Genomic DNA, 57,671 nt, shown 5'->3' with positions numbered 1-57,671 from the left:
GGCCAGCTCCTCGCCCAGCGGCACGCGCAGTTCCGGGGAGTCCACCTGCTCCAGGCGGACGTCGGAGCACCCCACCCAGGCTGCGGCCTCCACCAGTGCCTCCGCCACCCCGCGCAGCGCCTTGCGGTCGGTCAGCTCCATGCTCACCTGCTTCGCCACCAGCGTGCTGCCCGAGCGCGCCGGGTCCACCCGGCCGACCAGCCGCCCGCCCGCCAGCACCGGCATCGCGAAGTAGCCGTACACCCGCTTCTGCCGCGGTACATACGCCTCCAGGCGGTGGCTGAAGCCGAAGATCCGCTCCGTGCGCTGGCGCTCCCAGACCAGCGAGTCGAAGGGGGAGAGCAGCGTGGTGCGGTGCCGGCCGCGCGGCGGCGTCTCCAGGGCCGCGGGATCGGCCCAGGCGTCCGCCGCACCCCGCGCGCCGCGCCCGGCCCGACCGGCCCCGCCGACCGGCCGGCCGCTCGCCTTCGCCCAGCCCTCGACGCGCACGGGGACGAGGCCGGAGTCCGCGACCACCGCGTCGAACTGCTCTCCCTTGAGGCGGTGGTAGTCGGCTATGTCGGCGCGGGTGCCCACGCCGAGCGCCTGGCCCGCCTGGCGGACCAGGCGGCGCACGCACTCGTGATCGTCCAGATCGTCATGGCGCAGTTCCTCGGGGACCGCGCGCTCGGCGAGGTCGTACACGCGCTTCCAACTGCGGCGCCGGGTGCACACCACCTCGCCGTACATCAGCGCGCGCTCGACGGCTACCTTGGCGGCCGACCAGTCCCACCACGGGCCGCCGTTCTTCGCGCCGCCCAACTCGGTGGCCGTCAGCGGGCCTTCCGTGCGCAACTGCTTGATCACCTGGTCGTAGGTGCCGTCGGGCAGGTGGTGGTTCCAGTGCGGCCGGGCGCGGTAGGCGCGGCGGCGGAACGCGAAGTGCGGCCACTCCTCGATGGGCAGCACACAGGCGGCGTGCGACCAGTACTCGAAGGCGTGCGGAGCGCGGGCGGGGTCGGGGGTCCAGTACGCCTCCTCCACCGTGCGCCGGCCCACCGCGCCGAGGCGGGCGTACGGCACCAGCTCATGGCTGCGGGCCAGCACCGAGATCGTGTCGAGCTGCACGGCGCCGAGGTGCCGCAGCACGCCCCGCACCCCCGCCCTGCGGTCCGGCGCCCCCAGCAGCCCCTGGGCGCGCAGCGCTATCCGGCGGGCCTCCTCGGCGGAGATGTCGACAACGGGCGGCGGCAGACTCGTCATGCCGAAACCATAAGCGGGGCCACTGACAAGCCGTTCCGCGCGGCCGCCCGCCCCGGCCAACCGCCCGCGGGAGGCCGCGGGGCATGCCGCCGTTGCGCAGGAGGGCGGGCGCCTCACGCACGGTGCGTCACACCGGCAGGCACACGCGTCACGCCGGTGACGACATCGCAGCGGCAGGCACACGCGTCACGCCGGTGACGACACCGCACCGGCAGGCACACGCGTCACACCCGTGAGGACGAGAACGCCGCACCGGCAGGCACTCACGCCAGAGGGACCCGGGCGAGCCGGGACCCGGCGGGGCGGACCCGGCGGGGCAGGCCGGCCGCGCCGCCCCGCCGGGCGGGGCTACGGGTCCCTGCGGACCCGGCGGGACCACTCCGAGTCCGGGCCGGACTCGGGGTCCCGCACCGTCAGCGGTGCCGTCGCCGGGAGGGAGCGGGGCGTGCCCGGGTTTCCAGGCCCGGCGTCCGGCACCGCCGTCCGGCACGCGCGCGTCACCCGCGGTCCGGTGCCGGAATGTAGGCGCTGTCCGTCGGCAGCCCCAGGTCCGAGGGGAGCAGAGCGCCCACCCAGCTGTCGCGGCGGGTGCCCTGGTGGACGATCGCGGAGCGCAGCACGCCCTCCATGGCGAAGCCCACCTTCTCGGCCACCGCCCGTGACGCGGCGTTGCCGACCTCGGCCCGCCACTCCAGGCGCTCGACGCCGGCGCAGGTGAACGCCCAGCGGGTCACGGCGAGTGCCGCCTCGGTGACGTAGCCGCGGCCGCGGTGTCGGGGCGCCGCCCAGAAGCCGATCTCCCCGGTGCCCATCCTGTGCATGATGACGCCGACCATCGCCGCCAGGGCGGTGTGGCCGCCGGGCGCCGCGTCGTCGCGCAGGAACGCGGCGAACGTGAACGTCGTGCCGTTCCGCCAGCCGTCCGGGACCTGCTGGGCGAGGAAGTTCTCCGCGTGCTCGGGCAGGTACGGCGAGGGGACCGTGGTCCAGCGCTGGATCGCGGGGTCCTGGCAGGCCGCGAGCACCTCCTCGGCGTCCTCGGGGCCGGGAGCGCGCAGGAGAAGCCGGGCGGTGGTCAGAGTCTCGGGTTCCATTGGGCGATTCTGCGCGTGTCACAGTGGCGGGTGCCATGATTTATCGCTGCTGCGGCACGGCACTTTCCGGCGCCTCGGTGCGTTGTGCTTGTGGCCGCAGTTGCGGCAGACCTCCCGGCGCGGCGGGGTCCTCGCATACGATGGCCGTTGCTCGACCCGACCGCGTCAGCCCGACCGGCAAGGAGACCCAGCCCCGTGTCCGTCCTCCAGAAGATCATGCGTGCAGGCGAAGGCAAGATCCTGCGCAAGCTGCACCGCATCGCGGACCAGGTCAACTCCATCGAAGAGGACTTCGAAAGCCTCTCCGACGCCGAGCTGCGCGCCCTCACGGACGAATTGAAGCAGCGCCACGCCGACGGCGAAAGCCTTGACGACCTGATGCCGGAGGCGTTCGCCACCGTCCGTGAGGCCGCCCGCCGCGTCCTGGGTCAGCGGCACTACGACGTCCAGGTCATGGGCGGTGCCGCGCTGCACTGGGGCTATGTCGCCGAGATGAAGACCGGTGAGGGCAAGACCCTGGTCAGCACGATGCCGGCGTACCTCAATGCGCTCACCGGCAAGGGTGTCCACCTGGTCACGGTCAATGACTACCTGGCCGCGCGCGACTCCGAGATGATGGGCCGCGTCCACAAGTTCCTCGGCCTGAGCGTCGGCTGCATCCTGGCCAACATGACCCCGGCCCAGCGCCGCGAGCAGTACGCCTGCGACATCACCTACGGGACGAACAACGAATTCGGCTTCGACTACCTCCGCGACAACATGGCGTGGTCCAAGGAGGAGCTGGTCCAGCGCGGGCACAATTACGCGATCGTCGACGAGGTCGACTCGATCCTGGTGGACGAGGCCCGTACCCCGCTGATCATCTCCGGCCCCGCCGACCAGGCCACGAAGTGGTACGGCGACTTCGCCAAGCTGGTGCTGCGCCTCAAGCGCGGTGAGGCCGGCAACCCCATGAAGGGCGTCGAGGAGACCGGCGACTACGAGGTCGACGAGAAGAAGCGCACGGTAGGCATCCATGACTCCGGCGTCACCAAGGTCGAGGACTGGCTGGGCATCGACAATCTCTACGAGTCGGTGAACACCCCGCTGGTCGGCTATCTGAACAATGCCATCAAGGCCAAGGAGCTCTTCAAGCGAGACAAGGACTACGTCGTCATCGACGGCGAGGTCATGATCGTCGACGAGCACACGGGCCGCATCCTCGCCGGCCGCCGCTACAACGAGGGCATGCACCAGGCCATCGAGGCCAAGGAAGGCGTGGAGATCAAGGACGAGAACCAGACCCTCGCCACGATCACCCTGCAGAACTTCTTCCGCCTCTACGACAAGCTCTCCGGCATGACCGGTACGGCCATGACGGAGGCCGCCGAGTTCCACCAGATCTACAAGCTGGGCGTCGTCCCGATCCCGACGAACAGGCCCATGGTCCGCCTGGACCGCCCGGACCTGATCTACCGCACCGAGGTCGCCAAGTTCGACGCCGTCGTCGACGACATCGCGGAGAAGCACGAGAAGGGCCAGCCGATCCTGGTCGGCACCACCTCCGTGGAGAAGTCCGAGTACCTCTCCCAGCAGCTCTCCAAGCGCGGCATCCAGCACGAGGTGCTCAACGCCAAGCAGCACGAGCGCGAGGCCGTGATCGTCGCCCAGGCCGGCCGCAAGGGCGCCGTCACCGTCGCCACCAACATGGCCGGCCGCGGTACGGACATCAAGCTCGGCGGCAACCCCGACGACCTCGCCGAGGCGGAGCTGCGCCAGCAGGGCCTCGACCCGGTGGAGCACGTCGAGGAGTGGGCCGCCGCGCTGCCCGCCGCCCTGGAGCGCGCCGAGCGCGCCGTCAAGGCGGAGTTCGAGGAGGTCAAGGAGCTCGGCGGGCTCTATGTGCTCGGCACCGAGCGCCACGAGTCGCGCCGGATCGACAACCAGCTCCGCGGCCGCTCCGGCCGCCAGGGCGACCCCGGCGAGTCCCGCTTCTACCTCTCCCTGGGCGACGACCTGATGCGGCTGTTCAAGGCCCAGATGGTCGAGCGCGTGATGTCCATGGCGAACGTCCCCGACGACGTCCCCATCGAGAACAAGATGGTCACCCGCGCCATCGCCTCCGCCCAGTCCCAGGTCGAGCAGCAGAACTTCGAGACCCGGAAGAACGTCCTCAAGTACGACGAGGTCCTCAACCGCCAGCGCGAGGTCATCTACGGCGAGCGGCGCCGCGTCCTGGAAGGCGAGGACCTCAAGGACCAGATCCAGCACTTCATGGACGACACCATCGACGCCTACATCCAGGCGGAGACCGCGGAGGGCTTCGCGGAGGAGTGGGACCTGGACCGGCTGTGGGGCGCCTTCAGGCAGCTCTACCCGGTGAAGATCACCGTCGAGGAGCTGGAGGACGAGGCGGGCGACCGCGCCGGCCTCACCGCCGAGTTCATCTCCGAGGCCATCAAGGACGACATCCACGAGCAGTACAAGGCGCGCGAGGAGCAGCTCGGCACGGACATCATGCGTGAGCTGGAGCGGCGCGTGGTGCTCTCGGTCCTGGACCGCAAGTGGCGTGAACACCTCTACGAGATGGACTACCTCCAGGAGGGCATCGGCCTGCGCGCGATGGCCCAGAAGGACCCGCTGGTCGAGTACCAGCGCGAGGGCTTCGACATGTTCACCGCCATGATGGACGGCATCAAGGAGGAGTCCGTCGGCTACCTGTTCAACCTGGAGGTCCAGGTCGAGCAGCAGTTCGAGGAGGTGCCGGTCGAGGAGGCCGGGGCGGTGGACCTGGAGAAGGACGCGCAGGACACGGTTCCGGCCGGCGCGGGTGCCCGCCCCGAGATCCGCGCGAAGGGCCTCGACGCCCCCCAGCGCCCCGACCGCCTGCACTTCTCCGCGCCGACGGTGGACGGCGAGGGCGGCGTCGTCGAAGGCGACTTCGAGAACGGCGACCAGCCGGTGCGGTCCGAGGCGGACGGTCTGACGCGTGCGGAGCGGCGTAAGCAGCAGAAGGGTGGGCGGCGCCGCAAGAAGTGAGCGTGGCCCCTGCGGGCCGCTCGGCCGGGTACCCCTGCGGGGGTGCCCGGCCTTTTGCTTGGCCATTGCCGGGCCGGGCTCCCTTCGGCGGGGCTCTCCTTGGCTGGGCGACCTTCGGCGGGGCTCCCTTCGGCCGTTGTACGGTCGCGCCCCGGCCTACGCAGGGGCGCGGGGAACTGCGCGCGCAACCCACCCCGGCCGGTGGTCCGCCGACGACAGAGACCGCCCCTCCGGGACGGTGACGACCCGACGACGCCCCGCCGTGGCCGGGCAGGTCGCGGCCTTGTCGTGGCTCGTCCCGCAGTTCCCCGCGCCCCTTTGCGGCCGGGCTGCGTCCCGGCATGTCAAGGGGCGGCCTCGCGTCGAGGGGGACGCACCCTCCGTAGTCGTTCAGGCTGCAAGGGATCTTGCGGCCTGGTTTCACTCGTTCGAGTGGCCCCTCACCGCGAGTGGTCGGGTGGCCGTCGTAGGCCCGGGCCGCCCAGTTCGACGGCGGTGCAGCGCCAACGCTGGTCGCGGCCGAGTTCCAGGCGGAACGCCATGGCGCTCAGGCGGTCGCCCACGCCGATCCGGGCGAAGGCCTCCACGGCACCCTCTCGCGGCACGAAATAGCCGATGTCGTGGACGACGGGGCGGGCCCCGGCGGTGCGCAGGGGCGAGTTCTCGGCCAGCCAGGCCAGGTCGTCGTAGGCCTGGCCCGCGGTGTGCCGCAGCATCCAGTGCACGGGCCGCCGGCCGCTCAGGACGGCGAGCAGGCGGTCGGCGAAGACATCCGTGGGCCGCGCGGGGCCCGGGTACGCCGCGACAGGACCCGGGGGTGCCGGGGGAGGACCCGGGGGTGCCGTGGGAGGGCCCGGGGGTGCCGGGACAGGCCCCGGGGGTGCGGGTGGGCGCACGGTGCGGGTGGTGGTGCGAACCGGTGTGCCGCCCGGGCGGCGGGTGTCGTGGCGGCCCGGCGGCCGGTTGCTGCCGCGGCGGCCCGGGCCGGTGACGGCGCCGGCGGGCCGGGTGGTGGTTCTGGCGCGGCGGTGGGCCGACAGTCTGGACATCACCTTGATCATCAGGTCCATGGGCGTTCCCCCGCTCCGACACGCCGGGTCTACCGGGCAGTAGCTTTTCTTGGGGATCTTGTACGAGGGCCGGGGCGGGTGCCGCAACCGGAGCGGGGCCGGTCTGCCAGGCCGGAGAGATTCACCTATCCGGGGGCTTCAGGAGCGAAGGGCGCACGGAGGGCGCCGGGACCGGGCGGGGTGGTGCGCCGTGTGCGGACGGCGGGTGGCTTCCGGGTGCGGCCCTCCGGGCGGTGGGCCGCCCACGTATCCTGTGGGCCGCTCCGGCAGGCCCCGGCGAGCAGCGTGCGGGCGGATGCCGGCGCCCGGCGCTCCCGGTCCGCGGTGGTCCGCGGCGCGCCCGGTGCCCGGCGTCCGGCGGCGGCGTCCGGCGCCCGGCGCCCGGCGAGCAGTGACCGATGACCGATGACGACGAAAGCGGCCAGCATGCGTGTCTACGTCCCTCTGACCCTCCCCGGCCTGGCAGCGGCGCACAGGACGGGCGAGCTGGGGCCCGGGCCGCTGACCGCCTATGCCGTGACGCCCGCGCTGCGGGAGTGGTACCTCTCCGACGACATCGAGGAACTGGAGTACGCGGCGCTGAACCGGGCCGCGCTCGCCTCTCTGCGCCTGCTGGCCACGCACCCGGGCACGCCCCGGCGGCGGGTGGTGGTCGCCGCGGACGTGCCGGACGGCACGGCCGTGCCGGATCCCGACCGCGGGCTCGACCCCGGCGCGCTGGGGGAGGTGCGGATCGCCTCCCCGGTGCGGATGGACCGGGCCGCGGCGGTGCACGTGGACGGCGACGAGGCCGAGAGCGATGTGGCCGCGGCGGCCGACGCGCTGGGGGCCGCGGACCAGGGGGACGACGACGCGCAGTTCACGGTCGACGGTGCGGAGGACCACGAGCTGCTGTGGTACGCGACCCAGGAGATCCCCAACCTGATCGCGGCGGAGGCGGACTGACGTCCGCGAAGGGCCGACGGTCCCGGGCCGGGGAACGCCGCACCCACGGCCGGCGCGCCCCGCCCCGGCGCGGGGCAGCCCCAGCCACCCGGTCCGGGCGGGGCAACCCCAGCCACCCGGTCCGGGCGGGGCACACCAGCTACCCAGTCCCGCTCGGGGCACACCAGCCCCGGCGGGCGCGGCGTCCCAGCCCGACGCGACGGGCCACACCAGCCCCGGTGCGGCGCGAGTGTGCCCCGGTACCGGGCCCCGGGGCCGGACCCACACCGGGTCCCGGGCCGGCCCGCACCGGGTCCCGGGCCGGCCCGCACCGGGTCCGGACGGGACTGTCAGTGGGGGCGGGTAGCTTGCGGTGCATGGGATCGGATGCAGCGCACATCGTCTGGGATTGGAACGGCACCCTGTTCCACGACATCGACGCGGTGATAGGAGCCACGAACGCCGCGTTCGAGGAGATCGGGCTACCGCCGATCACGCGGGAGACGTACCGCGAGCTGTACTGCGTGCCCGTGCCGAGGTTCTACGAGCGGCTGATAGGGCGGCTGCCCAGTGACGCCGAGTGGCAGATCATGGACGCCGCCTTCCACCGGCACTACGAGCGGCACCGGCTGCGCTGCGGGCTTGCGGAGGGGGCGCAGGCCCTGCTCGCCCGGTGGCAGTCGGCGGGGCACAGCCAGTCGATCCTGAGCCTGTACACGCACGAGGAACTGGTTCCGCTGGTGCGCGGGTTCGGCATCGAGGCGCACTTCGTACGCGTCGACGGGCGCACCGGGCCCTCCGGCGGCACGAAGGCCGAGCAGATGGCGCGGCACCTCGCGGCGCTGGAGGGCGCGGGTGTGGACCCGGCCCGTGCGGTGGTGATCGGCGACGCGCTCGACGACGCGGTCGCCGCTCGGCATGTGGGGGCGCATGCGGTGCTGTACACCGGCGGGTCGCACAGCAGGGCCAGCCTGGAGGCGGAGGCCACGGGGGCGCCCATCGTCGACACCCTCGCCGAGGCGGTCGAGACGGCGGCCCGCCTCGTCTCGTAGCCTCGCTGGCGCTGGCGGTGGCGGTGGCGCCCGAGCCCGGGCCCCGAGCGCGGGCCTGGTAACCACTCTTTCGGCGTGAGGGACCGCCTGCCTCGGGAGGCGCCTTCAGGAGCCGGCCTGCGCCCGAGCGCACCCAGGGGCGCGGGGGAACTACGCGCGCAACCATCCACCGGCCGTCCCCCTGCCTCAGGAGCGTGGGGGCCTTAGGACGCCTTAGGACACAGCCCCGCGCCCCTGCGTGGACCGGGGCGGAGCCCCGAGAGGGGCGCACCGCTACGTTTCGGCCACCCCGGGCCCCGGATGGAGCAACCGGGAACCGTTCCGCTTCCGCCGCGGCGAAGCCGGCCCGGGCGGCCCGGGCACGTGCACAGCGGCCGAACGCACCGCACTTGCGCATAGTGCCAAGTTCCGGGCCGGGTTTGTGTACCGATGGCCGATGGACCTCTTCTGGCGGAGAGAGGGTACGTTGGTGCTGTGATCAGCGCGATATGTCGCGGGGGCGTCGCCCCTGCCCTGCGCCCGGAGAGCACGGAAACGCACCGTCGCCGGGCCCTCGCTGGTCGTCTCGGACGGGGTCCGGCCGCGGAAAACGCCAGAAAAGCCCCGTTCACCTCTCATCGCCGCATAACGTCGAAGTGGAGCGGATATCCCGCGTCGCGGCGTTATATTTCATCACTTTACGTCACGCAACGGGGCGCGACAGGAGCCAGAGGACAATGCAGACCAAGCTGGACGAAGCCAAGGCCGAGTTGCTCGCACGGGCCGCTCGGGTAGCTGAGAACAGCCCGGCGGGGGGGCACCTTCCAACCGGGACGACGGACGGGCCGGGCGCTCCGGACCAGGACGCCGTGCTCGCGTTCCTCCAGCGCTACTACCTGCACACGGCGGCCGAGGACCTCACCTACCGCGACCCGGTCGACGTCTTCGGCGCCGCCTTCTCGCACTACCGATTGGCTGAAAATCGCCCCCAGGGCACGGCGAATGTCCGGGTCCACACGCCCACCGTCGAGGAGAACGGCTGGACATGCAGCCACTCGGTGGTCGAGGTAGTTACGGATGATATGCCCTTTTTGGTGGATTCTGTCACCAATGAGCTGTCCCGTCAGGGGCGTGGCATCCACCTCGTGATCCACCCCCAGGTGGTGGTGCGCCGCGACATCACCGGCAAGCTCCTGGACGTCCTGCCCGCCGAGGCGCCGCAGCCGTCGGGCAAGCCCGATCTGCCGCATGACGCGCTCACGGAGAGCTGGATCCATGTGGAGATCGATCGCGAGACGGACCGCGCCGATCTCAAGCAGATCACCTCCGACCTGCTGCGTGTCCTGTCCGACGCCCGCGAGGCCGTCGAGGACTGGGAGAAGATGCGTGACGCGGCGCTCAGCATCGCCGACGGTCTCGCCACCGAGCCCACCCCGGCCGACCTGCCCGAGGAGGAGATCGAGGAGGCCCGCGAGCTGCTCCGCTGGCTCTCCTCCGACCACTTCACGTTCCTGGGCTACCGCGAGTACGACCTGCGCGGCGACGACGCCCTCGCCGCCGTCCCCGGCACCGGCCTCGGCATCCTGCGCTCCGACCCGAAGCACGACGCCGACGAGGACCACCCCGTCAGCCCGTCCTTCAGCCGGCTGCCCGCCGACGCCCGCGCCAAGGCCCGCGAGCACCGGCTGCTCATCCTGACCAAGGCCAACAGCCGCGCCACCGTGCACCGCCGCTCGTACCTGGACTACGTGGGCGTCAAGAAGTTCGACTCGGACGGCAATGTCGCCGGCGAGCGGCGCTTCCTCGGGCTCTTCTCCTCCGCGGCGTACACCGAGTCCGTCCGCCGGGTGCCGGTGATCCGGCGCAAGGTCCAGGAGGTGCTGCGCGGCGCGGGGTTCTCGCCCAGCAGCCACGACGGCCGCGACCTGCTGCAGATCCTCGAGACATATCCCCGGGACGAGCTCTTCCAGACCCCGGCCGACGAGTTGCAGTCCATCGTCACCAGCGTGCTCTACCTCCAGGAGCGCCGCAGGCTGCGGCTCTACCTCCGCAAGGACGAGTACGGCCGCTACTATTCGGCGCTCGTCTACCTGCCCCGCGACCGGTACACCACCGGCGTCCGGCTGCGCATCGTGGACATCCTCAAGGAGGAGCTGCGCGGCACCAGCGTCGACTTCACCGCCTGGAACACCGAATCGATCCTCTCCCGGCTGCACTTCGTCGTGCGCGTCGCACCGGGCACCGAGCTGCCGCTGCTCAGCGACGCCGACCGGGACCGTATCGAGGCCCGGCTCGTGGAGGCCGCGCGGAGCTGGGACGACGGGTTCAGCGAGGCGCTGAACGCCGAGTGCGGCGAGGAGCGCGCCGCCGAGCTGCTCCGCCGCTACCAGGGCGCGTTCCCGGAGGGCTACAAGGCCGACCACACCCCGCGCGCCGCCGTCGCCGACCTCGTCCACCTGGAGAAGCTGAACGGCGCACGAGGCGCGCGTGAGAAGGGCCGCAAGGGTCCCGGGCAGGACTTCGCGCTCTCCCTCTACGAGCCGGTGGGCGCCGCCCCCGACGAGCGGCGCTTCAAGATCTACCGCACCGGCGGCCAGGTCTCGCTCTCCTCCGTGCTGCCCGTGCTCAGCCGCCTGGGCGTGGAGGTCACCGACGAGCGCCCCTACGAGCTGCGGTGCGCCGACCGTGAGGCCGCGTGGATCTACGACTTCGGCCTGCGGATGCCCAAGCCCACCGGCACCGTCGGCGACTACCTCGGCGATGACGCCCGCGAGCGGTTCCAGGAGGCCTTCGCGGCCGTCTGGACCGGCCAGGCGGAGAACGACGGCTTCAACGCCCTGGTGCTCGGCGCCGGCCTGACCTGGCGGGAGGCGATGGTGCTGCGCGCCTACGCCAAGTACCTGCGCCAGGCGGGCTCCACGTTCAGCCAGGACTACATGGAGGACACCCTCCGCACCAATGTGCACACCACCCGGCTGCTGGTCTCCCTCTTCGAGGCGCGGATGGCGCCGGAGCGGCAGCGCGCCGGGACCGAGCTCATCGACGGCCTGCTGGAGGAGGTGCAGGGCGCCCTGGACCAGGTGGCCAGCCTGGACGAGGACCGGATCCTGCGGTCCTTCCTCACCGTCATCAAGGCGACCCTGCGCACCAACTTCTTCCAGGAGGCCGGTCCTGGGCGGCCGCACGGGTACGTCTCCATGAAGTTCGACCCGCAGGCCATCCCGGACCTGCCGGCGCCCCGCCCGGCGTACGAGATCTGGGTGTACTCCCCGCGGGTCGAGGGCGTGCACCTCAGGTTCGGCAAGGTCGCGCGCGGCGGGCTGCGCTGGTCCGACCGGCGTGAGGACTTCCGCACCGAGATCCTCGGCCTGGTCAAGGCGCAGATGGTGAAGAACACCGTGATCGTGCCGGTCGGCGCCAAGGGCGGCTTCGTCGCCAAGCAGCTGCCCGACCCGTCGGTGGACCGCGAGGCCTGGCTCGCCGAGGGCATCGCCTGCTACCGCACCTTCATCTCCGCGCTCCTGGACATCACCGACAACCTGGTCGCGGGCGACGTGGTGCCCCCCGCGGACGTGGTCCGCCACGACGAGGACGACACCTACCTGGTGGTCGCCGCGGACAAGGGCACCGCCACCTTCTCCGACATCGCCAACGAGGTCGCTCAGGACTACAACTTCTGGCTGGGCGACGCCTTCGCCTCCGGCGGCTCCGCGGGCTACGACCACAAGGGCATGGGCATCACCGCCCGTGGCGCCTGGGAGTCCGTGAAGCGGCACTTCCGGGAGCTGGGCCACGACACCCAGACCGAGGACTTCACCGTCGTCGGCGTCGGCGACATGTCGGGTGACGTCTTCGGCAACGGGATGCTGCTCAGCGAGCACATCCGGCTGATCGCCGCCTTCGACCACCGGCACATCTTCATCGACCCCACGCCGGACGCGGCCACCTCCTACGCGGAGCGGCGCCGTCTCTTCGAGCTGCCCCGCAGCTCCTGGGCCGACTACGACAAGGCGCTGCTGTCCCCCGGCGGCGGGATCTTCCCGCGCACCGCCAAGGCCATCCAGCTGAACGGCCACATCCGCGAGGCCCTGGGCATCGAGGGCAACGTCGCCAAGATGACCCCGGCCGACCTGATGCGCGCCATCCTCAAGGCCCCGGTCGACCTGCTCTGGAACGGCGGCATCGGCACCTACGTCAAGGCGAGCACGGAGTCCCACGCGGACGTCGGCGACAAGGCGAACGACGCGATCCGGGTGGACGGCGCCGACCTGCGCGTCCGCGTCGTCGGCGAGGGCGGCAACCTCGGCCTCACCCAGCTCGGCCGGATCGAGTTCGCCCAGCGCGGCGGCCGGGTCAACACCGACGCGATCGACAACAGCGCCGGCGTGGACACGTCCGACCACGAAGTGAACATCAAGATTCTGCTCAACTCGGTCGTCAGCGACGGCGACCTGACCGTCAAGCAGCGCAACAAACTGCTCGCCGAGATGACCGACGAGGTCGCCTCGCTGGTGCTGCGCAACAACTACGCGCAGAACATCGCACTGGCCAACTCCATCGCCCAGGCGCCCTCGCTGCTCCACGCCCACCAGCGCTTCATGCGCCGCCTGGTGCGGGAAGGCCACCTGGACCGCGCGCTGGAGTTCCTGCCCAACGACCGCCAGATCAAGGAGCGGCTGAACGCCGGCCGCGGCCTGACCCAGCCCGAGATGGCCGTGCTGCTCGCCTACACGAAGATCACCGCGGCCGAGGAGATCATCGGCACCAGCCTCCCCGACGACCCGCACCTGAGGCAGCTCCTGCTCGCCTACTTCCCGCAGGCGGTGCGCGAGCGGTACGCGGAGCAGATCGACGCCCATGCGCTGCGCCGCGAGATCATCACGACCCTGCTGGTCAACGACACCGTGAACACCGGCGGCACCACCTTCCTGCACCGGCTGCGCGAGGAGACCGGGGCCTCGCTGGAGGAGATCGTCCGGGCGCAGCTCACGGCCCGCGAGATCTTCGGCCTCGCCGCCGTCTGGGACGCCGTGGAGGACCTCGACAACGTGGTCTCCGCCGCCGTGCAGACCCGGATCCGGCTGCACTCGCGGCGCCTCGTCGAGCGCGGCACCCGCTGGCTGCTCAACAACCGCCCGCAGCCGCTGCAGCTCACCGAGACGGTCGAGTTCTTCAGCGAGGGCGTCGCCCGGGTCCGTGCCGAGCTGCCGAAGCTGCTGCGCGGCGGCGACGCCGAGTGGTTCCAGTCGCTGCGCGACGAGATGGCCGGCGCGGGGGTCCCCGACGAGCTGGCCGAACGGGTGGCCGGGTTCTCGTCGGCGTTCCCGACGCTGGACATCGTCGCCGTCGCGGACCGGATGGGGAAGGACCCGCTGGAGGTCGCCGAGGTCTACTACGACCTCGCGGACCGGCTGAACATCGCCCGCCTGATGGACCGGGTGATCGAGCTGCCCCGCACCGACCGCTGGCAGTCCATGGCGCGCGCCTCCATCCGAGAGGACCTGTACGCGGCGCACGCGGCGCTCACCGCGGACGTGCTCGCGGTCGGGGACGGGCTCGCTGTCGGGGACGGGCTCGCCACGCCCGAGCAGCGCTTCAAGGCGTGGGAGCAGAAGAACTCCGCGATCCTGGGGCGGGCGCGGGCGACCCTGGAGGAGATCCAGGGGTCGGACTCCTTCGACCTGGCGAATCTGTCGGTGGCCATGCGGACGATGCGGACGTTGCTGCGGACGCACAGCTGAGGGCGCGGCGCCGCTTCGGCGCGCCGGCCCCCGGTTCCGTCGGGGGCGCGCTTCCCTCTGGGAGTGCGCCCCGCCCCCGACGCGCCTGCGCCGGGCCACGGGGCCGAGCCCCTGGGGGTCTTCCGGCCGGCCACCGGCTCGTGGGGGCCAGGGGCGCGTAAGCTCCCCGCGCCCCTGGCGGAGACCGGGGCCGACCGGGCCCGAAGCCCCCGCGGTCCGGGGTCAGTAGTCGATCGACCAGAGGGTGACCCTGCCCACCACCGTCGGCGGCTCGGAGTCGTACTCGGCAGGGGTGACGCTGGTGATCTCGAACATCGCGAGGTTGCCGTCCCGGGTGACCGTGCACAACCGGTCGCCCTCGTTGAGGAGGCTGTTCTTCCGGCCGATGTCGCCGGCGTCGATCTCGCTCGGCAGCGCGTCCGTGCCGGCGCCGGTGACGCAGTCCTGGGGCGTGTCGCCGGCGCTCTTGCCGAATGTGGTGGAGAACTCCCAGTTGCTGTCGAACGACGAGACGCTGAAGTCCGCGATCTTGTCGTCCATCTGTCCCTTCGTGTCCAGCTTCGGCTCGTCGAGGTCGACGTCGGTGGTGTCGTACGCGCCCGGGGTGCGGATGGTGAGGGGCTTGCCCTTGAAGATCACCTTGTAGGTGGCGTCGGCGGGCGGGGTCGACGCCGAGCCCGTGCCGGAGTCGCCCGGCCCACCGCTCAGGCCGGGGCCGGCCGAGCGGTCGCCCCCGGGGGACGCGCTGCCGGGCGCGGGCCCTGCGGTCTGCTTGCCGCCGCCCCGTCCGCCGTGGGCGGCGGTGTCGTCGCCCTTGCCCTTGCCAAGCAGCCAGACGGCCGTACCCGAACCGGCCGCCACCGCGATGACGAGGACGGCGGCGAGCAGAGCGGTACGCCCGCGGCGCCGGCGTCGTCCGGGCGGGTTGCCGGCCGCGGTGCCGGGCCCCTGCGGTGGGCCGGCCGCCGGGCCCGCGGCCGCCGGGCCCGCGGCCGCGGCGCCCGGCCCGCCGGCGCCCGGCCCGCCGGCGCCCGGCCCGCCGGCGCCCGGCCCGCCGGCGCCCGGCCCGCCGGCGCCCGGTGCGGCGGGGCCGGTGCCGAACTGCCGGGTCGCGTCGAACCCGGTGGACGAGAGGGGTGTTGCGGCGTGCGGGTAGCCGTACCCGGGGCCCGCGGCCTCCGCGGGGGGAGTGGGCGCGGCGGGATAGCCGTAGGCGGGGCCCGGGCCCGCGGCGGGCCCGGGCCCGGGCGCGGCGGCGGGCGGCTGGGCGGGTGCCGACGGGGGGACGGGCGGCGCGCCTGCCGGGGGCCGGGGCACCCGCGGTGCCGCCGCGGGCATCTCGGGCGGGCCGGGCGGCAGGGGCGGCGGCGGAGCCGCGGCGGGCGGCGGGGGTGTCCGGGCGGCCTCCTCACGGCGGCCGATCTCCGCGGCGAGCGGCGCCGGCAGCCAGGCGCCGAGGTCGTTCAGGGGCCGGCCGCCGGCCGCCTGACAGAGCGCGGCCAGCTCGTCCGTGCCGATCCGGTCGGCGGGGTCCGCGGTCAGGCAGCGCTCCAGCAGGCCGCGCAGCTCCTGTGGGTACCCGGAGAGGTCCGGAGGGCGGTGGGCGGTGTTGGCGATCTGGGCGGCGACGGTGATGGCGCCGCCGTCGCCGTACGGGTGGCGGCCGGTCGCCGCGACCGCCGCGATCAGGCCCAGCGAGAACACGTCGGTGGCGGGGCCGACCGGCTCGCCCAGGGCGTGCTCGGGCGACATGTACTGGGGCGTGCCTATCAGGCCGCCGCTCTGGGTGAGCTGGGTGGCGTCGGCGGCGCGTGCGATACCGAAGTCGATCACGTAGGGGCCGCTGGGGCCGAGCAGGATGTTGCTCGGCTTGAGGTCACGGTGCACCACACCGGCGGCGTGGATCGCGGTCAGCGCCCGCGCGGCACAGCCCACCAGCTGGAAGACGGCGGGCAGCGGCAGCGGGCCGTGCGCCGCGAGGGCGTCGTGCAGCGGGATGCCGGGGATGAACGTCGAGGCCAGCCAGGGCAGCTCGCCGGTGGTGCCGTGGTCGACGACGGGCACGATGTGGTACCCGTGCACCCGCCGCGCCGCCTGCACCTCCTGCTCGAAACGGCGCCGGAAGTCGGGGTCCTGGCCGTACTCGCGCCGGATCACCTTGAGCGCGACCGGCTGACCGCCGCGGGTGTGCGAGAGGTAGACGGTGCCCATGCCGCCCTCGCCGATCCGCGCCAGCAGCCGGTAGCCGGAGGCCTCGCGCGGGTCCTGCGGGCCGAGGGGACTCAGGATGTCGCCAGTGCTGCCAGAGATGGGAGCCTCCCCCGATGGATGCCGACTCTGTCGCGGAGCGCTCCTTGTGGGGGCGCCCGAAGCATGCAGAGCTTACGACACCTGGGGCGGTGTCAAGGTTCCCTTGTCGTACGGGGTTCGACGCGGTCCGCGCCCCGGGCGCCGGTCGTGGGGCTCCACCCCGGGCGCCCCGGCGGGGGTCTGTGCCCCGGTGCCCCCGAGGGGTACGGGGAACTGCGCGAGGGGTCACGATGTGCCTGTGGCGGAGGAGGACACAGCCCCGCCACGGGGTGGGCCGGGGCGCCGCTCCCGCCGGGCGCGGCTACGGGTCCCTGCGGACCCGGCGGGACCACTCCGAGTCCGGGCCGGACTCGGGGTCCCGCACCGTCAGCGGTGCCGTCGCCGGGAGGGAGCGCACGGTGGGGGCCTCGGCGAAGGCCGTGAGGCCGGTGAGGGCCTGTTCGACGCGGGTGACCTCCGCGGCGACGGGCGCCGGCAGCCAGTCGGTGAAGTCGCTCACGTCCCGGCGTGCCGCCCCCGCGCAGAGTTCGGCGAGCGCCGCCGCGGAGGGCCGGCGGGCGGGCCAGGCGGCGAGGCAGGCCGCGACGATCGCGCGCAGCGGCTCGGGGACGGCGTCCAGGACGGGCGGTTCCCGGTCGGTGCCGGCGATGCGCGCGGCGACCGCGAGGCCGTTGCCGCCGCCGTAGGGGTGCTCGCCGGTGGCCGCCTCCGCGGCGAGCAGGCCGAGCGCGAAGACGTCGGACGCCGGGGTGACCGGGCGGCCCAGGGCATGCTCCGGCGACATGTAGCGCGGGGAGCCCACCAGCCGTCCCTTGGTGGTGAACGTCGTGGCGCCGGTGGCGCGGGCGATGCCGAAGTCCAGCAGCCAGGGGCCCTCGGCGGACAGCAGGAGGTTGCCCGGCTTGACGTCGCGGTGCACGATGCCCGCGGTGTGCACGGCGTGCAGGGCGGTGGCGGCGCCGGCCAGCAACTGGAGCGTGGTGGCCACCGGGAGCGGGCCGTGTGCCTCCAGCGCCACGTCCACGGGGACGCCGGGGACGTAGCGGGTGGCGAGCCAGGGGCGTTCGCCGTCGGCGTTGTGGTCGACGACCGGGATGACGTGGTAGCCGGAGACCCGGCGGGCCGCCGCGACCTCGCGGGTGAAGCGTTCCCGGAACGCGGGATCGGCGGCGTACTCCCTGCGGATCAGCTTGACGGCGATGGGCTGGCCGCCGCGGGTGCGGGAGAGGTAGACGGTGCCCATGCCGCCCTGGCCGATGCGGGCGTGCAGCAAGTAGCCGGCGATCTCTCTGGGATCGTCGATCCTGAGCGGTACGGGTATGGGTGCGGCGCCCATGTGCTGCCCTCCGGTGAGCGGTGCTCAGCGGAGCGTAGCGGCTCTTCCCGCGCGGGGGCACCCGGATGGTACGGAGCACCCCCGGGCGCGCGGTTCCCCGCGCCTCTTGTGGAGCGCGGGGAACCGCCGGGGCCGCTACTTCTTCGTGAACGCCTCGTACTCCTTGAGGACGTCCTCCGTCGGCCCGTCCATGCGGAGCTCCCCCCGCTCCAGCCACAGCACCCGCTCGCAGGTGTCGCGGATGGACTTGTTGTTGTGGCTGACGAGGAAGACCGTGCCGGCCTCGGCGCGGAGTTCGCGGATGCGGGCCTCGGAGCGGCGCTGGAAGGAGTGGTCGCCGGTGGCGAGGGCCTCGTCGATGAGGAGGACGTCGTGGTCCTTGGCCGCGGCGATGGAGAACCGCAGCCGGGCCGCCATGCCGGACGAGTAGGTGCGCATGGGCAGGGTGATGAAGTCGCCCTTCTCGTTGATCCCGGAGAAGTCGACTATCCCCTGGTAGCGCTCCTTGATCTGCGCGCGGGACATGCCCATGGCGAGTCCGCCGAGGTACACGTTCCGCTCGCCGGTGAGGTCGTTCATCAGGGCGGCGTTGACGCCGAGCAGGGAGGGCTGGCCGTTCGTGAAGATCCGGCCGTTCTCCACCGGCAGCAGCCCGGCGACCGCCTTGAGCAGGGTGGACTTCCCGGAGCCGTTGGTGCCGATCAGGCCGATGGCCTCGCCCTTGTAGGCGGTGAACGAGACCTTCCTGACCGCGTGCACGGTCCGCACGCCCGACGCCTTCGCGGCGGCGCCCGGCCGCAGGATCCGGCTGAGCGCGGCGGTCGCGCTGCCCCGGCCGCCCTTGGTGCCGTTGACGCGGTAGACGATGTCGACGTCGTCGACGATCACGGTGGGCACCGGTTCGCCGCTCGGCGCGGCCTCCTGCGGCCCGGTGCCGGTGAGAGCCCTCGTGTCAGCCACGGCCGTACGTCTCCTCCGCCTGCCAGAAGTAGATGAACCCGCCGACCCCGGCGAGCAGGGCCCAGCCCGCGGCCAGTGCCCACACATGGGGCGGCAGCTGACTGGCGTGGAAGCTGTCGATGAGCGAGAAGCGCATCAGGTCGATGTAGACGGCCGCGGGGTTGGCCTGGAGCAGCAGTTTGACGATCGCCGGGATGTCGCGGCCCGCGAGTATCCTGTCGATGCTCCACATCACCCCGGACATGTACATCCAGGTGCGCAGCAGGAACGGCATCAGCTGGGAGAGGTCCGGCGTCTTGCTGCCCAGCCGCGCCATGATCATGGACAGCCCGGCGTTGAAGCCGAACTGGAGCGTGAGCGCGGGTATCGCCAGCAGCCAGGAGAAGGCCGGCGGCACCCCGAAGCAGAGCAGGATCACGACCAGCGCGCACATCGAGAACAGCAGCTGCTGGAGCTGCTGGAGGCAGTACGAGATCGGCAGCGCCGCACGCGGGAAGTGCAGGGCGCGCACCAGGCCGAGGCTGCCGGAGATGGCGCGGGTGCCCGTCTGCACCGACTGCTGGGTGAACGTCCACACGAACACGCCCGTGACCAGGAACGGGACGAAGTCCGGCACGTTCCGCTTGGTGCCCAGCAGGACGCCGAAGATGAAGTAGTAGACCGCGGCGTTCAGCAGCGGGGTCATGATCTGCCAGACCTGGCCGAGCTTGGCCTGGCTGTACTGGGCGGTCAGCTTGGCGGTGGCGAACGCGGTGATGAAGTGCCGCCGCTGCCAGAGCTGGCGCACGTATTCGGGCAGGCCCGGCCGGGCCCCGCTGACCGTGAGGCCGTACCGGGCGGCGAGCTCGGCGGGGGGCAGGGCCGCCTGGGTGGAGGCCGCCGCACCGGAGCCCTGGGGGGTGGGCTCCGCCGGGGAGGACGGCGTGTGGAGTACCTGGCTCACATCCGTTTGCTTTCGCTCGGGGAGGGGTGAACGAGTTCCGGCCCCGTCCACGACGTCGTAACCGATGCGTCGCGACGGTTCCGTATCGTCGCAGCGTCGAGAGTAGAGCGAGTCTCCGTCGGAACGCAACCGTTTCGTTGTAACGTCGTACCTATGCTGTCCCTCATGACGACCTCCCCGACCGACCCCACGGACCCGATGGAGCCGAGCGGACCCGAGGGCCCGGCCGAGCCGGCGGGCGGGGCGCCCCGGCCGCGGCGGCGGCCGGCGGGCGCGGCCGTGCTGCGCGCGGAGAAGACGGAGGCGATCCGGGCGGCGGTCTTCGAGGAGCTGGCGGCCGTCGGCTACGCCCGGATGTCGATCGAGGGCATCGCGCGCCGCGCGGGGGTCGGCAAGACCGCCGTCTACCGCCGCTGGCGCTCGAAGCTGCACCTGGTGCTCGACCTGGTCTCGGCGCTGGCCGTGCAGGGGCTGCCGACACCGGACACCGGCTCGCTGGAGAGCGACCTCAGACTGCTGTACGAGCTGACGGCCCGCGCGCTGCGGCACCCGGTGGCGTCCCAGATCATCCCCGACCTCCAGGCGGAGGCCGCGCGCAACCCGGACATGGCCGAGGCCCTGCAGAAGGCGCTCCGGGAGGGGCAGGCGAGCGTGGCGAGCGGCATCGTCCGGGCCGCCGCGCAGCGCGGCGAACTCGCCGCCGACCTGGACGAGGACCTCGCCCTCGACCTCATCTCGGGCCCGCTGTACTGGCGGGCGGTGGTGGTCAGGGCGAAGCAGCCCAAGGGCTACCTGGCCCGGCTGGCGGCGGCCACGGCGGCGGCACTGCGGGCACTGTAGGGCGCCCGCGGTGCCGGGACCGCCCGGTTCACGCCCGTCGGCCGGGCGCCGACGCGGCGCCGTGCCGCATCCTGGTGCGATGACAGTGGACTTCGGAAGGACGTCGAGGGACTACGCCCGCTACCGGACCGCGTTCCCGCCGGAGTTGTTCGCCCGGCTGGCCGCGATGGGCGTGGGCCTGCCCGGGCAGCGGGTCGCCGACCTGGGCACCGGCACCGGTGTGCTGGCCCGCGGCTTCGCCTCCGCGGGGTGCGAGGTGACCGGGGTCGACATCTCCCCGGAACTGCTGGAGCAGGCCCGGGGGCAGGATGCCGAGGCGGGCGTGGAGGTGGCCTACCGGGTCGCGCCCGCGGAGGACACCGGGTTGCCCGGCGGGGCCTTCGACGTCGTGTCGGCGGGGCAGTGCTGGCACTGGTTCGACCGCGGGCGGGCCGCGGCGGAGGCGCGCCGGCTGCTGGCCCCCGGCGGCTCGGTGGTGATCTGCCACCGGGACTACCTGGTGCTGCCCGGCAACGTCTGCGAGGCCAGCGAGGAGTTGGTGCTCGCGCACAATCCCGGGTGGCCGATGGCCGGGGGCACCGGGATCCACGCCGAGTGGACGGTCGACGTCGCCGCGGCCGGGTTCCAGGGGCTGGAGACGTTCAGCTTCGACATCGAGGTGCCGTTCACGCACGAGGCGTGGCGGGGGCGGATGCGGAGTTGCAACGGCGTCGGGGCGAGCCTCTCCGAGGCGGAGGTCGCCGCGTACGACGCGGACCTCGCCCGCCTCCTGCGGGACCGCTTCCCCCAGGACCCCTTCCGGGTCCCCCACCGCATCTGGACCCTCACGGCCCACACCCCACCGCCCCGCCGGTAGGTACGGGGGCCCCTTACCCGCCGGCCCCCGGCGACCCGGTCCGCGCCCGTCCGTACGCCCGGCGCCAGAAGTGGTCACCTCAGGTCCCACCGGTCCGCGGTCGCCGACGAGACGTGAGGGGACGTGGGGGGATGTCCGCCCTGGGGGTACCTCCCAGGCCTTTGAGGCACTGGGGGAGGCCGGCGCCACGACCAGAGAACTCTCCAGTGTGCGGAGGGCGCCGGACCGTGGGGGCACCTCCCACGCCTTTAAGGCAGTGGGGGAGGATATCCGCCCGCGGCCCCGCCCCACAACGAAACCGAAGGCGCACCGGCCACAACGAAACCCGCAGACGCCACAGCACCCGCCCCACAACGAAACGCACCCTAAGGCGCACCGGTCCCAAAAAACCCGCACACGCCAAAGCCGGTTCGCCCCCGCGTAGTTCCCCGCGCTCGATTCAGGGCACCCGAGTACAGACCAGCCCGCCGCGCTGAGCAGCCGTACTCATGCCGGTCCCCGGACGCCGCCGCCACCGTGCGGACGACACCCTTAGCACACCGCAGCAAGCGTCGCCCACCGGAGGACACCATGGACCTCAACCACCGCAGCCGAGCCCTGCTCACCCTGGCCACGGCCAACTGGCTGTCCCGTACCTACCTGACCGCCGTCGCCACCGCGACCGGCTTCTTCCTCTACGACAGCCTCCTCGTCACCCACCCCGACGCCTCCATGGCCGCCGCCCTGCCCTGGCTGCTGACCGCCCCGCTCAGCCTCCTGCTCGTGCTGCTGCCCGACGGCACACCCCCCGCCCTTTCCACGCCCCTCTTCCTGGCGGGAATCGCCGTCGCCGCCCTCGCGAACGCCGCGCTCCTCGGCGCCGCCCTCCGCAGGATCCGCCCGTCATCCCGCCACAACGCCCCCGCAGGCGCCTCCCGCGCCTGATCAGCACCGTCAGGGGGGCAGGGGACAAGGGGCCCAAGAGCCAGAGACCACGGGCCAGGGGCCAGGGACCAGGGACCACGGGCCAGGGACCAGGAGACAGAGCCCAGGGCCCAGGGCCCAGGGCACTAGACCGCGGGCGGACCCTGCTCGACGCGGTGCAGGACGGGGGCGAGCCGGTCCAGGTCGGGCCCTTCCTGGAGCTGCCGCTCGTCCCACCAGGTGGCCCCCGCGTCGATCAGCGGACCCAGCACGTCACGAGCACGGCGGGGCTCGACCGGGCTGACGCCGCCGAGGACGAGCTCGAACGGGGCGTCGGGCTCGGCGCGATGCCTTCGCACATACGCGGCCAGGTCGCGGACCTCGTCGACGGGCGGGATGTGCCCGTGCCGCGCGGAGGCGAACAGCGGAACCGCGCCGTCCCAGCGCGCCGCGCGCCGCATCGGCGGGCGGTTGGGCCAGAAGCCGGCGATCCAGACGGGCGGCCGCGGCCGCTGCACGGTGCCGGGCCGCAGGGTCACGTCCCTGGCCTGGTAGTGCCGGCCGTCGTGCGTCACGGGCTCGCCCGTCCAGTAGCGCTGGAGCAGTCCGAGGCCCTCGTCCAGGCGCTCGGCCAGCACCACCGGGTCGGCGGTGTCGCCGAAGCTCTCGTACTCGTCCTCGATCGGGCCGCCCAGGCCCGCGCCGAAGACCACCCGCCCGCCGCTGAGCCGGTCGAGCGTGGCCACCTGCCGGGCGAGCTGGTGCGGCCGGCGGCGCGCCACCGGGGTGACGAGCGTGCCCAGCCTGATCCGCGAGGTGGCGAGCGCCGCCGCGGTCAGCAGCATCCAGGGGTCCCCGAAGGGCCGGGCGTGCCGCCGGTGCAGCACGTGGTCCCAGACGAACAGCCCGTCCCACCCGGCCTCTTCCGCCGCGGCGGCCACGCGCGCCACGGCCCTGGGGTCGGCGAAGTCCCCGAAGTTCGGAATATTGATCGAGAAGCGCACCCTCGCATGCTGCCGCCCCGGCACCCCGCTCACAACACCTCGGTCGCGGTTCGCCGGTACGTCGACCCGCGGTCCCCGATGCCGGGCCACAGGCCGCCGTGGACGAGGCCCTGGGCGGCCGGTTCGTGCATCGGGCGTGCGGGAAGGCGGGCGGCACCTCGCCGGCGGCATCGAGGCGGGCGACGGGGTTGGGCGTCGGGGACGTCGGCGTCGGCGTCGAGGATGACATCGACGGCGGACAGGTTGCCGGCGAGCGGTGCCCCTTCGTGCCGCCGATGATCCGGACGACGGTTCCGGGCCGCTACCTGGGGCGCGCTTTGGAGCAAGGGCGGGCCCCGCGCCCTCCGCTGTCAGATCCGGGTGCTCGGCGCCCTCAGATGTAGGGGATGAGCGAGGCGAGCAGGTCGATGGCGGGGGCCGGGTCGGGGAAGCCGGCGGCGTACACGTAGGCCGTGGTGAAGCCGAGGCTGCTCAGCTCCTCCAGCTGGGTGAGCAGTTCGCCCCTGCGGCTGTCCGGTGTGACGTTCATGGTGACGGTCTTCTCGATCTCGTCGTAGTCGCGGCCCACGGCGTCGCAGTGCTGCCGCAGGACGTCGAGCTTGTGGGCCGCCTCCGGGCCCGGGAAGAGGTTGCAGGCGTCGGCGTACTGGGCGACGAGACGGAGGGTCTTGCGCTCGCCGCCGCCGCCGATCAGCAGGTACGGGTGGGGCCTGCTGAGGTTCTGCGGCCGGTTGAGGGTGCGTTCCAGCCGGTAGTGCGTCCCGGAGAACGCCGACTCGTCGTCGCTCCACATCTGCAGGCAGACGCGGAGCGTTTCGTCGAGCCGCTCGAAGCGCTCCGCCACGGGCGGGAAGGGCAGGCCGAGGCCGTGGGCCTCCCCCTCGAACCAGGCGGCCCCGATGCCGAGTCCCGCGCGTCCGCCGGAGAGCACGTCCAGGGTGCTGACCTGTTTGGCGAGCATGCCGGGGTGCCGGTAGACGGTCCCGGTCACCAGGGTGTGCAGCAGCGCCCGCTCGGTGTGCGCGGCGATGAAGCCCAGGGCGGTGTACGCCTCCAGCATGGGGTCCTCGGGTTCCCCGACTCCCTGGATCTGCCAGAGGTGGTCCATCACCGTGAACCGGGCGACTCCGGCGGCCTCGGCGTTCCGGACGGTCCTGGCGAGCGTCGGGCCGATCTCCGGCGTCCCGCCGTTCCAGTTGAAGTCGGCGATGTGAAGGCCCAGGTCCATGGGATGACGCTCCTGTCCGTCCTGTCGGGTCTGTGGTGTGTCGGCTGATCGAAGGTGTGCCGACTGAAGCGATCGCGTCCGTGACGTGGCTTTCCGATGGCTTCGGTACGACTCTGTGGCTTTGCGGTTCTCACGGGATGCTGCTGCGCACGGTACGACCTGGAGCGCACTCCATGGCAAGGGCGCTCGGGGGGCACCCCCGTTCGGTGGGTCAGTCCTGGCGGCGCAGGCCGCCCAGGATGATGTCGAGCACGTGCCGGGCGCGGGTGTCCCATTCGGTCTCGTCGAGTCGTGTCAGGTAGCCGAGCAGGATGATGACGTCACGGGCGTCGACGTCCGTGCGTATGGTGCCGTCGGCCCTGCCCGCGTCCAGGAGCGTGGTGATCGCGTCGCCGATCGGGCCGAGGCTGTGCGCGGAGAGGTCCTGCCACACGGCCACCTCCACCGCCGCGAACACCCCGCGCTTGACCCGTGCGTAGTCGACCACCCGGTCGAACCAGCGGCGCAGCGCCTCCAGTGGCGCGTGCTCGGCCAGCAGCTTCGGCGCCGTCGCGACGAGTTCTTCGACGTCCTTCCGGTAGACCTCGGCGAGCAGGTCCTCGCGCGTCGGGAAGTGGCGGTAGAGGGTGCCCTGGCCGACGCCGGCCCGCTTGGCGATCGCGTTCAGCCTCAGCTCCTCCGGGCCGGCCATGACCGTGCGCGCGGCCTCGATGATCCGCGCGCGGTTCTCCTCCGCGTCGGCGCGGCGACGGGGTGTGCTCATCGCTCCTCCGGGTCTCCTCTGAGTCTCGGCCTGGTTGAACGGACACGTGTCCGGTACTGTCGGAGGTAAGCGGACACGTGTCCACTTTACTCTCCGCACCACCTCCTGCGGATTCCGCATCCTTTCCGCATCCCATCCGCATCCCATCCGCATCCCTGAGGATTACCGAAAGCGAGACCCTTCGTGTCAGACATCAGTGGCAAAGTCGTCGCCATCACCGGAGCGAGCAGCGGCATCGGCGAGGCCACGGCGCGGTTGCTCGCCGAGCGCGGTGCGGCCGTCGTCCTCGGCGCGCGCCGGTCGGAACGGCTCGACGAACTTGCCCGGGACATCCGTGCGCGCGGCGGGCGCGCCGCCGTGTGCGCCACGGACGTCACCCGGCCCGCGGATCTCGAACGCCTCGTCGCGCTGGCCGTGACGGAGTTCGGCCGGCTCGACGTGCTCGTGGGCAACGCCGGCATCGCCAGGATCGGGCCCATGGCCGACCTCGACGTGGACGGCTGGTCGTCGATGGTCGACGTCAACCTCCGGGGCGTGCTGAACGGCATCGCCGCGGCGATGCCCGTGTTCCGGCGGCAGGGCCACGGGCACCTGGTGACGACGGTGTCCACGTCCGGCCTGAAGATCGTCCCCACACAGGCGGTCTACGCGGCGACCAAGAACGCGGTCCGCACCCTTCTGGAAGGGCTGCGGCAGGAGTCCACGGACGGGGTGCTGCGGACGACGGCGGTGTCCCCGGGCATGGTCCGCACGGAACTCGTCGACTACATCGACGACCCCGAGATCCGGGACCAGGCCCGGCGCACCATGGACGGCCTCGGCATGGCGCCGGAGGCGGTGGCCCGCGCCATCGCCTTCGCGGTGGAGCAGCCGCACGACGTGGAGATCGGCGAGATCGTCATCCGGCCCGCGGCGCAGGGCTGAGGCGCCGGCGGTCGCCTCATACCCGCCATCGCGGCGGCGCCGGCGCCGCGCGCCACGCCGCGCACGTGGTCGTCCACCTCGCCCACTCCAAGTCGACGCCATCGATTCCTCGCCTGCGCGGCACGCCATCGCCACCGACCTGTACGGGCACCTCGCCCCGCGTCTGTGCCTGGTCCACGCCGACGTGCACCACCATCTCCTCAGCCACCCGGCGCACTACGACGTCGCATTCAGCTTGTTCGGTGCCGCCGACTTCACCGACCCGCGCCGGCTCCTGCCGGCCCTCGCTCCCTCGTGGCGTGAGAGTGGCCCCGCGGCCGAAGCACAAGGCCAGGGGGGCCTACCGATGTCGGGGGCGGCTGGGATATCCCGGAGGTGGCGGTTCCGGACGGGGCCGCCGTCCCGGAAGGAGTCCGTAGTGGACCAGTGGCACGTGGACGACCGCTGCACCAACTGCGATGTCGCCCGGCAACTCGCACCCGGCCTGATCGGGGAGGCCGAGGGAAGGTCGCGGGTGCTGCGGCAGCCGCGCGACGAGGCGGAGGCCCGGCGCCTGAACGCCGCCGCCTTCGCCTGCCACACCCGCTCGATCCGGCCGCCGTCCGGGCGGCTCGACCAGGAGGCCGACCCGTTCCCGCTGGCGCTGGACGACGGTGTGCTGATCTGCGGGCACAACTCCCCGCACACCGCCGGGGCCAACTCCTACCTGCTGCTGCGGCCGTCCGGCACGGCGATGATGATCGACACGCCACGCTGGAGCACGGAACTGGCCGGGCGCTACGCGGCATCGGGCCGCGTCACCGACGTGCTGCTCACCCACCGGGACCATGCCGCACACGGCCGCCGGTACGCCGACCACTTCGGCGCCCGGCTCTGGATCCACGAGGGCGACCTCGACGCCGCGCCGGACGCGGACGAGGTGATCCGGGGCCTCGCCCCGGTGGACGTCGGCGAGGGCGTGACCGCCCACCCGCTGCCCGGGCACACCCTCGGCAGCGTCCTCTACCTCGCCGACGACCGGTACTGCTTCAGCGGCGACAGCATCTACTGGTCGCGTACGACGGGCGACCTGGAGGTCGTGGACAGCGTCACCTGGTACTCCATCGAGGAACTGGCGGCCTCCCTGGCCAGGACGGCCGGAAAGCTGCGGTTCGAGTGGATCCTGCCCGGGCACGGGGACCGTCGCCGACTGCCCGCCGACGAGATGTCCCGACGCCTGCGGTCCCTCACGGACCGCACCCGGCTGCTGCGGCCCCGGCCGGTCGACTTCACAGCGGTGCGGTGGTGAGGGCCCCGGTGCGCTCGGCCAGACCCGGCGTGCGTGACCACGACCACGGCCACCGAGCACCAGGACCATGAGGAGCCGGTCCTCCGGCCCACCGACCCATCCCTGGGGACACCGTCACGATCTCCGGGGGCTACGGTGGAGGACACCTCCCCGGCGCATGGGGGACGCGTCCACGCCCCCGCCTGAGCGCGGATGCTACCTGACCAGCGATTTCCGTGCGTTCCCACCCGAAGGACACCGGAGACAGCGGGCGGGACAGGTGCGGAGACGGTGTCCGACTTTGCCTACACCTCCACCGTCCGCCGCGGCCAAGTGCGCCGCCATGGCGGAGACCTTTGAGCTCCTGGACCGTGCGCCCTCCTCCGTCCCGAGACGGAGGGGGACGGACATGGCATCCGGCCCCCACCCCCGATACTCATATGTGACCCGTACCACAGCGCAAAGCGGACGATCCTCAGGCGGGGACTGCCCTTGTACGGACCGCGAACTCGCGCACGCCGGGTACCCGGGTCGGGGCGTACAGCAGATCAGCGGTCAGGGCGCGCAGTGCCGGCCGCCGTACTTCTTGGGGTGCCTCCTGCTCGACGTGCCGCAGTGCAGTGAACGTACGCGGGCCGTCGCCGAGGGCGTGCCACATGCGGGCGGTGTCCGTCCACGCGCGGGCTCGGCGCTCCGGCGTAGGCATGCGGCCGATGTCGAGACGCCGTGCCACCTCCACCCCTTCGTCCGGGGTGCCCAGCGCGGTGAAGACGCCGATGCGGTAGACGTCGACCTGGGCCTGGGTGGCGTCCACGGTGAACAGTCCGCTGGGGAGCGAGCGGCGGCGCGCGGTTTCCTCATCAGCTGCGTTGAGTAGGTCTAGTGCCGTCGTGCGGTCCCGGCCCGTTGCCGCGCTGTACGCGGCGGTGAGCAGCAGCGTTGTGCGCACCGCGCCGGTCTGCGCCTGTCCGGCGTCCAGGTCACCGGCCTCCTGGGTCAGCAGCCGCACCGCTGCCGAGCTCCGCCCGGACCGGCGCATCGTGATCGCCAGTACCCGTGAGGCTTCCCCGACCGGCACCGGGTGGCCGCTGTCGCGGGCCGCGCTCAGGGCCCTGTCCGCTGCCACCCATGCCGCGTCACTGTGCTGTTTGAGGGCGAGTTCGGCGGCGAGCACGTACGCGCGTGCCAGGACCGCGCTCGCCTCCTCCTGCGCCCGCCCGGTCGAGGCGTCCCGAGTGGCGGACGCTACGGCCAGGAGGCCGGGCAGCGCGTGGCCGAGTGCGCCGTACCGCGCGGCGCGGAAGTCGTTCCGTGCGCTCGCCGCCTCCTGCGCCAGCTGCGCGACGGATGCCGGGCTCGCGGGCGGTAGCCGGAAGAGGACATCCTCAAGGCTGTCGGCGGTACCGGACGCGGCCTCGGCCGCTGGTGCGCCGATCGCGCCTGTCGCCCCGGCTGCCAACGCCCCGGTGAGCAAGGTCCTTCGACGCATCGCTTCCTCCTCGTCCGCTGAGCGCCCCACGGTATCGAGCGGGGCCGGGTTCGGCACAGATGTCCCGATCAGCCTGTCGGGTGCGATACCCAGGAACTTGGCGAGCTGGAGGAGCCGGTCGTGCCCCACCTGCATCCGCCCGGCCTCGATACGGGAGATGGCCGAGGCTGAGTATCCGCACGCGGCGCCCACCTGGGCCTGGGTGAGACGAGCGGCGCACCGGGCGCCCCGGAGCAGGGCCCCGATCTCGCGTGCTGTGGTGACGCCCATAGGAGCCGCCTACGGAACGACGGGAGCATGACGTTAGCGTCGCCGTTCGCGTGCGGGGAGGGCGTACGGAAGCACACGCTGTGCGAGGTCCGCACGCCATGTGCGGATGAGCCCCGACATGCTCCCGCACTGTGCTGACCAGCCGACATGGTGATGCCACGCCCGGAACCACCCGGAGCCTGTTCCTTCCCCGTACCGGGAGGCACCCATGAAACATGTACTGGTCACTGGCGGGGCCGGCTTCATCGGCTCGCACTTCGTCAGGCGCATCCTCGGGGCAGAGGACGTCGCGACCGTGACCGTCCTCGACGCCCTGACCTACGCCGGCCACATCGAGAACCTGGGCACTGCGTTCCTCAGTCCGAAGCTGACGTTCGTCCACGGCAACATCCTCGACGCCGAGATCGTTGACGACGTGGTCCAGCGGAACACCGTGGTCGTGCACTTCGCCGCGGAGTCGCACGTCGACCGCTCGTTCTTCGCCGCCGGCACGTTCCTCGCGACGAACGTGCAGGGCACACAGACCCTCCTCGACGCCGCGATGCGGCACGGAGTCGAGCGGTTCGTGCACGTCTCAACGGATGAGGTCTACGGCCCGCTGCTGGAAGGCACGGCCACCGAGCAGTTTCCGCTCCGCCCGTCCGTCCCCTACGCCGCCTCGAAGGCCGCGAGCGACCTCATCGCCCTCTCCTACTTCCAGACCTACGGCGTGCCGGTGTGCGTGACGCGCTCCTCGAACAACTACGGCCCGTACCAGCACCCCGAGAAGATCATCCCCCTCTTCGTCACCCGGCTCCTGCGCGGGCAGCCGGTCACCCTTCACGGCCGGGGTGAGCACGTCCGCAACTGGCTCCACGTCGAGGACAACTGCGCCGGCATCGAGGCGGTCCTCCGCGGCGGTACGCCCGGAGAGATATACAACCTCGGTGGCGGCGCCGACCTCACCGGCCGGGAGCTCACCGAGCACCTGCTCCGCATCTGCGGCGCCACCTGGGACGCGGTCACCTACGTCCCCGACCGGCCGGCGAACGACCTCCGGTACTCCATCGACTGGTCGAAGGCCGCCGCCCAGCTCGGATACCGGCCCCACGCGGCTTGGAGGACGGGCTCGCCGAGGCCGCCGACTGGTACCGCCGCAACCCCGACCGATGGGCGCCACTCATGCGCAACCCGGAGGCGGCCCGCCCCGCGCGCAGCGTGCCCGCGGCTTCGGCCAGGCGGTGACCAGCATGTCGCAACGCATCCTTGTGACCGGTGTCGGCGGGGCCCCCGGCTTTGATCTCGCCAGGAGCCTTCAGCGGCTCGGTTGCCGCGTCATCGTCGCGGACTGCGATCCCTGCGCGGCCGGGCTCCTCCTCGCGGAGACCACCGCGCAGGTCATCCCGCCGGCGGCAGACACCGCGTACCGCGCCAGCATGCTCCGTCTGTGTGCGACGGCCAGGCCCGACGCCGTCCTGTCGACCGTCGAGGCGGAGCTTCCGCGGCTGGTCACCCTTCGTCGGCCGCTGGCGGACCTCGGCGTGGCCATGTGGCTTCCCGGACGGGATGCGGTGGCGGCGTGTGGCGACAAGGCCCGGTTCGCCGCGGTGCTCACCGAACGCGGCGTACCGACGCCCCGTACTGTCCTTCCTGACGAACTCGACCGCGCACCGGACGGCCTCCTCGTCGTCAAGCCGCGGCAGGGGCAGGGCGCAAAGGCAGTGCACGTGTGCCGCACACGGGAGCAGGCCCGCGTGCTGTGTGAGCTCGTCCCGGAGCCGATCGTGCAGGAGTACGTCACTGGGCGGGAGTTCACAGCTGACTGCCTCGTCGACCGTGCCGGGCGGGCCTCGGTCATCCTGCGGTACCGGCTCCTCGTCAAGGGCGGACTCGCCTTCGTCTCCCGCACCTTCACCGACCCCGAGGCAGCCACCCGCGTCCGGGCGGCGCTCGCCGCGACCGGTGTCACCGGCGCCTGCTGCGTGCAGGGCTTCATCCGCGAGGGCGGACCGGACCGCGTCGTCATCACGGAGGCGAACGCCCGGGTCGGCGGAGGCTTCCCCGCCTCGATCGCGGCCGGTGCCGACTACGTCGGCCAGCTCCTTCGCGGCCTGTTCCACCAGGACATCGACCACGACCGGCTCACGTACAAGCCGGACGTCACGCTGACCAAGTACATCGAAACGCTGGCCACGCACGAAGGGACCCGGCAGTGACCCTCACAGCGCCAGCGGGCGCCGCCCACAACGCCCGCCCGTACCTCTACGGCGGCGAGAGAGCCGCACTCGCCGCAGCTCTGAACAGCGGGCAGTACAACCACAGCGCGACCACAGACGAGTTCGAGCAGGCGGTGGCCGCGTTCCTCAGCGTGCCGGACACCGTCGCACTCGCCTCCGGCACCGCGGCCCTCCACGTCGCCCTGCTCGCAGCCGGCATCGACGGAGGCGAGGTGATCGTGCCCTCTTTCACCTTCTGCGCGACCGTGCAGGCCATCGTTGCCGCCGGCGGGCGACCCCGCTTCATCGAGGTCGACCCCCGCACCGGATGCATCGAGAGCACCGCAGTCCTCCAGGCCCTCACACCGGACACGCGCGCGATCGTGCCCGTGCTGTACGGAGGCCGGGCCGTCGACCTCAGCGACGCACGCCCGGTACTGGCCGAACGCGGTGTCACCGTCATCGAGGACGCGGCCCACGCATTCGGCTCCCGTCAGGGGGCCCGCCGTGTCGGTGCAACCGGAGCGCTGACCTGCTTCTCCTTCGGCCCGATCAAGAACCTCACCTGCGGGCTCGGCGGCATGATCGTGCCGCGCACCCCGCTGGAAGCAGACACCTGCCGCCGCCTGCGCAGCCTCGGCATCGTCGAATCCGCGGCCTGGCGCGCGGAGGCGACGACATACACAGTCGACGGATTCGGGATGCGGGTCCAGATGTCCGGCCTGAACGCCGCGATCGGCCTCGCCCAACTCCCGTACTTCGCAGAGGCGGAGACCAACCGGCGTGCCCTATGGCGCGCGTACGCAACCGCCCTCGACACCATCGACGGCATCGCCCTAGTCGACGTCGACGTCGACCGCTCCGTGCCACACCTGTGCGCCGTGCGGGTCCTTGAGGAACGTGACCGCGTGTTCCGCACACTACGGCAGCGGGGCATCGGGGTCGGCACGCACTACCCGCCCAACCACCTGCAACCCGCCTTCGCCCAGTGGCACCAGCCGCTGCCGGCGACCGAACGCATGGGCCGCCAGATCATGACCCTGCCGTTCCACCAGCACCTCACGCAGGCCGACGTCGACCGCGTCACCAGCGAGCTGCGCCGCGCCCTCGCCACTTACGTCGACCGCTGACCCGCGCCGTCCCACCACCCGCGACACGGCCTACACGTCGGCACACCCAGATGCGGCGGACAGGAGCACATCCACCAGCCTCTCCGCCGCATCCGGCCGCCCATGCGCCCGGGCCGCTTCCGCCATCGCCGCGCGCCGCTCTGGATCCGTCAGCAATGGGCCGACCGCCTCCCGCAGCCGGTCGCCCGTGACCTCGCCGAGGAGGGCAACGGCGGCGCCGGCCTCCTCCAGATGCCGAGCGTTGTGGGCCTGCTCGTCACCCGCCGCCGAGGCAAGCGGCACGAACACGGCCGGTTTGCCGAGGGCGGTCAGCTCCGCGAGGGTGCCTGCGCCGCTGCGTGAGATCACGATGTCCGCCAGCGCAAGCACGTCCGGCAGTTCCGCACCCACGAACCCCGTGAGGTAGTACCGGCCCGCGAGCTCCGCCGGCAGCGATGCCGCGGGCCGGCGCAGACCGTCGACGTTCGCCGGACCGCACTGGTGGACGATGTTCGCGCGTTCCAACAGCCACGGCAACGCATCCCCGACCAAGTCGTTGATCTGCTGCGCGCCCTGAGCGCCACCGGTGACGTAGAGGGTCGGGAGCCGGCGGTCGAAGGCGCCGAGCCCCAGCGCGGCCACGGCCTTGTCCGCGTGCCCGGTCAGCACCTCGGGCCGCACCGGGTTCCCCGTGATGACGGCTGCGCCGCGCACGGCTTCCGGCAGAAGAGGCAGTGTCGACTCGGACGAGACAGCGATACGTGTCGCCGACCCGGCCAGCTTGCGGTTCGCCAGACCGAGCCGCACGGTCTGCTCGTGCAGCACGAGCGGGCGCCGGCACATCCGTGCGGCGAGCCCGGCCGGGACGGCGACGTACCCGCCGGTGGCAAGGACGACATCCGGCTGAAAGTCGGAGATCACCTTCCTCGCCTGCGCGACCCCGAGCGGCACCCGCGCCATGTCCTTGACGTTGGCCGGGCTGATCATCTTCAGGGGGTTGCCGGAGCGGCGGATCTTGCCCGTCGCGACCGTGGTGAAGGCAATGCCCTCGGCCGGGGCCACCCGGGCCTCCAGCCCCTCAGGGGTGCCGATCCACAGGACATCGAGCGTGCCGCCAGCCGTTGCCAGCCGGTTTTGCAAGGTACGAACCGCGGTCAGTGCCGGGTAGGTGTGGCCTCCGGTGCCTCCCCCCGTGACGATCAGACGGAGCGAGCGCGGAAGACGGGAAGCAACAGTCACCCCGCGACCTTACTGGCCGCCTACGGCCGCGCCGGGCACATCCGTGCCGCACACATCGAATGGGCCCCCGGAGGCCGGCAGTACCCGCGCGGCGAGCCGGGTGCCGACCTCGGGCGCCGGCGCTGTTCAGGCGTCGGGCCCTGGGCCGGCCGCCCGGGGCCCGGCTGCCACAGCCTGACCGTTCAGGCTGACAGTCACCGCCCTGCGACGGGAGAACCCAGCGACACCACGTCGTCCCTCTGGCCACCAGAGCCGGTACGAACCACACCCGTACGCTCTCGGGCGCTCGCATGTCACGGCCCCCGCGCTCGGAAACGGCGGGGACTGCGCTACTCCACAAGCAGTCAGGTCCGGTCGACCCCGGACACCGACGGCCGGTCCCGCCCCGCCGGCCACTGAGGCCGCGTGATCCCACTCGCCCGGAGCCCCCGGCCGTCCGTCCGCTTGCCCGGAGCCCCAGCCGGCCGTCCACCGCTTGCCCGGGGCGGAGTCCGGGCGAGCCCGCTTGCCCGGGGCTCGGCGCCCTTGCGGCGGGGGTACGAGGCCCCCTCCTCTTCGCGGGGACGGCGCCGGCTCAGCGCAGCAGCCGGTCCGCCACCCGGGACGCCGCGTGGCCGTCGTCCAGGTCGCAGTAGGCGTCACGGAACGCCGCGTAGGCGTCGGCGTGCCGTTCGGTGAGGGCGTCCAGGTCGCGCAGGGCCGCCAGGACCTCGTCGGTGGTCGCGAGCAGGGGGCCCGGTGCGCGGGCCTCGAAGTCGAGCGTGAAGCCGCGCACGGTGTCCCTGTAGTGCTCCAGGTCGTATGTGTGGAACAGCATCGGACGGCCGGTGTGCGCGAAGTCGAACATCAGTGACGAGTAGTCCGTGACCAGGACGTCCGCGATCAGCAGCAGTTCCCCGGCGTGCGGGTAGTGCGTGACGTCGCGGACGAACGGGGCGCGCGCCCCGGGCAGCCTGCCCGAGGCCAGTGGGTGCCTGCGCACCAGCAGCACGTGGTCCTCGCCGAGCGCGCGTTCCGCGGCGTGGAAGTCGAACGCGGGCTCGTAGCCGTACCGGAACACCGCGTCCGTGCCCGTCCGCGGGCCGTCCTGAGACCCGTACGCGCCGGGCACGCCGCTCTCGGGACCGCCGCCGGCCGCGCCCGGCCCGTCCGCCGGGTCCCCGCTGTCCAGCCATCCGCAGTGGTCGCGGTAGGTCGGTGCGTACAGCACCACCCGTCGTCCGGGCCCGATGCCCAGCGCCGACCGCACCCGTTCCGCGGTCTTCTCGCGGTCCGGGGCGAACAGCACGTCGTTGCGCGGCGAGCCGGCCTGGAGCAGCTCGCCGTCGTAGCCGAGCGCGCGGCAGAGGCGGCTGACGGCGAAGCGGTTGGGGGCGACCAGCACGCTCCACTGCGCCGCCAGCCGCGGCAGCGCCTCGATGTGGGAGTGGTCCGCGTACCGGGTGCCCGCGAGGTCGGCGCCGATCCGCTTGAGCGGGACACCGTGCCAGGTCTGGACGACGGTCTGCCCGTCCCGGCGCTCGAACCACTCGGGGAGGTGGTCGGAGGCGATGATGCGGCGGCAGCGCGCCAGCGCCTCGTACCAGGCGGCGCTGTGCTCGGGCACCGCCCGCGCCGCGGGCGGCACCTGGGTGCGTCCGTCGCGGGTGACCCACAGGTGCTCGACCCCGGTGCCGCGCCGCACCAGTTCCCCGTGGACCGCGCGCAGGGAGTCGTCGCCGCGGCCCGCGGCATAGAGCACGGCCTCCTGAAGCGGCTCCACGCGCTGCCGCGGGTAGTGGCCGGTGCGCAGCCGGTGCTGGGCGTACCGGCCGCGGTCTTCGGCCGGCAGCACCGAACCGGCCTCGATGACGAGGTGGTCGCCCTGAGCGCGGTACACCGTGCACGGCCGGTCCCCGCAGGTGCGGTGGGCCGGCAGCGCGGCGGCCAGCGGGGCGAGGACGCGCAGGGGGTACTCGGTGGGGCGGTGGGGCGCGGTGGGGGCGCCGGGTGGGGGTGTGTACGGCTCAGGGGGTGCGTACGGTTCGGGGCTCGTGCTGTCCGGCTCGTGCGCCGCGTCCGGTTCCGGCGCCGTGGACTGCTCCGGCGCCCCGGCCGCCTCCGGAGCTGCGGCCGGCTCGGGGGGTGCGGACGGCTCCGGCGCCGCGGCCGGGCGCGGCGCCCGCTCCCGTACGTAGGCGTACCAATGGCCCTCGCGCAGCAGGCCTCCGCCGGGGTTCAGCGTCACCGAGAAACGTGCCCCGTGGGCCTCGGCCGGCTCCGGGACGACTGCGGGCGGTTCGGAGGGGGCGGCTTCCGGCGCGGCTCCGGATGTGCCTACCGGGGCGCTTTCCGAGGTGCCTTCCGACGTGCTCTCTGACGTGACTTCTGACATGGCTGCCGACGTGGCTTCCGACGTGCCTTCTGGTCTGCCTTCTGCTTCCGGTTCGGGTTCCGTTTCGGGCTCCGTCCCGGGTACCGCCTCTTCCTCCGCTCCGGACGGAACGGTCTCCTTGGGGACGCTTCCGGAATCGATCGCCCTGGTGAGGATCTCCGGGACCGTTTCCGGGGGCACCACCCCTTCGAGCACCGCCCCCGGGGGCACCCGCACGAGAGGCACCTCCACCTCCTCGTCCAGCACCGCGTGCCGCAGCACCAATTCCGCGCCCGGCGCCGACTCCGTGCCGCCCACGCCCTGCGAACCGTCCGCCCCGAACCCGCCGAACGCCCCCGACACCGTCCCGCTGATCGTCAGCGTGCCGTCGTCCGCCCAGAGGACCGTGTCCGCGAGGGGACGGCGGGTCAGCTCGACCCGGAGCAGGCCGCGGTCGTCGGCCGTGGCGACCAGCTCACGGCCGTCCCCCAGGGCGTACCGGCCGGGTGGCAGGCCGGGTGCGGCGGCCGGCCGTGTCAGGCCGCCGTCCGCCATGACCAGGTCGGCACGCCACAGCTCCGCGCACGGCGGCGGCACCTCCTTGGGGGCGCGGTGCACCGGTGCCGGCACCGCCGCGAGCTGGGTGAGCGGCACGCGCAGCTCGAAGCGGCCGTCCTCAGGGGTGAGCGGTGCCTCGATCACCATTCCGCTTCCGGTTCCGTCCGGGCCCTCGGGGCGCCAGAGTCTGAGCGCCTGGACACCCTCCTCGAAGACCCGCCCCGTGAACACCACGTGGTCGCCGTCGCGGTGGTGGCTCTCGACGCGGGCCTGGTGCGCGACGACGCTCAGCGTCAGGCGGCCAGCGTCCCAGCCCAGTTCCAGGCGGAGCCGGCCGGCGTCGGGGCCGTCATCGGGACCGTCGTCGAGATCGCGCACGATCCACTGCGCGGCGGCGGCGCCCGCGGGGCGCACGGGAGCGTGGCGCACCGTGCCGTGGCCGGCGATCAGCACCCCCAGCGACCAGACCCCGGGCCGCCACCGGCCCCCGGCCCGCAGCTTCGCCGGGTCGACGGTCATCTCGAAGCCGGCCTGGTCGTAGCAGTGCAGGAGCTGCCCGGAATCGGCCGTGGCGGCCGGATCGGGCAGGGTCCTGGCCGGCACGAGCCGCACCCGTGGCACGCCCCGCACACCCGACACGCCCCGCACACCCGACAGGCCCCGCCCGCCCCGCCCGCCGGGCGCGCTCCGGGGCGCGGGCAGGCCTTGGTCGCGTGCGGGGACGAGAACGCCCGTCTTGACCGACTGGTTGGGCCGGACCGCCTCCAGATTGCGAATGTAGGCGTACCCCCTGACGACGAGCCGGCCGCTGTCGTCCCAGGTGATCTCGCGCGCCCTGGCGACCCCGTCCAGCTCGCTCCGGGCCAGCCGGGTCACCGTCTCGCCGGGCCGTCCTGCCGCGTCCGGCGGGAACGCCGCGGTCCGCAGCAGACGGCCGCGGACCTGGAACGCGGTGTCGTCGCCGGGGCCCGAGGCGAGGAGCTCCAGCAGTTCGGGCAGCCGCCGCTCGCGCACCAGGTGCCACTTCACGCGCAGCCCGGCGGGCAGGCCGTCGAGCGCGGCGGGCGCCGCGCGGGCCACGAACTCGGGCGCCGCGGCGAGGAACGCCTCCCGGTAGGCCCGCCCGGCCGAGGGCAGCGCCTCCAGGAACGGCACCAGGTCGCCGCGCAGGCACGACGCGTCGTACGCCTCCCGGTGCGCGGGCTGCTGCACGGACAGGAAACGGCTGATGTGCTCGCACGCCGCGATCCGGTCCCGCACCGCCTTGGCGTCGGCGTGCCGTGCCGCGCCCGCGCCCTGCCGCGCCCGCTGGTACGAGACGTGCTCGCGGAGCAGGTCGACGGAGCCGGCGAGGAAGTGCGCCGGAATCGTCACCCGGGTGGACGCGTACTCCCTGCCCTCGGGGAAGGAGAGGGCGTGCCGGTCCCAGAACGCCCGCCGGAAGACCTTGTTCCGGGCGGTGCGGTCGGCGAGCAGCCGGGGGGTGCGGGTGATGTGCGTACGGGGCCGGCTCTCGGTGAGCCAGTGGTACGCGGGCTCCTGGCGGCGCCCGTGCCTGCCGAGCTGCCAGACGTTGCCGGCGGCGAAGGCGGAGCCGGTGGTGTCCAGGCTGGCGATCAGGCGGTCGTACGCGTCGTGCGGGACGACGTCGTCGCCGTTCACGAAGGCCAGGAAGTCGACGGTGCGCGGGGTCTCGCGCACGCCCCGGTTGCGCGCGGCGCTGAGTCCGGCGTGCTTCTGGCGCACCAGGCGGAAACGGGGGTCGCGGGCGGTGAACTCCTCCGCGACCCGCGCGCTGTCGTCGGTGGAACCGTCGTCGACGAGCACGGCCTCGAAGCACGACAGGGTCTGCCCGGCGATCGACTCCAGGCACTCCGTCAGGAACTCCGCTGCGTTGTGGATCGACACGACGACGCTGAGACGCGGCTGCACGGTACGGACCTTTCGTAGGCCGCCGACGACTGCGGCGGGCAACGGGAACGCATTTGTCCCCTTTGCCCATTCTCGTCACCTTCTTTGCCTCGATTCACTCCCAGGGGTGATCTTCGGGGCCGCTCAGGGCGCGCCGCCCGCACTTCTCCGCCGCGGAGGTGCGGTCTGCTTCTCCGTCCGCGGAGGGTCGCTCGCGCTCTTGGCGACCGCGGAGGCACTTCCCTGGGGGTGCGCCCGGACGCCGCGAAAACAGCGCGGGTTCGTCGTGGGCTGGTCGCGCAGTTCCTCGCGCCCCTTTATTGTGCGCCTTCGGCGCGTCCTGGAGGGTGCCACCTGAGGCCGCGAAGGCAGCGTGGGTTCGTCGTCGCTGGTCGCGCAGTTCCTCGCGCCCCTTTATTGTGCGCCTTCGGCGCATCCCGGGGGGTGCCACCTGTGGCCGTGCGTACAGCGCAGGTCCAATCCGGCTGGTCGCGCAGTTCCCCGCGCCCCTTTTGGGCTGGGGTTGTCGCCACAGGTCCCCTGAAGGGGCGCGGGGGACTGCGCGAGCAACCACGGCGAACCCGCGGACAACCGCAAAGCCAGGGGGACCCCCACGCGTCCGGTCACACTCCTCTTCCGCACAGGTTCGCCGCCGCCAGGTGGGGGGCGCGGGCGAAGCGGAAGCGGGTGCGGTCCCAGGAGCCGGTCAGGTTCTGCCAGAACCGGTCGGACGTAAGCGGTGCGCGGACCGAGTCGGTCAGCTCCGCGAGTCGGCCGCAGCCCAGCGCCTTGCGTGCCGCCAGCATCTCCGCCCGCTTGACGCCGGCGCGCCGCAGGTCCGCGTCCGACGGCGAGTCCACCGCCCAGTCCGCGAAGATCCACTCGTTGCGCAGGAACTTCTCATGGCCCGGCCAGGCCCACCGCTCCAGCGCGAGATGGGCACCGATCGGACTGGCCAGGCCCCAGGCGTCGTTCACATACCCGTCGAGCGGCACGGCCGCGCCGGTGACGCCCAGGTGACGGCCCACCATGACCACGTGGTACGGCGCGTCCGGGCGCATCGGGGCGGTGTGGAGGCGCCGGCGGTCGTCGAAGTAGAGGATGGCCGGCTGCGCGCCGCGCACCGCCGCGCCCAGCATCGCCTCGGCGTGCGGCAGCCGGGGCCAGTGCCGTACCCAGGTGGCGCTGCGCACCGGGTTGTGGTCGTGCGTGTAACGGACGTCCGAGCTGCGCACGTTGAACGTGCCCGGGGACGCGTTCAGGTCGAACGGCTGGCGCAGCGGGCTGAGGGTCGCCGCCAGCCACACCAGCAGCAGGCCGCCGGACGTGGCGGTCCACCGGGTGGCGGGCACCACCAGCACCGGCAGCAGCAGGAGCAGCAGCGCGGGCAGGATCATCCGGGCGTGCATGTAGTCGCCGCCCACCCGCATCACGTACAGCGTGAGCAGCAGGCCGGCGGCGGGCGGTGCGAGGAGGACGGCGGCGGGCGTGCGGTCCGCCGGCGACGGCCGGCGGCCGGCGGCCCGGGCTCCGCGGAGGGCCGCGGCACGGCCCTCCCAGGGCGCCGGTGCGCGCCGGCCGCGGCCGGGCCGTGCCCCGCGTTCGTGCGCGCCCCCGTGGCCGGCCACGACCCACGCGCGACGGCCGGGTTCGGCTCCGCTCTCGATCGCGGCCCACGGCCGCCACTCGGAGGTGTCCTCGTCATCGCCGGTCCCGGAGGCCCCGGGCCCCTCGGGGCCATCGGGGTCGTCGGGTTCCGTCCGCCCGCGCCGGGAGGCGGTGCGCCCGCCGGCCCGGGCGCCGCGGTCGCGCGCCGCCCGCCTCCTGGCCGCCGCCCACGCCCGCCACCCGGGCGTCCACCCACCGTCGGCCGCCCTCCGCGCGCGCCGCGCGCCCAGCAGCAGGTGGCCCGCCACCACGACCAGGACGGCCAGTGCGGGCCAGAGCCAGTACGGGCCCAGCGTCTCCTGGACATAGCGCGCACCGCGGCCCCAGTCGCTGGCGCCGGCCTCCTTGGCGATGGCGGGCAGCGGCAGGAGGACGCCGTAGTAGCCGGCGCGGAACACCTCGTACGCCGCCGGGACCAGCGCCGCCGCGCCCAGCAGCCGTGCCGTCCGCGCCGGCCTGGGCTGCAGCACCCACCACTGCGCGGTCAGGAAGCAGACGGTCACCACCGCCAGATCGGGCCTGACGAGCCAGCCGAGGCCGAAGACGAACGCGGTCCACACCTGCGCCCGCACCCGCTGCCCGCGCCGGGTGCGCACCAGCAGCCACCAGGAGAGCCCCGTCCAGAACGTGCCGAGCCCGCTCTCCAGACCGGAGGTCATGTACGACCAGACGGGCGGCACCGCGAGCAGGGCGAGGATGCCGGCGGGCAGCAGGACGGGTACCGGGGGCCGGGGGCGCCGGGCGCGGGGCCTTCGGCGTCCCGCTCGTCCGGTACGGGGACCGGGGCGCCCGGCGCCGGGCGCGGGGCGTGCGCCGCGGGAGCGGGGGGCTCCGGGGGCGGCCCCCGCGCTCCGGTGGCCCGGCCCCGCACGCCGTGCGTCCGGTTCCCCGTCCCCGTTCTCCGGTGCCGGGGGAACGTACGGCCGGAACGCCGCGCACCCCACGTACGCCCGGCAGGTCGCGCAGAGCGCCACCGCGTACCCCGCGGTGCTCAGGGCGAGGCCCATGCCGACCGCGAGGAACGCGGGGTCCGCGTGGGTGAGCCAGGTGGCGAGCGTCAGCAGCCACTGCCAGATGGCGCCGGTGGAACTCTCCGCGCGCTCCCCGACGTTGAACACCGGTCCGTGGCCCGCCAGGACCTGCCGCACCGGCCGGAGGTAGATCAGGCCGTCGTCGCAGATCCAGCGCCTGCGGTAGCCGAGCACGAAGAGCGCGGCGACCGGGGCGGCGATCACCGCGGCGGTCCACCAGCGCGCCGCCGCGGGCCGCCGGCCGGCCGGCGCCTCCCGCAGGGGCGGGCGCCCGGGCATCGCCCCCGGCCGCGTCCCGGTGACCGCGTCCGCCCGGCCCCTCACCGGTCACCCGCCCCGGAGACGGGGTCACCGACGGGGGCGGCCCCGGGCGCGCCGCCCGGGGCCGGGGCGCCGGACCCGGGGGGTCCCTCCGCGCCGGGCGGGCCGGGTGGACCGTCCACGTCACCTGCGCCCAAGGCAACCGGCCCGCCCGCGCCGGGTCCGTCAAGAACAGCCGGCCCGTCGGCGCCTGGTGGTCCCGGCACGCCCGGTCCGTTCGCGCCGTGTGCGCCGTGGACATCCGATCCAACCGCCCCGTCCGCCCCGCGTGCGCCCGAGACGGCCAAACCGTCCCCGCTCGGCGCGCCGGCACCCACCGGCCTGCCCCGCAGCGGTGGGGTCCCGGACACCAGGAACGGTCCCGTGCCCCGCGCGAACTCCGGCTCGCCGAGCAGCACCTGCCGTACCACCCGCTCCGCGGCCCGTCCGTCCTCGTACTCGCAGAAGCGGTCCCGGAACGCCGCGCGCCGGCGTCCGGACTCCGCGTCGCACCACGCGCCGGTGGCGAACAGCTCCGCCAGCTCCTCGAACGTGTACGTGACATGGCCGGGCGGCTCCGCGGTGACGTCGAAGTAGGCGCCGCGCACCGCCCGGAACGCGGCCCAGTCGTCGGCGTGCACGACCACGGGGCGGTCCAGCAGCACATAGTCGAACATCAGCGACGAGTAGTCGGTGATCAGCGCGTCGGAGGCGAGCATCAGGTCCTCGACGGACGGCTCGTCGGTGGCGTCCACCAGCAGCCCGCGGCGGTGCAGGTCGCGGGGGAGCAGCGCGCGCGCCGGGTGGTCGGCGAGGGCGGGGTGCAGACGGAGCACCAGCGTCCGGTCCGGCCCGAGCGCCGCCGCGAGCCGCTCCAGGTCGATCCGCTCCACGTACCTGCCGCGCCGGTAGTCACGGTAGGTGGGCGCGTACAGCACCACCTCGGAGCCGTCCGGGACGCCGAGGCGGCGGCGGGCCGCGGCGGCGCGGCCGGCGTCGCCGCGCACCAGGACGTCGTTGCGGGGGCTGCCGGAGCGCAGCGAGCGGTAGTGGCAGGGGTAGGCGCGCTGCCAGACCTCCTCCGCGTACCGGCCCGCGACCAGGCTGACGTCCCAGCGGTCGCTGCGCCGCAGCATGGCCCGCACGTCGAAGCCGTACCGCGCGCCGGGCCGATCCAGCAGGTCGAGCGCCATGCACTTGAGGGGGGTGCCCAGGTGGGTGTGGACGTGCACGGCGCCGGGCCGCTTGACCAGGCCGCCCGGCCAGTTGACGTTGTTCACCCAGTACGTGGCCCGGGCCATCACGTCGTAGTAGCGGCGGGAGCCGACGGTGACCCGGTCCACGTCCGCGGGCAGCCGGTCCTCCGCCTCCGGGTGCACCACCCACACGCCCCGCACCCGCGGTGCGAGTTCCCTCGCCCGGGTGTAGATCGCCGCCGGGTCGCCCGACATGCCCTGGTGGTGGTCCGAGGCGTAGACCGCGAGGTCCGGGTCCAGCGGGCGGCGCAGCCGGTCCGCGTACCAGCGGGCCGCGGCGCGTGCGGTCACCGTGTCCCGCAGCCGGCGCGGGGCACGCCGCAGCACCGCGCCCCGGGCGGCGTTCAGCCGGTGCAGCGCCCGGTAGGCGGGGAACGGGGCGGTGGCCAGCAGCCGCATCTCGGCGCCGCGCAGCCCGCCCGGCGGGGTGAAGCCGGGCGGCCGCATCCGGTGGTGGAAGTCCACAGCGCGGGCCCAGAACTCCTCGCGGTCCTCCGCCGTCACCCGCTCCGGCCTGCCCAGCGTGAAGAGCATGTGGTCCAGGGCCCGCTCGAACAGCAGCGGCCGGGACCAGTCCAGCTCGGGTCTGGCGTCCAGCTCGGCGAAGAGCCGCTCGTACTGCGCGAAGATGTCGAAGTGCTTGCGGCCCGGGGTGCGGGTGATCGCCCCCTGCCGCCGCTGCCGGTACTCCACGCCCACCCGGTCCAGGCAGCCGATGCGCTCCGCGGTGACCATCGCCCGGTAGGTCACCGGCGCGTCCTCGTAGAGGCCCGGCGCGTAGGCGAAGTCGTGCGCCAGGTAGAAATCGCGCCGGTACGCCTTGTTCCAGGCGACCAGGAACAGCTTCAGGTACTCGGGGTTCGAGCGGATCCGGACGGTGTCCGTGCCGGCCTGCTCCAGCAGGTCCGCGGAGGCGCTGCGGCCACTGGTGCCCCACCAGTGGGTGCGGACGTGGTCGAAGCAGAGGATGTCGGGGTCGCCGGTGGCGGCGAGCCGGTCGGCGGCGGCCGCGAACAGTCCGGGCGTGTAGGCGTCGTCGCTGTCCAGGAAGAGCACGTAGTCGCCGGTGGCGTGCGGCATCCCGGCGTTGCGGGCCCGGCCGAGGCCGACGTTCTCCGGCAGGTGCAGCACCTTCAGCCGTGGATCGCGGGCCGCGTACTCGTCCAGGATGGTGCCGCAGCCGTCCGGCGAGCAGTCGTCGACGGCGATCACCTCCACGTCCGGGAACGACTGGCCCAGCACCGAGTCCAGGCAGGCGCGCAGATACCCCTGGACCTTGAAGACGGGGACGATGACGCTGAAACGGGGCACGGTCAGCTCTTCTCCGGGGTGGGGACGGGTGCGGGCGGCGGGCCGGAGGCGGCGCCGGCGGGACGGTCGGCCGGGTCGCCGGACGGATCGCCCGAAGGGGCGCCGGACGCGTGGCCGGCCGGATCGCCGGACGGGTGGCCGGACGCTGGGGCGGTGCGGGCGGTGCGGGCGGTGCGGGCCGCGGGGGCCGGGGTGCGCTCGGCGAGCGGCACCAGCGGGGGCAGCGCCTCGGGCGGCTCGCCCAGCAGCACCCGGCGGACCACGCGCTCCGCGGCCCGCCCGTCGTCGAACTCGCAGAACCGCGCGCGGAACCGCCCCCGCAGCTCCGCCGAGCCGTCCCCCGCCCACGAGCCGTCCCGGAAGATCCCGGCCAGCTCCGCCGCGGTGCCCGCCACCGGGCCAGGCGGGCACTCCATCAGGTCGAACGTGACGCCGCGGGTCTCCCGGTAGACGTCCCAGTCGTCCGCGTACACCACGATCGGGCGGTCCAGGTTGGCGTAGTCGAACATGATCGACGAGTAGTCCGTGACCAGCGCGTCCGCCGCGAGGCAGACCTCCTCGGCGCTGCGGTGCCCGGTCACGTCGATCACCCGGCCGCCGAACCTGCGGCGGGTGCCGTCCTCGTAGAAGTAGTGCGCCCGCAGCAGGACCACGAACTCCTCGCCCGCCGCGGCGCAGAACTCCTCCAGGTCCAGGTGGGCGCGGAAGGCGGTCCGGTAGTCGCGGTGCGTGGGGGCGTACAGGAGCGCGGTGCGGTCCTCGGGCACGCCCAGCTCGCGGCGGATCCGGGCGACGTCCGCGGCCGTGGCTCGCTGGTAGACGTCGTTGCGCGGGTAGCCGTACTCCAGCGTCTCGTAGTCGGCGGGGAACTCCCGCTCCCAGACCTCGGTGGAGTGCCGGTTCGAGGAGAGGTTGAAGTCCCAGCGGTCCACCCGGGCGAGCAGCCGGCCGAAGCCGCCGCTCTGCGCCGCCACCACCGGGTACTCGGCCTGCTCGATGCCCATCTTCTTCAGCGGGGTGCCGTGCTGGGTCTGGAGGTGGACGGTGCCGGGGCGCTTGACGACGGAGCCGGCGAAGTTGGCGTTGTTGACCAGGTACCTGGCGCGGGCCAGCAGCTCCCAGGCGCGGACCGTGCCGAGCACCGCGTACTCGACACCCTCCGGCATCCGGCCCGCAGCCTCCTCGGTGACCAGGAACACCGACCGGATGTGCGGGGCCAGCCGCTGGGCCTCGGCATGGATCGCGGCCGGGTTGCAGAGGTAGCCGCGGCCCCAGTAGGCGCAGTACACGGCCAGGTTCTCGTCGATCGGGCGGCGCAGCGCGGCGCGGTAGAGGGCGAGGTGGCGGGGGTGGCGGGCGCGCACCCTGGCGGCGGACGACACCGCCCCTCGGGCGGCGCGCCGGGCACCCTGGCGCGCCCCGCGCAGCGCCGTGAACGCCCGGTAGGACCCGGTCGCCAGCAGCCGGTGCTGCACACCGAGCCGCCCTAGCGGCGGATGGAACCCGATCGGCCGGTGCCGCCGGTACAGCTCGCCCGCCCGGTCGAAGAAGACCGGCCCCGCGCCGTCCGGCAGCAGCACGGGCGCGCTCGCGGCGGTCCGCAGCACCTGTGCCATCAGCGCGGCGAAGAGCGCGTGCAGGCGGTCGGCGCCCGGCGGGCGGGGCGGGGCCTGCGGGCGGGGGGCCAGGGCGGTGTTGTGGCCGGGAGCGCCGGCGGTGTCCTGGCGAGGGGCCTCGCGGGTGCCCTGGCGGGCCCGGGTGAGCACCAGGTCCACCTGGTCCAGGAGGTCGAAGTGGTGCTCGCCCGGCTGCCCCAGCCGGTTGCCCTGACGGCGCACCAGGTGCCGTACGCAGACCCGCGGCAGCACGGCGACCCGCCGGGCCGCCAGCAGTTCGAGCCCGCCCCAGCCGACGTCCGTGTACGCGCCGGAGGGAAAGGCGAGGCCGTGCTCGGCGAGGAACGCGCGGCGGTGCACGGCGCTCCACGCGGGCAGCTCCACACCCGTCAGCCAGGGCGCCTCATCCGGCGCGAACGCGTCCTCGGGCGCCTCGGGGAAGGGGTCCTCGGCGGGCAGCGCCCCCTTCCACCAGTGCACGCGTTCATGGCCCAGGCAGAGCACGTCCACGTCACCCGTCTCGCCCAGCCGCGCCGCGATGGCGTCCAGCGCGCCCTGGGCCAGGGTGTCGTCACCGTCCAGGAAGAGCAGGTACGCGCCGCGGGCCGCGGTGATCCCGGTGTTCCGGGCCCCGCTCAGCCCGGCCTCCGGCGGCGACCAGAGCGGCCGGACCCGGGGATCGGCGCGGGCGTACCGGTCGGCGATGCCCGCGTCGAGCGAGTCGGGCGCGGCGCAGACGGGGAGCAGCTCGACGGCGGCGGCACCCTCGGCGACGGGTCCGGCGCCGCGGAACGACTGCCCGAGCACCGAGTCCAGTGCCTCGGCCAGCCGTCCGGCGACGCCGTGCGCCGGGACGATCACACTGAAACGGGGCGCGGGGCCGGTGCCGGACGGGGGTGTGACGACGGGTTCGGAACGCGGGCTGGACTCGGGCATACGTCATATTTTGCCCACTTGCAGCTCATAGGATCGTAAGCTCCGCCGAATGGGTGAGGGGGTGTGCCGCGGCCCCGCGGCACACCCCCTCACCCGTCCTGACCGGCCCCTTCAGGGTCGTCAGCCGATGCGCACCGCCGTGCCGCTCACCCGCACGCGGGGGTCCCCCGCGCGCAGCTCCACGGTGAGGGTGGACGGGCGGCCGAGGTCGTGGCCCTGGTGGAGGGTGAGGCGGGCGTCCGGCCCCACGAGGCCGCGTTCGCGGAGGTAGGCGCCGAGGGCGGCGGCGGCCGCGCCGGTGGCGGGGTCCTCCACCACGCCGCCCACCGGGAAGGGGTCGCGGACGTGCAGGACCGTGCCGGACTCGCGCCAGACGAGCTGGACGGTCGTCAGGTCGAGCCGGTGCATCAGGGCGGCCAGCCGGTCGAAGTCGTAGGCGAGGTCCGCCAGGCGGGCGCGGGTCGCGGCGGCCAGGACCAGGTGGCGGGCGCCCGCGTACGCGATACGCGGCGGCAGGGCGGTGTCCAGCTCGTCGGCGCGCCAGTCCAGGGCGGCCAGCGCCTCGGCCACGTCCTCGTCCGCGACGTCGCCGACGTACGGCGCGACGCTGGTGAGCGTGGCACGCGGGGCGCCGCCGGGCGCGCCGGCCGTGACGGACACCGGGACCTCGCCCGCGGGGGTGGCGAAGAGGAGGTCCCCCGGCCCGATCCGCTCGGCGAGCGCGACGGCCGCCGCGACGGTGGCGTGGCCGCAGAACGAGACCTCGGCCTTCGGGCTGAAGTAGCGCACGGCGAAGGCCCGCGCGAAGCCGTCACGCGGCCCCTGTGCCCGGCCCGCGGCCCGGGGCCCCGCGGCCAGGGTCTCCGCCGCGCCCGGCTCCTGCGGCGGTGCCGTCAGGAACGCCGTCTCCGAGTAGCCGACCTCCGCGGCCACCGCGAGCATCGCGGCGGCGTCGAGCCCGCTCGCGTCGAGCACGACACCGGCCGGGTTGCCGCCGGCGGGGTCGTCGGAGAAGGCGGTGTAACGGAGAACTCCCGCCGGCAGGACGTCTGCCGACGGAGTCGCGGTCGTACTGCGGGGAGTCGTCATGCGCAGGGCAACGCGGCGTGTGGGGTGGTTGTTCCCCAGGGGCGCAAAGGGGACGGCCCGCAATGGCGTGACATCCGGCGGCACCATGTGGCACGTCGTCGCTAATCCCGTTGCGCCGCCGCCGCCGTTTCGTCCCCCGCAGCGAGTTCGCCGCCATGTCGCGCGCCGCTCCCGACAGCTCTTTGGACGCCTTCCGCGCCGACCAGGACGCCACCGCCGAGCAGGAGCCGGACGACACCTGTGCCGGCCGGTATCCGGCATGAGACGGGACCTCGCTGCTCGATCCAGCCGGTGACACCCGGAAGCACGTGCACAACGCAAAGGCGGGTCGGACCGTCACCGGTCCGACCCGCCGGGTCCCGTCGGGCCCCGCCATGCACGCGCCCCAGGGCTACTTCACCGCGCCCGCCATCACGCCGGACACGAACTGGCGCTGGAAGGCGAAGAACACCACCAGCGGGATCACCATCGAGATGAACGCGCCGGGTGCCAGCACGTCCACGTTGTTGCCGAACTGGCGCACCTGCGTCTGGAGCGCCACCGTGATCGGCTGGCTGTCCGAGTCGGAGAAGATCAGCGCGACCAGCATGTCGTTCCAGACCCAGAGGAACTGGAAGATGCCCAGCGAGGCGATGGCCGGGCCGCCGAGCGGCATCACGACACGGAAGAACAGCCGGATCTCGCCCGCGCCGTCCAGCCGCGCCGCCTCCAGCAGCTCCTTCGGGATCTCCGCGAAGAAGTTCCGCAGCAGGAAGACCGCGAACGGCAGGCCGAAGCCCACATGGAAGAGGACCACGCCGATCAGCGACCCGAAGATGCCGATGGCGCCGAACAGCTTGGCGATCGGCAGCAGCGCCACCTGCACCGGCACCACCAGCAGGCCGACCACCGCGACGAACCACCAGTCGCGGCCCGGGAAGTCCATCCAGGCGAAGGCGTAGCCCGCCAGGGAGCCGATCACCACGACGAGCAGCGTCGCCGGGACCGTGATCAGCAGGGAGTTCACCAGGGAGTCGGTGATGGCGGGGTTCTCCAGCAGGCTCCGGTAGCTGTCGAAGGTGAGCTTCGACGGCGCGCTGAGGACCGTCCACCAGCCGCTCTCGGCCATGTCCACCGGCTGGCGCAGGGAGGACAGCAGCAGGCCGATGGTCGGCATCAGCCAGAACAGGCCGACGACGATCAGGAAGACCTGGACCAGGCCCCCGCTGACGCCCTCCGCAAGGCGCGCGCCCAGCGAGCGCCGCGCCCCCGCGGCGCCGGAGGCGCCGGACGCGGACGGCGCGGGCGCCGGCGCGGCCCCACCCGGAGCGACCGCGCCCCGCGCGGCCTCACTCGACGTACTCACCGCCGCACCTCCTGCCTGAGCCTGCGGATGTTGAACAGCATCACCGGCACCACCAGCAGCAGCAGGAGGATCGCGATGGCGCTGGCGATGCCCGGCCGGTCGTCGGCGAAGGCCGAGCGGTAGAGCTGCAGGGCGAGCACGTTCGCGTCGTCCTGCGACGAGCCGGGGGCGATGATGAAGACCAGGTCGAAGATCTTCAGGACGTTGATCATCAGGGTGACGAGCACCACCGCGAGCACCGGCGCGAGCAGCGGCACCGTCACCCGCCGGAAGACCTGCCACTCGCTCGCGCCGTCCACCCGGGCGGCCTCCAGCAGCTCCCTCGGCATCCCGGCGAGGCCCGCCGCGATCAGCACCATCGCGAAACCGGCCCACATCCACACGTAGGAGCCGATGATCGCGGGCGTCGCCAGCGTCGGGCCGAGCCACTCCAGACCGTTGTACGGCTCGCGGAAGTTCGCGGCGGGCAGCCTCAGCCGTGCGCCGTCCGCCTTGGCCGACAGCGTGAACGTCCCGTCGTCCGCGGCCTTGACCGACTCCACCACCTTGCCGCCCTTGACGGCCTCGATGGTCATCCCGGGGTAGCCCAGCTCGGAGGCGTCCACCCCGTTACGGGTGCCCACACCCTTGCCGCGGGTGAAGTCCTGCCAGGTCGTGCCGGTGATCTTGCCCGGCTCGGCCGTGGCGGCGCCGGCGTGCGCGGCGCCGTCCGGCATGTTCTCCGGGGCCACGCCCACCAGCGGCAGCGCCACCTTCTGCCCGGTGTGCACCGGGGCCCTGGTGATGAACGCGCCGCCGCCCGCGGGCCGCAGCGGCGACTGCTGCCCCGGATGGGCCATCGGGAACGCCGACGACTTGGCGAACGTGTCGTGCACCCCGACCCACACCGCGTTGGCGGCCCCGAGCCCGGGGTCCTGCTCGTACACCAGCCGGAAGATGATCCCCGCGGCCAGCATCGAGATCGCCATCGGCATGAAGACGATCAGCTTGAACGCCGTTCCCCAGCGGACCCGTTCGGTGAGCACCGCGAAGATCAGGCCGAGCGCCGTCGCCACCGCGGGCGCCACCGCCACCCAGATCGCGGTGTTCTTGATCGCGGTGAGGATGCCGTCGTCGGTGAACAGCTCCTTGTAGTTGTCGAACCACACGAAGTCGCTGCCCGACTGCCCCAGGAAGCTGCGGACCAGCGAGTACCCGATCGGGTAGACCACGAGCGCGCCCAGCAGCACCAGCGCGGGCAGCAGGAAGAGCACCGCCACCGTCGCGCGGGTGCCCGTCACGCTCCTGCGTCTCTTCTTGTTCGCGGGAGGCGCCGTACCCTTCGCGGCGCCCCCCACGGCAGCCGTCGTCATGGCGCGTCAGTCCCCGTACGCCTTGGCCGCGTCGGCCTCCAGCTTCGCCTGCGCGCCCGCGACGTCCTTCGGGTTCTTCAGGAAGTCCTGGAGGTCCTTCCACTCGCCCTTGCCGGGGGTGCCGCCGAACGACTGCGGCGCCTGGTCCGACATGTCGTACCGGAAGTCGTCGCCCGCGTCGATCAGCGCCTTCGCCATCGAACGCTGCTCCGCGTTCGGGTACGCCGCCAGGTCCACGTTCTTGTCCGGCGAGAGGAAGCCGCCCGCCTGGGCCCAGATCGTCGCCGCGTCCGGCGAGGCGAGGAACGTCAGCAGCGCCTGGGCGGCCTTGGAGTCCTTCAGCACCACGGCCGCGTCACCGCCGCTGACCACCGGCGCCTGCGCGCCCACCGCGGGGAACGGGAAGATCTTCGCGTCGGTGCCGATCTTCGCCTTGGCCTCCTGGACGTTGGCCCCGGCGAAGTCCGCCTCGAAGACCATGCCGGCCTTCGGCTGGTCGCCGCCCTGGAAGGTCTGGGTGACCGACTTCGGGAACTCCGTCTGCAGCGCGCCGTCCGCGCCGCCCGCGATGTAGTCCTGCTTGCCCCACAGTTGTGCGAGCGTGGTCAGGGCCTGCTTCACGGACGGGTCCGTCCACTTGATCTTGTGCTGGGAGAGCTGGTCGTACTTCTCCGGGCCGGCCTGCGAGAGGTAGATGTTCTCGAACCAGTCGGTGAGCACCCAGCCGTCCGCGCCGCCGATCGACATCGGCGTGACGCCCGAGTCGTAGATCGTCTGTGCGGTGGTCAGCAGGTCCTTCCAGGTCTTCGGTTCCTTGGCCCCCGCGTTCTCGAAGACCTTGGTGTTGTACCAGACCAGGGACTTGTTGGCGGCCTTGAAATACACCCCGTACTGCGTGCCGCCGACCTTGCCGATGTCCTGCCAGCCCTGGGAGTAGTTCTTCCTCAGCTGCTCCACCGCGTCGGGCCCCGCGGGCTTCGCCCACTTCTTGCCCACGGCCTGCTTGATGGCGCCGACCTGCGGCAGCATCGCCACGTCCGGCGGCGAGCCACCCGCGATCTTCGACCCGAGGAAGTTGATGATGGGGTCCTGCGCCGGCACGTACGTCACCTTGGCGCCCGTGCGGTTCTCGAACTCCGCGAGCACCTTCTTGAAGTTCTTCGCCTCGACACCCGTCCACACGGCCGCCACCTCGAGGTTCGTGCCGTTCAGCTTGGGCAGCTTGACGGTCGTCGCGGTCTTCGCGGCGCCGCCGTCGCTCTTGCCGGAGTCACTGCCGCCGTCACTGCCGCCGCACGCACCGAGGGTGAGCACGAGTGCCCCCGCGACCGCGGCGGCCGCCCCCCGGGCGCATCTGCCGGCTCCGTTTCCGCCGGCTCCGCTCCCGGTGGCCCCGGCCACCCGCTCCCCCGCGTTGCCCGACTGACGAAGAGTCCTGCGCATCACGTCCCCGTTCTTCAATTGAGCGTCGCTCGCACGTTGATGCGAACGTTGTGCTGTGCGCACTGGTCTACTGCCGCGCCGCAGACAGCGGCAAGGGAGTCGGCGCTTCCAACTAGCTGATCGTGACGGGGTCGTGATCTCGTGTGAGAGGGGTTTCACCGGGGGTTTCGGCCATGTCCCCGGGCCCCGGGGGGTGCGCTGACGCGCAGGGGCACACCGGCTTCCGGCGGTGCGCCGACGCGCCGGGTCCCTGGGCCCTGGGGCGGTGCGCTGATGCGCCGGGTCCCCTGGGCCCCGGGGGCGCCCGGCGTGCGCTGACTCCGCTGTGGGGGTGCGCCCCGACGGGCGGCGGGGCTGTGAGGGTGCGCCCCGGCAGGGGCGCGGGGAACTGCGCGCGTAACCAGCCACGGGCCGGTGGTCCGGAGACGGCAGGGACCGCCCCTTCGGGGCGTGGCGGGAGGGCGGCGGCGGCCTTCGGCGTGGTTGGTCGCTCAGTTCCTCGTGCCCCTTGCCACGCGGGCTGCGCCCCGATCCCGGTCAGGGGCCCCGGGCTCCGGCTTCGGGCGCCTCTCCGGCAAGAGGTCGCCCGCCTCGGCTCCGGGCATGGCGCATGGCTGTCGTTCGTGGGGCCCACGACGGTGGCACCGTGGTGGACGTGGCTCCGTAGGCCTCCTCCGGACGGATGGGCTGATCGCAGCGGACGCAGAACAGAAGGCTCACCGCCCGGCCTCTTTCTCTTGCTCGGACCACACGAGGCCGGCCCGGACGATCCGGTGCGTGTCCTCCAGGAACCGCGCGTGCCCGAAGGCGTCGGCGTGGCCGGCTGCCCCCCGCCGCCCGGCACCGTGCCGCTCATGCCGGCTCCCCGGCCGGGGCGGCGGCGGTCAGCGTCTCGTAGTGGTCGCACAGCCACGCCAGCTCGCGGGCGAGGCTCCGGGCGTGCCGGGTCGCGGACACCAGCCCCGCGCCCGGGGACGAGGCCAGGCGCACGCGGGCGCTCTCGACGCACAACTGCACGCGGATCCGCCCACCGTCGTACTCCGGCAGCATCCGGACGGCGTCCGCCACGAGAGGGATCAGCAGCTGGAGATGGCCCCGCAGCCGGGCCGTCTTCTCGCCGAGGTCATCGAACCGCGGTAGCGGCGAGTCCTCGTCGAGCAGTTCGGCCGCGGTGGCGCGCATCTGAGCAAGATCCAGCGGCTCGGGACCGGCTCCCTTCCCCGCTGAGGGGCGTTCCGTCATGTCGACTCCATCCATCGGCCGCACCCAGGGCCGCGAGGCTGGCCGCTGGGGCTTGCGCGACATGCGTAACGAAGGCCACACCGAGAGTGTGTGTCCTAGGACAGACGCTAGCGTGTCCTAGGACACGTTCGCCAGCCCTTGCCTGATCAGGTGTCATTCACTGATTCGCAGTGTCCTAGTACAGTCCAACGTGACCTAGGACATAAGGAGAGGTCGCATGCCCGACAATCCGCCGCCGTACATGCAGGTAGCCGAGCGCATCCGGCGCCGCATCCTCGATGGCGACCTGCCCGAGGGCGCAAAGCTGCCCGGCCAGCGCGACCTTGCCCACCAAGAAGGCGTCGCCGTGGCAACACTCGGCCGCGCGCTGGATCAGCTCCAGGTCGAGGGCTACATCACCACCAGCCGCCGCGGAACCTTTGTCGCCGACGCCCCGTCGGTCGCGTCCTCGTCCTACGACCGCATCGCCCGTGTGCTCCGCAACGGCAGCGTCCTCAGCGAAGGCGAGACACTCCGCGTCACAAGCGCCATGCTGGTGGTGCCGCCGCTCTACGTGGCCGAGATCTTCGACATCGACCCCAGCGACCGCGTAGTCCGACGCGAGTGGGTCACCGGCAAGGGGACGCGGCGCACCATGCTCCAGGTCACCTGGTATCCGGCGCACTTCGCGGCCGCAGTACCGGAGCTGCTGTCGGAGTCCCGGACAGCCACAGCCGATCACGGGAGGCTGCTGGCCAGAATCGAGGAAGCCACCGGCCGACGTGTGCGAGCAGGACGGGACGACATTCACGGCCGGGACGCCGACGAGCGGGAGGCGAACCTGCTCGCACTGCGCACCGGAAGCCCGATCCTCGCAGGGGCGCACCGGCTGTGGGACGACGAAGGCGTGATCGAGTACGGAGAATGGTGTCTGCCGTACCGGCTCGTCATCGGCTACGAGTACAGCTTCGGTACGTCATCGAGCGGCTGACACGGGATGCACGGAGGCAGTCCCCGTTGTGCGGACTCACGTTCGTGGGGCCGAAGTCTGGCCAGAAGGGGCGCCCTGACCAGTCTCTGACGTGCCGTCGGTGAGGCCGCGCCCCCGAGGGGCGCCGGGCGCCCCGGACCCGTGGGGTGCCCCTCGGCGGGGCGCCGGAAACGGACGGCAGCCGGAACGCGGTGACGCGCCGTCAGGCGCTTGCGCGGGCCGCGCGTTCCAGGGCGCTGGCGAGCAACGCCAGGTCCGTGGGGCCGTTGCCCAGCTCCCGGACGCTGCGCCGGGCCGGCGGATCACCCATCCGCTCCCACTCCAGGGGCACCACGGTCGGCCGCAGCGTCCCCGTGCGCGGGATGCGGCCGGTCACCCGGCCGCCCTGGAAGGCGGTGCTGCGGCCCCCGGGGCCGCGCAGCACACCGCGGCCCGGCGCCGGGTCGTCCACGCCGCCTGACGGGGCCTCCAGCGTCACCCTGAGCGCGGCGGCCCGGCCCGGCTCGGACTCGGCCATCCGGCCGCCGGGCAGCCCGGCGGCGACCAGGTGCACCCCGAGCCGCGCCCCGTCGCGGACCACGGCCTCCAGCGCCCGGACGACCGAGCCCGCGGCGGGCCGGCCCGGCGAGCCGAGCGGCGGGGCCAGCAGGGCGTCCAGGTCGTCCACCAGGACGACCATCCTGGGCAGGCCGGCGCCCGGCAGCGGCAGCGGGAGCCGCTCCGGTCCGGTGGAATCCGGTGCAGGTGTCCGCTCGGCGGGGCCCGGCGCGCCGGGACGCCGGGCGGGGTCGTACGCCGCCGTCCGCTGGGTGGGGTCCGCTGCCCCCGTCCGCTGGGTGGGGTCCGCTGCCGCCGTCCGTTGGGCGGGGCCCGGGGCCTGCGCCCGGTCCCCGGCACCCTGCTCCGCGCCGGGCCCGCCGCCCGGGCCCGGGCGCCACGCGCCGGCGCGCAGGCGCAGCGTCGCGCTCGACGCCTCCAGGTCCGCGGCACCCGCCTCCGCCCCGGCCCCCTGCTCGCCGCCGGCCGCCGCGGCGGCCCCTCGGCCGACCCGCGCCGCCGCCACGCCGTGCTGGGGCAGCCGGGCCGAGGAGGCGCCCTCCTGCGCCGCCTGCCCCGCCCGCGCCGCCCGCGCCGAGAACCTGCCTTCCTGGGGCTCCTGGGCGGCGTCGCGCGCAGACGAGACGCCTTCCTGGACGGCGCGCGCAGACGAGACGTCTTTCTCTTCCTCGGAGACCCGGCCCGCCGCGGCGGGCTCCCGCGGCGCGCGGGCGGCCGGCCGGCCCGGGGCCCGGCTCCGGGAGTGCCACTCCGCGAAGTCGAGCGGCCCCAGCAACTCCGCACGGCGCTTCAGCTCCGCCGTCAGCGACTGGGCGAACTCCCGCATCCGCACGGGGTCGTGGGCGGCGAGATGCGACACGGCATGGGGGAGATCAAGGCATATCCGCAGGCCCTCACCGGCGCCGGGGTGCGCGCCGCGCAGTGCGCCCGGTCCCGCGCCGGCGCCGCCGGCGGCACACAGGCCGTCGCGGCCGTCGATCAGGACGAGACCCAGCCGCTCGGGCCGCTCAGCGGCGGCGAGCGAGGCGGCGACGGCGCGCAGCAACTCCGTCCTGCCGCTGCCCGCCGGGCCCTCCACCAGCAGGTGGGGCCCCTCCGCCACCAGGTCGGCGGCCACCGGACCGCGCGGTCCCGCGCCCAGCACGGCCGTGGCCCGGCCGCCGGCCGCCCGGCGGTCCTCGGCCGCCGCGGCCCATCTAGCCAGCAGCGACGCGGGGGTGGCACGGGCAAGTCCCAGCTCGTCGAGGAGCCGTGCCACCTGCGGCAGGGGCGCCGACGCGGGCCCCTGCGCACCGCCGGGGCCGCCCTCCGGACGCAGCGGCGCGAGCGCCCTCGCGAACCGCTCGGCCCACGGCCCCGACACCGCGTCCACCGCGGCGACCGCCCCGCGCCCCGCGAGCCTGCCCCGCACCGCGCGCAGCAGCCGCAGCTCCGTGGCCACGTCGCCGCCGAGCAGCGCCACCGCCCCGCAGGACCGGAACACCGGGGTCACCTCGCAGGCCGCCTCGTACGTCGCGGCAACCGGGACGGCGGTGGACACGGCCCCCGTCTCGGCCAGGCAGAGCACGTGGATCCCGGCACCGGGCCCGGCCTCGGCCAGCCGGGTCACGGCCTCCCGCACCTCCGGGGTGCCGGGGTCGCCGTCCACGACGAGGACGGTGTACGTGCCGCCCGTGTACTCCTGCGCGGGCGCCCCGGCGTCGGGGGAGGTGTGGGGGTGGGCCGCGGCGCCCGTGCCGGGGAAGGCCGCCTGGCCTGCGTGGCCCGTAGGGCCGGGGTGACCCGCCTGGCCGGGGTGACCCGCGAGGTCGGCCGGGCCGGCGTGGGCTGCGCCGGCAGGGCCCGGGTGGACCGCGAAGCCCGGCCCGGGCTGGGCCGCGGCCGGGTGGACGCCCCCGTGGCCCGCGGCACGGGGCCCGCCGGGCAGCCCGACTGAGCCCCGGTCACCCGAACCGCTCCGGACACCGTGCCCATGGGTACCGCCCGCGTAACCGGCACGGCCCTCCTCCGCCCGGCCGCCCTGGGCATGGCCGCCGTGGGGGTCGTGGGTGCCGTGGGGGCCGTAGGCGTCGGCGGAAGGACCGGAGGCGTACCCCTCGTGCTGCTCGCGACCGCCGCGGGGGAGCGGCGCACCGCCGCCGTGGGCGGAGCCGGGAGCCGGCACACCATGGCCGCTGTGTCCGCTGTGTCCGCTGTGCCCGCCGGGGCCACCGGGAGCCGCGCCCATGGCGGCCGCGGACGCCGCCCCGGCCTGCGTGGCCCCGGTCGTACCTGTCTGCGTGGCCCCGGTCGCACCGGTCCGCGCGGCCGGGCCGCCGGCAGAGTGGCCGGTGCCGTACGCGTCCGGCGCCGGACGGCCGTCCGCGCACTCCTCGTACTCCGCCAGCCTGCGGAGCAGTTCGCCCGCGCGCGCGGTGGCCTGGTCGCGGTCGTAGGCGACCAGCAGCCGGCAGTCCTGGCCGCGCTGGGGGCGCAGGTGGGGGAGCCATCCGAGCCACGCCCACTCGGCGGTCCGCTCGCCGGTCGCGCGCCTGCGGTCCGTGCTGATGAGGACGATCTCCAGGGTGTCGGGGGAGTGCAGCGCGGCAAGCTGGGCGAGCACGGACCTGACCAGCCCCGACAGCCGCCGGCGCGGCCCGGCGAGGCCCAGTGCGCCGACCTCGCGCAGCCCGGTGGTGAGGGGCACGGCGGGCAGTACGCCGCCCTGCGCGGGGCGGTCGGCGGTGCCGAGACGGACCGTGAGCGCCTCCGGGTGCCGGGGCCCGCGCTCCCAGAGCCGCGCGCCGGGGCCGAGGGCGGTGAGCAGCAGCGCCGCCGGGTCGGGCCACGTCTCGTCGGCGGCCGGGCCGACGGGGGCCTCGGCGCCCTGGGCCGCCCGGCCCGCCGGGCCCTGCTGCGCCCCGGTGGACAGCCCGCCGTAGGTGCCGTACCCGTGCCGCAGGCCGGACCCGCCGGATTCCGGACCCGGGGCGCCCG

34 protein-coding genes and 2 pseudogenes (2 of these 36 running past the window's edge) are annotated in these 57,671 nt (G+C 73.7%); 14 read left to right on the top strand and 22 right to left on the bottom strand.

All coding sequences use genetic code 11. The annotated features are described in order from the left end of the window. On the bottom strand, positions 1–1,242 hold the 5' portion of the coding sequence (locus tag ACSMXW_RS14070) for a winged helix-turn-helix domain-containing protein (protein WP_485806601.1). Its footprint begins 15 nt before the window's first position; the window shows 1,242 of its 1,257 coding nt (coding positions 1–1,242); its start codon is at positions 1,240–1,242; its stop codon lies off the left edge, out of view. 497 nt (positions 1,243–1,739) lie between these two features. Further along, entirely contained in the window at positions 1,740–2,336 is a 597-nt protein-coding gene (locus ACSMXW_RS14065; RefSeq protein ID WP_485806600.1) for a GNAT family N-acetyltransferase, read from the bottom strand. A 195-nt stretch (positions 2,337–2,531) separates the two neighbouring features. On the opposite strand from ACSMXW_RS14065, the gene secA reads away from it, so the two are divergent. Further along, positions 2,532–5,354 (top strand): preprotein translocase subunit SecA, encoded by a 2,823-nt coding sequence (gene secA / locus ACSMXW_RS14060; protein ID WP_485806598.1) that lies wholly within the window; start codon positions 2,532–2,534, stop codon positions 5,352–5,354. Positions 5,355–5,794: 440 nt separating this feature from the next. Here secA and ACSMXW_RS14055 read toward each other — a convergent pair whose 3' ends face one another. After that, the gene (locus ACSMXW_RS14055) at positions 5,795–6,415 is read right to left on the bottom strand and encodes an Rv3235 family protein (protein ID WP_485808022.1); all 621 of its coding nucleotides are present in this window, start codon (positions 6,413–6,415) and stop codon (positions 5,795–5,797) included. 435 nt (positions 6,416–6,850) lie between these two features. Between ACSMXW_RS14055 and ACSMXW_RS14050 the strand changes: the two genes are divergently transcribed. The 3 genes from ACSMXW_RS14050 to ACSMXW_RS14040 all read left to right on the top strand — a co-directional run bounded on the left by ACSMXW_RS14050 (position 6,851) and on the right by ACSMXW_RS14040 (position 14,120). Beyond that, entirely contained in the window at positions 6,851–7,369 is a 519-nt protein-coding gene (locus ACSMXW_RS14050; RefSeq protein WP_485808021.1) for a DUF6912 family protein, read from the top strand. 356 nt (positions 7,370–7,725) lie between these two features. After that, positions 7,726–8,400, top strand: coding sequence for an HAD family hydrolase (locus tag ACSMXW_RS14045; protein ID WP_485806596.1), 675 nt, complete (start codon positions 7,726–7,728; stop codon positions 8,398–8,400). A 716-nt stretch (positions 8,401–9,116) separates the two neighbouring features. Continuing rightward, a complete protein-coding gene (locus ACSMXW_RS14040; RefSeq protein WP_485806595.1) occupies positions 9,117–14,120 on the top strand; it encodes an NAD-glutamate dehydrogenase in 5,004 nt (1,667 codons plus the stop codon). Positions 14,121–14,342: 222 nt separating this feature from the next. Here ACSMXW_RS14040 and ACSMXW_RS14035 read toward each other — a convergent pair whose 3' ends face one another. The 4 genes from ACSMXW_RS14035 to ACSMXW_RS14020 form a co-directional block, all read right to left on the bottom strand. After that, the gene (locus ACSMXW_RS14035) at positions 14,343–16,331 is read right to left on the bottom strand and encodes a serine/threonine-protein kinase (protein ID WP_485806593.1); all 1,989 of its coding nucleotides are present in this window, start codon (positions 16,329–16,331) and stop codon (positions 14,343–14,345) included. 400 nt (positions 16,332–16,731) lie between these two features. After that, positions 16,732–17,766: a serine/threonine-protein kinase gene (locus tag ACSMXW_RS14030; RefSeq protein WP_485806591.1), complete on the bottom strand. Its 1,035-nt coding sequence runs from the start codon at positions 17,764–17,766 to the stop codon at positions 16,732–16,734. A 135-nt stretch (positions 17,767–17,901) separates the two neighbouring features. Then, positions 17,902–18,726 (bottom strand): ABC transporter ATP-binding protein, encoded by an 825-nt coding sequence (locus tag ACSMXW_RS14025; RefSeq protein ID WP_485806589.1) that lies wholly within the window; start codon positions 18,724–18,726, stop codon positions 17,902–17,904. After that, positions 18,719–19,669, bottom strand: coding sequence for an ABC transporter permease (locus ACSMXW_RS14020; protein ID WP_485806588.1), 951 nt, complete (start codon positions 19,667–19,669; stop codon positions 18,719–18,721). Before ACSMXW_RS14020 ends, ACSMXW_RS14025 begins: the two co-directional genes overlap by 8 nt. A gap of 198 nt (positions 19,670–19,867) precedes the next feature. On the opposite strand from ACSMXW_RS14020, the gene ACSMXW_RS14015 reads away from it, so the two are divergent. The 3 genes from ACSMXW_RS14015 (at position 19,868) to ACSMXW_RS14005 (ending at position 22,289) form a co-directional block, all read left to right on the top strand. After that, positions 19,868–20,509 carry a TetR/AcrR family transcriptional regulator gene (locus tag ACSMXW_RS14015; protein WP_485808019.1) on the top strand — a complete coding sequence of 214 codons (642 nt, stop codon included), beginning with the start codon at positions 19,868–19,870 and terminating at the stop codon, positions 20,507–20,509. Between the two features lie 79 nt (positions 20,510–20,588). Continuing rightward, the gene (locus ACSMXW_RS14010; RefSeq protein WP_485806586.1) at positions 20,589–21,365 is read left to right on the top strand and encodes a class I SAM-dependent methyltransferase; all 777 of its coding nucleotides are present in this window, start codon (positions 20,589–20,591) and stop codon (positions 21,363–21,365) included. A 570-nt stretch (positions 21,366–21,935) separates the two neighbouring features. Then, positions 21,936–22,289 carry an SCO4225 family membrane protein gene (locus ACSMXW_RS14005; protein WP_485806584.1) on the top strand — a complete coding sequence of 118 codons (354 nt, stop codon included), beginning with the start codon at positions 21,936–21,938 and terminating at the stop codon, positions 22,287–22,289. 125 nt (positions 22,290–22,414) lie between these two features. On the opposite strand, the gene ACSMXW_RS14000 is transcribed toward ACSMXW_RS14005, so the two are convergent. The 3 genes from ACSMXW_RS14000 to ACSMXW_RS13990 form a co-directional block, all read right to left on the bottom strand. Further along, positions 22,415–23,272 carry an LLM class flavin-dependent oxidoreductase gene (locus tag ACSMXW_RS14000; protein WP_485806582.1) on the bottom strand — a complete coding sequence of 286 codons (858 nt, stop codon included), beginning with the start codon at positions 23,270–23,272 and terminating at the stop codon, positions 22,415–22,417. A gap of 373 nt (positions 23,273–23,645) precedes the next feature. Next, entirely contained in the window at positions 23,646–24,500 is an 855-nt protein-coding gene (locus ACSMXW_RS13995; protein ID WP_485806580.1) for an LLM class F420-dependent oxidoreductase, read from the bottom strand. A 211-nt stretch (positions 24,501–24,711) separates the two neighbouring features. Further along, on the bottom strand, positions 24,712–25,263 hold the full coding sequence (locus ACSMXW_RS13990) for a TetR/AcrR family transcriptional regulator (protein ID WP_485806578.1): 552 nt from the start codon (positions 25,261–25,263) through the stop codon (positions 24,712–24,714). Between the two features lie 183 nt (positions 25,264–25,446). Between ACSMXW_RS13990 and ACSMXW_RS13985 the strand changes: the two genes are divergently transcribed. Continuing rightward, a complete protein-coding gene (locus ACSMXW_RS13985) occupies positions 25,447–26,187 on the top strand; it encodes an SDR family oxidoreductase (protein WP_485806577.1) in 741 nt (246 codons plus the stop codon). Positions 26,188–26,605: 418 nt separating this feature from the next. Beyond that, positions 26,606–27,475 (top strand): MBL fold metallo-hydrolase, encoded by an 870-nt coding sequence (locus ACSMXW_RS13980; RefSeq protein ID WP_485806575.1) that lies wholly within the window; start codon positions 26,606–26,608, stop codon positions 27,473–27,475. 454 nt (positions 27,476–27,929) lie between these two features. Here the strand turns inward: ACSMXW_RS13980 and ACSMXW_RS13975 are convergent, their stop codons facing one another. After that, the gene (locus tag ACSMXW_RS13975) at positions 27,930–29,213 is read right to left on the bottom strand and encodes a helix-turn-helix domain-containing protein (protein WP_485806574.1); all 1,284 of its coding nucleotides are present in this window, start codon (positions 29,211–29,213) and stop codon (positions 27,930–27,932) included. Positions 29,214–29,421: 208 nt separating this feature from the next. Between ACSMXW_RS13975 and rfbB the strand changes: the two are divergent. The 3 genes and pseudogenes from rfbB to ACSMXW_RS13960 all read left to right on the top strand — a co-directional run bounded on the left by rfbB (position 29,422) and on the right by ACSMXW_RS13960 (position 32,538). Further along, positions 29,422–30,437, top strand: a pseudogene (gene rfbB / locus ACSMXW_RS13970) (dTDP-glucose 4,6-dehydratase). Positions 30,438–30,442: 5 nt separating this feature from the next. Beyond that, positions 30,443–31,408, top strand: a complete 966-nt coding sequence (locus ACSMXW_RS13965) for an ATP-grasp domain-containing protein (protein WP_485806572.1) — start codon at positions 30,443–30,445, stop codon at positions 31,406–31,408. Further along, positions 31,405–32,538, top strand: a complete 1,134-nt coding sequence (locus ACSMXW_RS13960) for a DegT/DnrJ/EryC1/StrS family aminotransferase (protein WP_485806571.1) — start codon at positions 31,405–31,407, stop codon at positions 32,536–32,538. The genes ACSMXW_RS13965 and ACSMXW_RS13960 overlap by 4 nt, the downstream gene beginning before the upstream one ends. A 30-nt stretch (positions 32,539–32,568) precedes the next feature. On the opposite strand, the gene ACSMXW_RS13955 is transcribed toward ACSMXW_RS13960, so the two are convergent. The 6 genes from ACSMXW_RS13955 to ACSMXW_RS13930 all read right to left on the bottom strand — a co-directional run bounded on the left by ACSMXW_RS13955 (position 32,569) and on the right by ACSMXW_RS13930 (position 47,785). Further along, on the bottom strand, positions 32,569–33,756 hold the full coding sequence (locus ACSMXW_RS13955; protein WP_485806569.1) for a UDP-N-acetylglucosamine--N-acetylmuramyl-(pentapeptide) pyrophosphoryl-undecaprenol N-acetylglucosamine transferase: 1,188 nt from the start codon (positions 33,754–33,756) through the stop codon (positions 32,569–32,571). Positions 33,757–34,330: 574 nt separating this feature from the next. Further along, complete coding sequence (locus tag ACSMXW_RS13950; RefSeq protein ID WP_485806567.1) at positions 34,331–38,599, bottom strand: bifunctional glycosyltransferase/CDP-glycerol:glycerophosphate glycerophosphotransferase; 4,269 nt, start codon at positions 38,597–38,599, stop codon at positions 34,331–34,333. Between the two features lie 602 nt (positions 38,600–39,201). Beyond that, on the bottom strand, positions 39,202–41,556 hold the full coding sequence (locus ACSMXW_RS13945) for an arabinofuranosyltransferase AftB family protein (protein WP_485806565.1): 2,355 nt from the start codon (positions 41,554–41,556) through the stop codon (positions 39,202–39,204). A 41-nt stretch (positions 41,557–41,597) separates the two neighbouring features. Beyond that, positions 41,598–44,144, bottom strand: a complete 2,547-nt coding sequence (locus ACSMXW_RS13940) for a bifunctional glycosyltransferase/CDP-glycerol:glycerophosphate glycerophosphotransferase (RefSeq protein ID WP_485806563.1) — start codon at positions 44,142–44,144, stop codon at positions 41,598–41,600. Between the two features lie 2 nt (positions 44,145–44,146). Continuing rightward, positions 44,147–46,696 (bottom strand): bifunctional glycosyltransferase/CDP-glycerol:glycerophosphate glycerophosphotransferase, encoded by a 2,550-nt coding sequence (locus ACSMXW_RS13935; RefSeq protein WP_485806562.1) that lies wholly within the window; start codon positions 46,694–46,696, stop codon positions 44,147–44,149. Positions 46,697–46,816: 120 nt separating this feature from the next. Then, a complete protein-coding gene (locus tag ACSMXW_RS13930; protein ID WP_485806561.1) occupies positions 46,817–47,785 on the bottom strand; it encodes a PhzF family phenazine biosynthesis isomerase in 969 nt (322 codons plus the stop codon). Between the two features lie 101 nt (positions 47,786–47,886). On the opposite strand from ACSMXW_RS13930, the pseudogene ACSMXW_RS13925 reads away from it, so the two are divergent. Continuing rightward, positions 47,887–48,048: pseudogene (locus ACSMXW_RS13925) on the top strand (prevent-host-death protein); the annotation flags it as partial. Between the two features lie 128 nt (positions 48,049–48,176). Here the strand turns inward: ACSMXW_RS13925 and ACSMXW_RS13920 are convergent. From ACSMXW_RS13920 to ACSMXW_RS13905, 4 genes are all read right to left on the bottom strand, one after another. After that, positions 48,177–49,019: a carbohydrate ABC transporter permease gene (locus ACSMXW_RS13920; protein WP_485808017.1), complete on the bottom strand. Its 843-nt coding sequence runs from the start codon at positions 49,017–49,019 to the stop codon at positions 48,177–48,179. A 107-nt stretch (positions 49,020–49,126) separates the two neighbouring features. Beyond that, positions 49,127–50,410 (bottom strand): carbohydrate ABC transporter permease, encoded by a 1,284-nt coding sequence (locus tag ACSMXW_RS13915; protein WP_485806560.1) that lies wholly within the window; start codon positions 50,408–50,410, stop codon positions 49,127–49,129. Positions 50,411–50,488: 78 nt separating this feature from the next. Further along, a complete protein-coding gene (locus ACSMXW_RS13910; protein ID WP_485806559.1) occupies positions 50,489–51,925 on the bottom strand; it encodes an ABC transporter substrate-binding protein in 1,437 nt (478 codons plus the stop codon). An 852-nt stretch (positions 51,926–52,777) separates the two neighbouring features. Continuing rightward, on the bottom strand, positions 52,778–53,167 hold the full coding sequence (locus ACSMXW_RS13905) for a DUF6415 family natural product biosynthesis protein (protein ID WP_485806558.1): 390 nt from the start codon (positions 53,165–53,167) through the stop codon (positions 52,778–52,780). A gap of 217 nt (positions 53,168–53,384) precedes the next feature. Here ACSMXW_RS13905 and ACSMXW_RS13900 point away from each other — a divergent pair, with 217 nt between their 5' ends. After that, complete coding sequence (locus tag ACSMXW_RS13900; RefSeq protein ID WP_485806557.1) at positions 53,385–54,137, top strand: GntR family transcriptional regulator; 753 nt, start codon at positions 53,385–53,387, stop codon at positions 54,135–54,137. A 202-nt stretch (positions 54,138–54,339) separates the two neighbouring features. On the opposite strand, the gene ACSMXW_RS13895 is transcribed toward ACSMXW_RS13900, so the two are convergent. Beyond that, positions 54,340–57,671: the 3' portion of an FHA domain-containing protein gene (locus ACSMXW_RS13895; protein WP_485806555.1), read on the bottom strand. 1,786 nt of this gene lie beyond the right edge of the window; 3,332 of the gene's 5,118 nt are visible here — the last part of the coding sequence; the start codon falls outside the window, past its right edge — the gene reads right to left on this strand; it ends in the stop codon at positions 54,340–54,342.

It is taken from the genome of Streptomyces sp. DSM 116793, from assembly GCF_057320905.1.
This window is presented reverse-complemented; position numbering and strand designations above follow the sequence as displayed.

Coding starts and splice junctions, on each gene's coding strand:
- ACSMXW_RS13910 (WP_485806559.1), bottom strand. CDS start 51,925: ATGCGCAGGACTCTTCGTCAGTCGGGCAACGCGGGGGAGCGGGTGGCC.
- ACSMXW_RS14045 (WP_485806596.1), top strand. CDS start 7,726: ATGGGATCGGATGCAGCGCACATCGTCTGGGATTGGAACGGCACCCTG.
- ACSMXW_RS14040 (WP_485806595.1), top strand. CDS start 9,117: ATGCAGACCAAGCTGGACGAAGCCAAGGCCGAGTTGCTCGCACGGGCC.
- ACSMXW_RS14050 (WP_485808021.1), top strand. CDS start 6,851: ATGCGTGTCTACGTCCCTCTGACCCTCCCCGGCCTGGCAGCGGCGCAC.
- ACSMXW_RS13975 (WP_485806574.1), bottom strand. CDS start 29,213: ATGGGCGTCACCACAGCACGCGAGATCGGGGCCCTGCTCCGGGGCGCC.
- ACSMXW_RS14015 (WP_485808019.1), top strand. CDS start 19,868: ATGGAGCCGAGCGGACCCGAGGGCCCGGCCGAGCCGGCGGGCGGGGCG.
- ACSMXW_RS13990 (WP_485806578.1), bottom strand. CDS start 25,263: ATGAGCACACCCCGTCGCCGCGCCGACGCGGAGGAGAACCGCGCGCGG.
- ACSMXW_RS13900 (WP_485806557.1), top strand. CDS start 53,385: ATGCCCGACAATCCGCCGCCGTACATGCAGGTAGCCGAGCGCATCCGG.
- ACSMXW_RS13930 (WP_485806561.1), bottom strand. CDS start 47,785: ATGACGACTCCCCGCAGTACGACCGCGACTCCGTCGGCAGACGTCCTG.
- ACSMXW_RS13995 (WP_485806580.1), bottom strand. CDS start 24,500: ATGGACCTGGGCCTTCACATCGCCGACTTCAACTGGAACGGCGGGACG.
- ACSMXW_RS13965 (WP_485806572.1), top strand. CDS start 30,443: ATGTCGCAACGCATCCTTGTGACCGGTGTCGGCGGGGCCCCCGGCTTT.
- ACSMXW_RS14035 (WP_485806593.1), bottom strand. CDS start 16,331: ATGGGCACCGTCTACCTCTCGCACACCCGCGGCGGTCAGCCGGTCGCG.
- ACSMXW_RS14010 (WP_485806586.1), top strand. CDS start 20,589: ATGACAGTGGACTTCGGAAGGACGTCGAGGGACTACGCCCGCTACCGG.
- ACSMXW_RS14055 (WP_485808022.1), bottom strand. CDS start 6,415: ATGATCAAGGTGATGTCCAGACTGTCGGCCCACCGCCGCGCCAGAACC.
- ACSMXW_RS14065 (WP_485806600.1), bottom strand. CDS start 2,336: ATGGAACCCGAGACTCTGACCACCGCCCGGCTTCTCCTGCGCGCTCCC.
- ACSMXW_RS14005 (WP_485806584.1), top strand. CDS start 21,936: ATGGACCTCAACCACCGCAGCCGAGCCCTGCTCACCCTGGCCACGGCC.
- ACSMXW_RS13935 (WP_485806562.1), bottom strand. CDS start 46,696: ATGCCCGAGTCCAGCCCGCGTTCCGAACCCGTCGTCACACCCCCGTCC.
- ACSMXW_RS14030 (WP_485806591.1), bottom strand. CDS start 17,766: ATGGGCGCCGCACCCATACCCGTACCGCTCAGGATCGACGATCCCAGA.
- ACSMXW_RS13905 (WP_485806558.1), bottom strand. CDS start 53,167: ATGACGGAACGCCCCTCAGCGGGGAAGGGAGCCGGTCCCGAGCCGCTG.
- ACSMXW_RS13945 (WP_485806565.1), bottom strand. CDS start 41,556: ATGCCCGGGCGCCCGCCCCTGCGGGAGGCGCCGGCCGGCCGGCGGCCC.